Raw genomic sequence first — 57671 nt, 5'->3', positions numbered from 1 at the left:
TCATTTCGGACAAAACCGTATCCTTCGATCTAGATTGTAAATGAAGGTTGATTGTATCCTCTGTCAATAACTGTGTGATTTTCATAGAATAGCACCTCTTCCTATAATTTCGTAATGATCACTTGACTCAATAATGACTCAACATCTTCCTTTTCACATAAATCGGACTGGAAAGCGGTGGCACTACCGCTAGCAACTCCATATCTAAAAGCATTTCCCGCATGTCCATCTTTGGAGAAGGATGCGATAAAACCTGATACTAGTGAGTCCCCCGCACCTACCGAATTGACGAGCTTACCTTTTGGTGCAGTGGCTGCCAATGTTTCGTTAGCTGATACATAGAGCGCCCCTTCTTTGCCCATCGATATCACCACATGTTGAACACCTTCACTTACTAGTTTTTTGGCATAACCAACTGCTTCTTGTTTACTATGAATGGGCTTACCAACCAATTCTCCAAGTTCCTGTTCATTCGGTTTGATTAAGAATGGCTTAGTTACTTCCATGATCTGTTTCAAAGCAGGTCCTGATGTATCCACTACAAACTTCACTTTATTTTTTTCACAAAGTGCGGCAAGTTCAGATAAGAATGACGAAGGTAGAGACTCTGGTATTCTTCCTGCAATCACTAACCAGTCATTTTCAGTTAGTCGTCCAATTCGCTCAAGAAGATCTTGAATATTTTTTTCATTTAAACTCGGCCCAGGCCCATTTAACTCCGTTTCATCAGTGGATTTAATTTTCACATTGATTCGGGTAATATCTGCGGTGCGAATAAAATCAGTTTTTATACCTTCTTTTTGTAAAAAGTCCTCAATATAGTCGCCTGTGAAGCCTCCAATGAAACCGCATGCTACCGTATCTACACCTAGTCTGTGAACTACCCGTGATACGTTAATACCTTTTCCACCTGGATAGTAATACACTTCATTTGTACGATTCAGTTCTCCACGCTCAAAATTAGATAAGTAAGCAGTATAGTCTACTGTCGGCATGAATGTACATGTGAAAATCATTTCTGTACCACCTTTACTAACGTTTTTTCTTCTAGTTCATTTAGAATATCATCTGGTATTTCGTCAATAAGCAACACTGCTTCTTCTATAGATAAAAATTTAATGAAACTGTTTCTATTCACTTTGGAATGATCCGCCACTATATAAGTAGTTCTTGATTGCTCTGCTGCCAAACTTTTCACAGTGACCTCATCAGGATCTGGCGTCGAATATCCGTGAACAGGATCAACCCCATTCGTACCCAAAAAACATTTATTGAAATGATATTGTTTTAACGAGTTCCTAGCTTGTTGCCCTACAAGCGCACCTGTCGTAGCTTTGACATGGCCTCCAATTAAATAAGTGGAAATGCCATACTCCGTTAGGGATTCCACATGTGTCAGCCCATTTGTTACCACCGTTATATTACGATCTTTTAGAAAAGGTATCATGTGAAACGTAGTTGTCCCCGCATCAAGATAAATGAAATCCCCTTCTTTGACTATACTAGCTGCCAAGGATGCGACTTTTACTTTTTCAGAAAAATATTTTTCCGACTTGGCTGAAATGCTTAGCTCTTGCATATCTCGATCTGGCATAGTGGCCCCACCATGAATACGTTGAAGTTTATTGAGCGTTTCGAGTTCAGTTAAATCTCTTCGAATGGTAGATTCAGATGCGCCGGTTGCCTCTACTAATTCCGTAATCTTCACCGTTTTATAAGTAGCCAATTTTTTTAAGATTAATTCATATCGTTCATTTGTCAGCATGCGCAACCCACCTTTTCTATCAATAACAACATATTACTTGAATTTTTCAATAAAATCTATCATAATCATTCATAAGCAGTCAAAAACATTCAAAACAATTCATAGGAGGTTATCGTAATGATAAAAAAACAATTCGTATTCAGCAATGGTGAAGGGCTTCACGCACGTCCAGCTGCCCAATTGGTCGCTGCCGCTACTCCTTTCAAATCAGAACTTTCACTTGAATATAAAGAAAAGAAGGTAAATCTAAAATCTATTCTTGGAGTGATGTCACTTGGTGTCGCTGCAGGATCTACCATTACGTTAATTGCAGATGGTGATGATGAAAAAGAAGCAATGAATAAGTTGGAGGAATTATTACGTTCTGAAGGCGCAGAAGACTAATGGAAAATATCCTTCAGGGCATAGCAGCCTCCAATGGTATTTCTATCGCTAAGGCCTTTCGTCTAGAAAATGCTGAGTTGACTGTACTGAAGGAATCCATTTCAGACGTGTCATCAGAGATAGATCGTCTACAAATCGCACTTTCCCATTCCCGATCAGAATTGGCGACTATTCAGAAACAGACACAGGAAAAGTTTAGTGATCAGGAGGCAGCCATTTTCAGTGCGCATTTACTCGTTCTCGACGATCCAGAATTACGCGCTGCTATTACAGATATGATTCAAACGCAACACGTGAACGCCGAATATGCGGTACAAGAAGCGGCAAACTTATACGTGTCCATTTTCGAAGCGATGGACGATCCATATATGAGAGAACGTGCCGCTGATATTCGGGATGTGACGAAACGAATCCTTTCCCATTTGCTTGGCGTAAGCATTCAAACACCCGAAGACATTACACAAGAGGTCGTTATCATTGCGGAAGACTTGACGCCTTCTCATACTGTTCAACTGAATCCCGAACTGATTAAAGGATTTGTAACGGATATTGGGGGGCCTACTTCTCACTCTGCAATTTTAGCGAGAACATTGGAGATTCCAGCCGTTGTCGGAAGTAAAACGGCAATGGCTACGATTCAAAACGGCGAAATTATTATTGTTGACGGGGAAGCCGGGAAAATTATTGTGAACCCTGACGCAGAAACTTTAGTCGCTTATCAAAAAAAGCAACAAGCATTTGCTAAGCAAAAGGCAGAATGGCAATTGCTTGCGCATGAACCTACTATCACGCTTGATGGTCATCGCGTTGAATTAGCAGGAAATATCGGAACTCCTGACGATGTTGAAAGTGTCTTAAAAAACGGCGGGGAAACCATTGGTTTATTTCGCACGGAGTTTCTTTACATGGAAAAAGAACAATTTCCGACCGAAGATGAACAGTTCGAAGCTTATAAAAGTGTGTTAAAACAAATGAACGGAAGCGCTACCGTTGTTCGAACTCTGGACATTGGTGGAGATAAAGAATTATCTTATTTACAAATACCGCATGAAGCCAATCCATTCTTAGGTTTACGAGCTATTCGCCTATGTCTCGATAATGAAGATATGTTTAGAACGCAGCTACGTGCGTTATTGCGTGCTAGTATATATGGAAACTTGCGGATCATGTTTCCAATGATTACAACAATTGATGAATTCAGGCAAGCAAAAGAAATATTCTTAGACGTAAAACAACAACTCATCAGTGATAAAGTCGAGGTAAACGAAACGATTCAACTCGGTATTATGGTTGAAACGCCGGCTGTGGCTATATTGGCTGATGTCTTTGCCAAGGAAGTAGATTTCTTCTCAATTGGTTCAAATGATTTAATTCAGTATACGATGGCCGCTGATCGGATGAATGAAAACGTATCTTACCTTTATCAACCATATAATCCGTCAATTTTGCGCTTTATTAAATTGATTATTGACGCGGCTCATAAAGAAGGTAAAGCAGTAGGCATGTGTGGAGAAATGGCACGTGACGAAACGGCAATTCCTATATTGCTCGGGATGGGATTAGATGAATTTTCTATGAGTGCATCTTCAATCCTTCGTGCACGTTCACAAATTAAGAACCTGTCTAAGACCGCTTTGGAAAGTCAAATAGATCATATTCTTTCCCTGTCTACCGCTGATGAAGTCTTGCAATTTATCAAGAGTTTGGATCGCTAATTATATGTAATGGACCACTCTTTGAATCTAGATGATTCGAAGAGTGGTTTTTAATTTTCCAACTTCGTTTCGCTAATTAAATATCATGCGAACTCGCCTCGCGTTTGGTACACTTAGATATGTAGTAATTTTAATAAGGGAAGTGTTTTAATGGTTGGACGTAATGACCCGTGCCCATGTGGCAGTGGTAAGAAATATAAAAAGTGCTGCGAACGAAAAGATGCGGTGACAGTTGAGGATTTGTTGACAGATGAAATGGAGCACTTATTGCAAACATTTTATGATATTCATCCCCAGCGACCAGATATACCGGCGTTCGTGGAATTTGCCAATACATGGAAATCTTCATTGAATAGTTATTTACCACAAGAAATGATCGAAACGATTGCGCTTGACGAATTTTTCTTCCATAAACGAAGAGATATTTGGGACGACTATGTGGCAAAGCAGAAGAAAAAACATATTCGACCATCTATTCTAGAATTATTGGATAGATGGTCAGAGCCGCGTGTATTTATCGGTGAAGTAACTGCTGTCGGGAATACTTATTTAACAGCTACAAGTATTCTTGGTGATGAAACGATTGAATTGTGGAAAGAAAGCGATAAGCCTATTCCTGTTGGTGTGCACTTCTATTGCTTCATACTTTCTGATGGTACGTCTGAAGGTAATTATCTAGCAGTCTCCAGTTTAATCTTCTTCCCGACTGATCATTCGGAAGCAATCAAACAATTTGCCAAAACACTTGCGGATACTGAAAATCCTTCGCTAAAAGAATCCATCATGAAGTTCTGGATAGCGCTTGGTGAAAGCGGCTATACCGGAGATGAGTTTACTGAATTTGAAGCAGGCGTTATAGAGTCGGCTGATGATTTTTTACAGCAACATGACCGAGAATCGGAGGCATTGCTTGAAGTGCTTGAAGACTTCTTAGTAGATAAGCAGCCAAAAGCACGTAAAAAACTAGCGATTGCAGCGGGCGCAATCCGTTATGGACAAGACAATAACTATTTTGAACCACTCGATATGACACTAAAAGAAATCGCGGAAGCATTCGATGTTTCTACTTCTTCGATGAGTAAATACGCGAAGGATTTGGCGGAATATGCTAGCGATAAAAATTAATTGGTATAAGGAGTTACGTACATGGTACTTTCACATTCCCGTCTACTAGATGCATGGGAAGCGTATCAAGATGTAGAGTTCCACGGTAAACAAGTTCTATCAAGTATAGAATTCACGACGACATACTTATGCAATATGCGTTGTGAACACTGTGCCGTTGGATATATGCTACAACCGAAAGATCCACAAGCATTACCCATCGAATTGCTGTTGCAGAGATTGGATGAAATCCCCCACTTGCGAACGATTAGCTTAACAGGTGGCGAACCGATGTTTTCGAAGAAGTCCGTCGAGCAGTATGTCGTACCGCTATTGCAGTATGCACATGCGCGCGGGATTAAGACGCAGGTGAATTCAAATCTTACTATGCCTATAGAACGTTATGAATTAATTGCACCCTATTTGGATGTACTGCATATTTCACATAACTGGGGTACGGTCGATGATTTCATCGATGGGGGATTCGCTCGTATGGAACGCAAACCGCCACGTGAACGTCGTGTAGCACAATTCGTACGCATGATTGAAAACAGTCAAGCATTGTCTGAAATGGGTGTAATGGTGTCAGCGGAAACTATGCTGAATCGCCGAACATTGCCTCATTTACAGACGATTCATGAACAAGTCGTCCATGAAATGAAATGTGGACGCCATGAAATACATCCCATGTATCCTAGCGATTTCGCTTCGTCATTGGATGTGCTCACTTTGGACGAAACACGTATCGCCATGCTCGATTTGCTGTCCTACCGTGATCCGCAAACTTGGATGCTATTTGGAACATTGCCATTTTATAATTGCAGTCACGACGCGAGAGATCAAGAATTATTTACGAAACTTGCAGCAAGTGAAAACGTCACTGTACGAAATGATCCAGATGGTCGTTCCCGGTTGAATGTCAATATGTTTACCGGAGATGTGATCGTGACAGATTTCGGAGATGTTCCGCCACTTGGAAATATTCAAACCGATCATTTAACCGATCTATACGATAAATGGCAACAGCATCCATTAGCGAAAAGCGTAAGCTGTCACTGTCCTGCTGTGCGTTGTTTGGGGCCGAATTTACTCGTAAAAGATGCCTATTACCCTGATATAGACTTTTTGAAGCGACAACAAAGATAAGTTAGACGAAAAAACCACGTATGGCTCCCAGTTGAGTCCATACGTGGTTTTTATTTTCCGAAGCCTTGGAAATGTTCATCAATAGCTTCTTGGAATGTTTTCGATGCTACTGCTTTTTTAATCGCAAATGCAAAATCCTTCTCACGATCTTCTTCTCTAACTGCAACAATATATTGCAACTCTTCATCAAGCTGTTCGTGCGACAGAGCATCGTCCAATTCCATTTCATTGACCATAATATAATTGTCTGGAATAATTGCTAAATCACCGCTTGCCATAGATGGAATCAGCTGAGCAATCAAGATGGGCTGGATGTTTAGGTTTTTCGGATTACTCTCAATTTGCTTTTCTGTAACCTCATAAGTTGGTGCTTTTGGATCTATTGAAATTAACCCCTGCTGTTCAAGGAAACGTAGGGCTCTTGCCGTGCCTAGTTCATCATTCGGAATAGTAACCCATGAACCATTTGGTATATCGTCCATCGATGTCAACGAGTTGGAGTACAAGCCAAGACCCACACTCGGAACTTCCGTTAAAGCCACTATCGGCAAATCATATTGTTCGTTAAACCGCTGAAGATTGATTTGTTGTTGGTTGATGTTGGCGTCTATTTCGCCATCAGCCAACGCTTTATTTGGTTCGATTAAATCTACGTACGTTTCGATTTCAACTGTGTAACCTAGCTCTTCAAGTGCCGGTTTTAATGCCTGATCGATAACTTTTGCATAAATTCCTGCTGTCGTGCCTATTTTTATTGTTTCATTGCTACCGGTTGGACTGCATGCCGTCAATAGCAACCCTAAGATCGTCAGTAGACCGAGTACTTTCATTTTCATCTTCAAATCGTTCCTTTCAAAAAACTGCTATCTTCATCATATTCGCTGTAATTTTTACTGTCAAACCAAATCCTACAATAAAAAAGATGTGCAACAATGTACACATCTTTTTGCTCGCTATGTAATTTTACCAGACTGCCGGTTTTTGTACCATCAGCCAAAGCATTACCATCAGCAGTCCAATATAGATCCAGGCAGTGCGTTGCAACTTATTGACCACAGCTTCCCTATCATTGCTTGGTTCATGGAATCTTTTCAATACAGAGGAGAAACCAGTTGCCAAGAAGAATCCGGACAGCAACATGACGCCTATTGTGAGAATAACCCACGAGGTGTTCCATGGCCATGGACCAAATAAAATTAATAAGATACCGGTCACAACGAGCACATGGCCTGAGTGCATAACGAGTCGTATAATGACCCGGATAAACGCAAGATAGATGTCTTCCGCTTCTGCTTTAGCAGTACGTAGCCGACGTATTAATGGCAGTAGGAGAAATAATGGGCCTACTGAAATTACAGCCGATACTACGTGCGCATAGACAATCGCTCCGTAATAATAATTCATTTAAGAGATTATTTCTGAGCTGGGCTATATTCGTGCACCCAAACTTTCATTTTAGGAAGCCAAGGCATTTTGTCGTGGATTGACAACATCACCTGTTTATATTCTTCAACTGTTTCATGACCTTCAGATTTGGCATCTTCATCTGTTAGTTCACCGAGTGTTTGTTCATACAATTTCTCAATTTTGTACTCTTTGCCTTCTAACGTCATAATTTCGCCAGGGTATGCATACACACCATTACGTCTAGTTGCCCATTTTTCACCGTTAAGTACTTTTTGTACATCTTCTGGAATTGTTACAAGTCTTTCGATGGAACATGTTTTCTCTGGATAGTTTGTCATACTAACACTCCTCTTTGTTGGTTAATCTTTCACGTATACTAGTGTAACCCTTTTCATCAATGAATTACAGCTTTTACTTCCCAATAAAATACCCTCCCCACCGGAGTGACGAGGGATGATATTTATTTTACTTCTACTGTATGTTCTTCGTGCTCGTGTATCTCTTCATTTTCAATGTGGATAATCACTTGATAGCTGCCCGCTTTAGGAAATTGATAGTTGGCTGTATATTCACCCGGTTTCGCTTCATCCGCATCTACCCATTTAGTTTCTTTATCTGCCGAGATGATTTCATAGCGGACTTGTGCCTTTAATGCTTCACCGTCAAGCTGTGCATGTGTCATCAACACTGTATCTGTCGCTGCTTTTGCTGACTCAGGTTGCATGAAATGAAGAGATAATCCTTCCACTCCATCGCCATGTTCATGATGTTCATCGTCTTGTGCACTTTCATGTTCATCCAATTGATGACTCGCATCTCCGATTTGGATTTGCTTTTTTGGCATGACATGCATCCCCCGCGCAGTAACATGAACCTGTACGTGATACATACCATCTGTCTCAAATGTATTTTCTGCTGAATAAATACCGTCTTTATCATGGGTTGATTCTACGTGAATACTGTCTTCTTTCTTGCCTTCTTCCCAGATTTCATACTCCACTTCTGATGCATCATCTACATTTTCTTCACCTTGTGTCACATGTGTAGTAATGAATACCGGTTCATTGACATTTCCTTGTTCAGGTACCGTAAGTTCTACTTCAATTGGTTCAGGTAAAACAGCTTCCGTCGGTACCTCTTCATCTTGACCACAACCAGCGAGAATACCAATCATTGCCGTACTCATGACAAACATTCCAAAACGTTTCATCTTTTCATTCTCCTATCTATTCGTTTAGCTGTTATGATTATAAAATATGATTACGAAATTTCAATGAAGTTTCGACAACTTTTTGAAACTTCATTTGGATTTCACATGTTTTCCGGAAAATTAGCGTGCAGAGATTTTATGAAATGAGGCGTATTGAATTGGGTTACCAATTATTGATCATTGATGATGAACCGCAAATGCGGGATTTAATTCGTGTCATTCTCGAAGATGCGGGATATACCGTAATAGAAGCCAGTGACGGTTTGCAGGCTTTGTCGGCCGTTAAGCAACATACTATAGATTTATGCATAGTCGATGTGATGATGCCTTATATGGATGGGTTCACATTTGCAGAGGAGATGAAACGTACTTCTTCGATTCCTTTGATTTTCCTATCTGCACGAGGCGAAGAATGGGATAAAGTACAAGGGTTGAAGCTTGGTGGTGATGATTATATCGTCAAGCCCTTCTTACCAGGAGAACTTGTGGCGCGGATCGAAGCGGTCTTACGCAGAACCTATCGCCACAATCCCGCTCCACTCGTATTGCACGCAGGTCCACTTACCATTAATGAGGACTCGTATACCGCACAGCTTAACGGAAAACCTTTAAGTCTAACTTTGAAGGAATTTGGCTTGCTATTGTTGCTAGTCAAACATAAAGGGCGCGCATACTCCCGTGAACAATTACTTGAATTGGTCTGGGGCGATGATCACCAGAGCAGTGAGCGTACAATCGATACACATATCAAAACACTACGTCTAAAATTAGGGGACGCAGGTAAAATGATTGAAACGGTATGGGGAATCGGCTACAAACTAGAGGATCCTGAATGAATAATTTGAATCTGAGCAGTAAGATGTTGATTGTGTTTTTGGGCAGCATCACCTGTACCATCTTATTTTCATTCTTCTTCATTCATTACTTGTATACAGATTTATATAAAGAACAAATTAAAGAGTCAATCATATATCAAGGAAATCGAACAGCTTCTCATTATCATTACGGCGAGCTAAGTGATTCGATCATTGAAAAGATTCAATGGTATAACATTGTCTCGGAGTATGAAATCATCGTTGTAGACCGTCTGGATGATTTAACATCCCATTTCCCTTATCAGATCAATTATCAATCACTAATTAATGAAAACGACGAGAAGATACTAGAAACGGGTAAGCCTGTTATGAAAGAAGGCTATGTGGATGAACTAAAACGGGAAATCTTCGGTGGAATTTTTCCCATTAAAGGAGAAAACGGATTAATAGGTTTTATTTATATTTATGTTCCGCTCGCCGCGATCCAAGATGTGTTCCATGATAGTCTTCCGCTCATGGTACTTGTAGGCAGTATTTTCTTTCTTATTCTATTTTTGATTTTGCAACGTGTATGGCGTTCGTTGTTCGAGCCACTGCAAACATTGCAGATCTATTCGGAAGAAGTGTCTAAAGGCAATTATTCGAATCGACTCAATATGGTACGGACAGATGAAATAGGTAAGCTTTCGACTGCATTTGATTCAATGAGTCGTTCTCTTGAAGAACAAGATCAGCGCAAGAAAGACTTCACGTCAAATATTGTACATGAGCTCAGGACACCTTTGACGTATATTAGCGGTTATGCTCAACTTTCACGCGATAAAATCGATTCGTCTCCTGATGATGTAAAACAATACTTATCGACCATCGAGAAAGAAACTGAACGCCTGAAAAAGCTCATACATGATTTAGTCGAGCTAAATCATTTAGAGCAGGATGTTTATTCATTGGAAAATGAACCGATTGCGATCGCACAATTACTGTTGGATACATTGGAATTATTTATGATTCGGTTACTGGATAAAAATATTCAGTTGCACACATCGATTGATGAGGAATTGATTTTAGAAGGAGATCCTAAACGATTGCAACAAGTTTTTTATAATACGATCGATAATGCAGTAAAATATGCTGAGCAATCCATTTCTATTCATCTCACAGCCAGTAAGCACGGTGTACAATACCGCATCGCGAATGACGGCGTGACAATCGGAGATGAGGACATAGATCATATCGGAGAACGTTTTTTCCGTACCGATAAAGCACGAACTCGCACGACAGGCGGTACTGGACTTGGCCTGTCGATCGTCAAAGAAATTGTAAGGTTACACGAAGGAACATTCACGATTTCCAATGAAACAACAGAAACTATTGTGGTGATCGAATTGCCTGAGCAAATGCGAAAGGAGTGAAAGCAGTTGAAACGTTTGATTCCTTTTATGTTGATGCTCATAGTATTCGTCAGTGGTTGCAGTGAACCACTTGAGCGTGGGAAACAAGTTCGTGAATTCACCTTTACAGATCAACATAATCAACCATTTAATTCTAAATATCTGTCTGGTTCGCCCTGGATTGCAGACTTCATCTTCACGAATTGTACAACAGTATGTCCGACATTAACGAGTGAGATGGCAGATCTACAAGCTGAATTGAAAGATCGGGACATCGAAATGAACTTCATTTCGTTTTCTGTCGACCCTAATACCGATACACCTGCAGTATTGAAAGACTATATCGCAAACTTCACGGATGATGAATCCAACTGGCATTTGCTGACAGGCTACACACAACTAGAATTTGAAGCATTTGCACGTGAAGAGTTCCAGACTTTTGTGCTGAAACATGAATCTTCCACTCAAGTTGTCCATGGCACAAATTTTTATCTAATGGATTCAGAAGGCTATATGATGAAGGAATATAATTTCTCAAATGAATCTTATAAAGAAGAATTATTGGCTGATTTAAAACGCTTGAAATAATAGTCGGAGGGCGTGACGTATTTCGTCGAATCCGCTATACTAGGATAGGAAAGCAGGTGTACGTGTTGGATCCTCGTTATTGGAAAGCCGGTTTTTTTACTGCATTGATTTCATTTGTTCTACTCATTTTAGGCGTACGGACAGTACTTGGACATGACCTAGTCGTCAATAATTATTTGACGTTTGCAGTGTTCGGTCTTATGGTCGGCATTGTCAGCTCCCTCTTATTATTCTATGAGCTATCCATTGCATTTAAAATGTTCATGGTCGTTCTTGTTCTAGCATTTGCTGAAATGTTCCGCAGCTTCCTGATGATGGATAATGAATTCTCGGAAGCAATCGGAATTTTATCTTTATTCATTATTTCATCTTTCGGACTAGCTATCTCCATTATTGTACAGTTTATTGTAAAATTAGCTCGCAAAAACTAAAAACCGGTTGGAGAATTATTCTCCGACCGGTTGTTTTTTCACTTTCTTGATTTGTTTACTTCTCAATTGACCACATGCTGCATCGATATCCGTACCGTTCTCAAGACGTACTCCACAGTTGATGCCTTTACGTTTAAGTGCTTCGTAAAACGATTTAATGGCCTCTGGTTCACTGCGTTGATACTGACCGTGCTCGTCTACCGGATTATAAGGAATCAAATTGACATAAGACAAGTGACGTTTATCAGCCAACAGCCTGCCTAGTTCTTCCGCCTCTTTCACATGATCATTCACATCGCGCAGTAAAATGTATTCGAATGTGATTCGACGATTAGTAGTTTCTAAATAATAGTTAATGGAATCCATTAGTTTCTCTATCGGGAATGCTTTGTTAATTTTCATGATAGATGAGCGTAACTCATTATTAGGTGCGTGTAATGAAACAGCTAAATTAATCTGAATGTTTTCATCCGCAAAGTCTTTAATTTTCTCTGTCAAACCACTTGTGGAAACGGTGATATGACGCGCGCCAATAGAGAGACCTTTTTGATCGTTGACAATATGCAAGAAATTCATCAAATTCGCATAGTTATCGAATGGTTCGCCGATTCCCATGACAACGATATGACTGACACGCTCGTCTTCACCTTTGCCGTCCAGATGCTCTTGGACTTTCATGATTTGACCAACAATTTCCCCTGCACTTAAATCACGATTTTTACGCAATAAACCACTTGCGCAAAAACTGCATCCGATATTACATCCTACCTGTGTCGTCACACACACAGAATAGCCATAAGGGAATTTCATTAAAACCGTTTCAATCAAGTTGCCATCTTCCATTTTAAAGAGAAACTTCACTGTGCCGTCTTGTGATACTTGCTTGACATTTTGTTCAAGTGTTTGGATCGAGAAGTTCTCATCCAACAAGTCTCGCGCTTCTTGATTGATATTTTTCATTTCATCAAAGGACAGTACACGTTTCTTGTAGAGCCAGTCCCATACTTGGGCTGCTCGGAATTTCTGTTGTCCGTTTTCTATGAAGAAGTTTGTCAATTGTTCAATTGTCAAACCATATATGGATTTTTTCATGTGATTTCTAGCCTCATTTCAAAATTGCAATCTTGTTATTATACTACAAGTTTGCAGTAAAAGGAACAACTGATTAGATTTATAATCATTTTTGCTGAACGTCTTTGTCCGTTCTAAGCTTCATGAAAAATGATAATAGGTTCAATGTTGCGAGTACGACAAAAAAGATCCCCATACCGGTATTTCCTGTAGCGATTCGATCATATGCAAAGTACGCCATCACCACACCAATGACAAGATCGATAATTTTTGAATTAAACAAGATCCTACCCCCTTACTGTCCTATTCGTAGTATAGCAGAAAAAAGCACCTGCAACCGAATTTCCATCCGGTGCAAGTGCTCGATAAGCTATCTTTTCTTACACATTTGTCGTAGTAAGTTTATGTTTTTTGATGAAGTCTGTTAGTACTGTTTCAAGATTTGGGGTTCCGATTTCATCCAAATCGTAATAGACACGTGTGCATGGCTTGTTTATATTAATGACTCGTGACAGATCCATAGGTGTACCAATAATGACTGCATCTACATCAGCTGCATTGATCGTCGCTTCCAAATCTTTTAACTGTTCTTCGCCGTAGCCCATTGCTGGTAAAATATTTTCGATGTGCTGATACTTATCAAAAGTTGTGATTAAGCTTCCTACTGCAAATGGACGCGGGTCAAAAATTTCAGCTGCACCAAGACGCTGTGCTGCAATTACACCTGCACCCAGTTTCATTTCACCGTGAGTCAATGTCGGACCATCTTCAACAATTAGCACGCGCTTGCCTTTGATGATTTCAGGATTATCAACAGAAATTTTTGATTCCGCTTTAATAATTGTACTGTTTGGTGCTGCAAATTTAATATTGTTTTCAACCGTTTGAATTGCTTCTTCCGATGCACTATCAATTTTGTTGATAATGGACACATCTGTTGTACGCAAGCATACTTCACCTGGGTAGTATTTCAATTCATGGCCTGGACGGTGTGGATCGAGAACTGTGATCGCCAAGTCTGGCTCGTAGAATGAAAAGTCATTGTTCCCGCCATCCCAAAGGATTACGTCACAGCCGTCTGGATCATTTTCAGCAGCATCCAGAATATCCTGGTAATCTACCCCTGCATAGATGATATTTCCACGGTCAACGTGCGGCTCATATTCTTCCATTTCTTCAATCGTACATTTATGTTTTTTGAAATCTTCTACCGTTGCATAACGCTGCACACGTTGTTCAGCCAAGTCGCCATAAGGCATTGGATGACGAACAGCTACTACTTTCAAATCATGCTCAAGCAATGTTTCGATAATTTTACGGGATGTTTGGCTCTTCCCTGTTCCCGTTCTAACAGCACAAACAGAAATAACTGGTTTATTACTTTTAATCATCGTTGCTTTTGATCCAAGGAGTGTAAAATTAGCACCTGCCGAGTTCACAATTGCACCAATTCCCATAACCTTTTCGTAGCTTAAGTCACTATATGAGAAAACACATTCATCTACTTCTAGTTCTTTGATCAACTCAGGTAGCTGATCTTGTGAATAAATAGGAATTCCTTCAGGATACAATTCACCAGCTAATTCAGTTGGATATTTACGTCCATCGATATCCGGGATTTGCGTAGCTGTAAATGCCACGACATTGTATTCTTCTTTACCACGGTAGTATGTATTAAAATTGTGGAAGTCTCTTCCTGCCGCACCAATAATGATTATATTTTTAGTTTTCATAAATTTATCTCTCCAATCAAGCTTCTTTTTATTATTATAAGCCAAAATGTATAAAAATACAATAGAAAATATTAAAAATACATGTATTTGTATACATATACATATTTTATTTGTCATATATTGTCGCCAAAGCTACTATAGCAACCATCTATGCATCTTTCTATACATTTACGACAAGAAAAAGCCATTCAGTATCGAATGGCTTTTGATCAATTTATTCATCTAGTAAGTTGCTTAAGCACTTCAAACAGTGTATTCATCTGATCGTCTGTACCGATCGAAATACGTAAATAATCACGAATATCCGCTTGGTCGAAGTGACGGACTAAAATTCCACGATCTTTTAATTGTTGATACAATACTTTTGCGTCCTTGTGTAAAGGCTTAACAAAGACGAAGTTTGCATCGGATGGGAGAACATCAAAGCCTAACTCTTTTAAAGTATGGACTGTAGATTCACGTGTGCGAATGATTTTATTTGTACTTTCCGAAAAGTATGCATGATCAACAAATGCAGCGGTAGCCCCCGCCATAGCTAAGCGATCAATTGTGTATGAGTTGAAGGAATCTTTGATTCGCGTCAATCCTGCTATCAATTCAGGTTGTCCAAGTGCGAATCCGACACGCAATCCTGCTAGTGCACGAGATTTAGATGTGGTTTGAATCACAAGTAAATTTGGATAGCGATCAATCAGTTTCATCGCAGACGGACCTGCAAAGTCTATATATGCTTCATCGATAATGACTACTTGATCCTGATTATTTTGCAAAATATCTTCGATTACATCTAACTCAGCATAAATACTTGTCGGCGCATTTGGGTTTGGCAGAATGACGCCGCCTGGTGAATTATAGAACTGCTTTTTGGGTAATGTGAAATCAGCATTTAATGGAACTTTTTCGAATGATATATTAAATAGCTTGGAGTAGACCGGATAAAAACTATAGCTAATTTCCGGAAACCTAATTGGTTTTCCTGGCTCGAAAAATGCCATGAATGAAAATGCCAGTACTTCGTCAGAGCCATTACCTACAAAGACATGGTCTTTTGTCAGTCCATATGTCTCCGCTATCGCGTGACGTAATGGATCTACTGTTGGTGAAGGGTAGCGTTGCAATGTGTTGCCGTTTAACTCCTCTTGAATCGCCTCTAATACTTTTGGGCTTGGTGGATACGGGTTTTCATTCGTATTTAATTTAATGATATCTGGCTGATTCAACTGCTCACCCGGAACATAAGGTTCTGTACGGCGTGCAACTGTGCTCAGAAATCTACTCATTGCGTGGCACTTCCTTTTTCGGTCTTCTTTCACGTAACACTTGTTGAACATCCGTTAGATCAACGTCAAGAATATTCATTAATACAAGTGTATGGTAGACCAGATCTGCAATTTCATTGGATACTTCTTCTTTATCTGCATTTTTTGCGCCGATTACGACTTCCGTAGATTCCTCTCCGACTTTTTTCAACACTTTGTCGATACCTTCATTGAATAAATACGTCGTATACGAGCCGTCTATCGGATTGGCTTTGCGATCTGCGATTTCGTCAATTACTTCATAGACGACTTCACGTAATGATTCTTCTTTTTCCATTGCTGTTGTGAAGAAGCATGTTTTTTCGCCCGTGTGACAAGCAGGACCTTGTGGAGTAACTTGGATCAGTAAGGTATCTTGATCGCAATCTACAGAAATACGTTGCACTTGCTGTGTATTTCCGGATGTTGCGCCTTTATTCCAAAGTTCCTGTCTCGAACGGCTATAAAACCAAGTTTCTTTTGTTTCTAACGTCTTTTCAATTGAATCCTTGTTCATATATGCAAGCATTAGGACTTCCCCTGTGCGATCGTCTTGTACAATCGCTGGGATTAGACCTTTGTCGTCAAATTTTAATGCATGGATGTCTAGTGTCATTTTAGTCATTCCTAACTGCGATATTTTCTTTTGCTAAGTAATTTTTCAAGTCTCGAATATTGATTTCATTGAAGTGGAATACGGATGCGGCTAGGGCTGCATCTGCTTGGCCTTCTGTAAGTACATCTTTAAAGTGTTTAGGTTTTCCTGCACCACCACTTGCGATGATTGGAATAGTAACAGCTTCAGCCATAGCCTGGTTGAGTGCTAGATCATACCCGTCTTTGACTCCATCTTGGTCCACGCTATTGACAACCAGCTCACCAGCGCCAAGTGCTTCCATTTTCTTCGCCCATTCAATTGCATCGATCCCTGTTTCTTCCATACCGCCTTTTGCATAAACGGACCACTTGTTTTCGCCTTCTTGACGAACATCCATCGATAACATCACACGCTCCGATCCGTATTTATCCGCTACTTCTTTGATTAGTTCCGGATTCGTCAAAGCTGCACTATTGATAGATATTTTATTCCCACCCAATTCAAATACTTTGTCCACATCTTGGAGTGTACGAATTCCTCCGCCTACGATGAACGGGATCGGCACTTCTTTTGCAATTTCTTCAATTAAATCAAGGAACATACCACGGTTTTTCGTGGATGCAGAAATGTCATAGAATACGAGTTCATCAGCGCCGTCTGCAACATACTTTTTTGCTAATGTAAGAGGATCTGCCACTTCCTGAACGTCTAAAAATTTCTTTCCTTTTACAACTTTACGATTATCTACGTCTAAACACGGAATGATCTTTTTAGTTGTTGACATGACTGTCGTCCTCCAATAGTTTCTTTAAGGATAAATTGCCTTCGTATAATGCTTTCCCGATAATAGCACCGTACATGTCTTCAGCTGCGAGTTTCTTAATGTCCTCTTCTGTAGATACACCACCTGATGCGATAATATCGATTGAAGATGCATCATCCATAATTTTCAGTTCTTCAAAGTTTGGTCCTTGAAGCATGCCATCTTTCATAATATCCGTATAGACAACTGTTCTGACACCTATCTCCGCCAAGTCCTGTAATAAATCAACTGCTTTGACGTCACTTGTTTCCGTCCAACCGTCTGTTGCGACCAAGCCGTTACGTGCGTCGATGGAGACAGCAATTTTGTCACCGTACTTTTCAACGGCCTTTTTCAAAAATTCAGGATCTTGGATGGCTGCCGTACCGATAATGACACGTGCAACGCCGTTTTCGATATGTGAGTCGACAATGTCCATATTGCGAATTCCGCCGCCTACTTGAACGGGGATACTGACTGCTTTTGCGATGGCTTCGATGGCTTTTTTGTTGGCGGAGTTTCCTGTTTTTGCGCCGTCTAAGTCTACGACATGGATGTATTCGGCTCCTTGGTTTTGCCACTCTTGTGCCATGTTTGTTGGTGAGTCGTTATAGATTATTTCTTGTGCGTAGTCCCCTTGAATGAGGCGTACACATTTGCCATCTCTTATGTCGATTGCTGGGAATAAAATCATCAACTAGTCCTCCTATAAAATGAAGTAAGCATAAAAAACTCATTGGCGCCGTTGATCTGCACTATGGGCGGACGCTTTCCTGCGGGCATGGCTTGAGCCAAGCGAACAGCGAAGGGTTCGCTTTGCCGTATTACTGTTTACTTTGCAGAAATTAAGGCATCTGTCCGGGTCTCAAGACTCATGCTATTCCCGCGGGAGTCGCCGCCCTCCGTTCCGATCAACTAGTATATTCTTATACATTGTATATTTTTCAAGATTCAAAACCGTAAAACTTTAATTACAAAGACCCTTTAGTAGAAGGTATGCCTTTTACGTCTGGGTTGATAGTGCTGGCTACGCGTAGGGCGCGGCCGAAGCTTTTGAATACGGATTCTATAATGTGGTGTGTATTTTTTCCGTAGTTCAAGTTGATGTGTAATGTGATTTTGGCGTTGTTTGTAAATGCTAGGAAGAATTCTTCGACTAGTTCTGTGTCGAATTCGCCTACTTTGTCTTTCATTCCGTCTACGTTAAATACAAGGAATGAACGGCCACTGATGTCGATAGATGCTGTGGATAGTGCTTCGTCCATTGGTGTGGAAACTAACGCAAAGCGTTCTATTCCTTCTTTTGTGCCGATGCATTGGTTGAATAATTGGCCTAGAACAATACCAACGTCTTCTACGGAATGGTGTTGGTCCACTTCAATATCGCCTTCACATGTTACAGATAAATCAAAGCGTCCGTGTTTTGCGAATGCTGTCAGCATATGGTCGAAAAATCCAACACCCGTGTTGATATTTGTCTTTCCCGTTCCGTCTAACGAAAATTCCATTTCAATAGATGTTTCGCCTGTCTTACGTGTTAATTGTTGTTTACGCATTCGTATCCAGCCTTTCGTACTTTAATCGAGTTGGCATGTCCTGTTAATTGTTCGGCATTTGCTAATGTAATGATGTCATCTGCCACTTCTAACAAAGCGTTCTCGGAATAGTAGATAATACTCGACTTTTTCATGAAATCATATACGCCTAATGGAGAAGAAAACGCTGCTGTTCCACTCGTCGGCAATGTATGATTCGGTCCAGCCATATAGTCACCCAATGCTTCAGGGGAGTGCTGGCCTAGGAAAATAGCTCCAGCGTTTCGTATAGCAGCCAAGTGCTCCATAGGATGATCGATCATTAGTTCCAAATGTTCTGGTGCTAAACGGTTCACTGTATCAAATGCTTCTTGTAGTGAATCGACTACAATGATACGTCCAAAGTGTTCTATAGATTGTGCTGCAATTTCCTTGCGGTCAAGTTCAGCTAGCTGACGTTCAACTTCTTTTGAAAGCTCGGTCGCAAATACTTCGCTCGTCGTGATACAAACTGCCGCCGCACGCTCATCGTGCTCTGCTTGAGATAGTAAATCTGCTGCTGCATAAACAGGATTTGTATTGGCATCGGCTACGACACAAATTTCACTTGGTCCAGCAATCATATCGATTGCCACATCACCGAACACCCACTTTTTCGCTCTCGCAACGTATGCATTTCCAGGTCCAGTGATTTTGACGACCTTTTCAATTGTCTCTGTTCCGTATGCTAGGGCAGCTATTGCTTGTGCTCCACCTACTTTAAAAATTCGATCGACTCCCGCTTCTTTCGCTGCTACTAAAACGTGAGGATTAATCTTGCCGTCACGTTGTGGGGGTGTCACCATGGAAATTCGTCCGACTCCCGCAATTTTAGCCGGTAATGCATTCATTAAGACCGTCGACGGATAGGCGGCTTTTCCGCCCGGGACGTACAATCCAACACTGTCGATTGGTGTTACTTTCTGACCGAGCATGATGCCTTCATTCGGATTCAAGAACCATGATTGCTCTTTTTGTGCTTCGTGATAAGTCGTGATTCGCTCTTTTGCTGCATGCAATGCGCGGTAGAAATCTTCTGTAACTGCTTGTTCTGCTTCAGTGATTTCTTCTTCTGTGACGATCAAGCGGTCAAGCTTCACTCCGTCAAAACGTTCAGTGAAATCCAGTAATGCTTCGTCGCCTTCAGAACGAACTTTGTCAATGATGGATAAGACATTGCGATCAAACTCCAAATCCGTTTGATTAGAGTTATCTCGTTCTAGTAGTTCTTCTATGAATTCAGCCCCACGAATGATCTTCATGAACGCACCTCCAAACCTTCCTTCATGTCTTTGATGAATTGCTGGATATCTTCAGTTTTCGTAGCATAACTTGCCTTGTTGACTATTAATCGGGCACTGACATCCGCCATCTCCTGCAAGACAACGAGGCCATTTTCTTTTAATGTTGTACCCGTTTCGACGATATCGACAATGACATCTGACATGCCAATCAATGGTGCGAGTTCAATCGATCCATTTAATTTGATCATTTCAGTACGAATACCTTTTTTGTCGAAAAACTCTTTCGCAACTAATGGATATTTTGAAGCAACTGTTAGAAATGGTATGTTTTCAATTGGTGTATCGGGATATCCCGCTACCGCAAGCTTACAACGTCCAATTCCTAAATCCAGTAATTCATAGACATCACGTGGATCTTCCATCATGACATCTTTTCCAACAATCCCTACGTCAGCTGCGCCTTTTTCAACGTACACTGGAACGTCTACTGCTTTGACAAAAATGAGTTTAATCTTTTGCTTGTCATCATAAATGACGAGCTTCCGACTTTCATCAGTGAATTCTGAAAAATGCACATCTGATTTCTCAAGAAACTTCATTGCACGTTCTGCCGTTCGTCCTTTTGCCATCGCCACTGTTAGATAATCCATTCAGGTACCCCTTTCTTGCTTGCGATAAAATCAAGCAATTGTTTGAAATCGATGAACTCTTTTGTCTCTTCTTGATCTACTAGTTTATTTTGCTGTTCTGTTAATTGAATCGTGTAGAGACTGTCTGACTGGTGTTTTGCATCAATCATAGATTTAGAAATAACACGATAATCACGCTCTCTTAACTCATTCGTTATATCGATTGCGTATTTAATACGGCTTTCTTCATATAATACAGTCACGTCGATGCTATATCGTTCCTTCTGATCTCTATTGGATGAAGCTTTGACTAATGATTCGATTTCACATGCAAAACCAATTGCCGGTAATTTCATGCCAAACTCTTCACTTAATGCATCATAGCGCCCACCCATTAATACCGGCTTGCCAAAATTCTCTACATAGCCTTGGAAAATGATTCCTGAGTAATACCCCATATGATTGATCAAGCCAAGATCGATGACGATATGCTTCTTCAATCCATATAATTCGACGATATCGCACGTTTTTTGTAAATAGTTGATTGCCTCTTGCGCCGATTCACTAACTTGTAAGTTTTGTAGTTTTTCAAACACTACTTCAGGCGCGCCGTATAATAGAGGTAATTGCTCGAGTACTTCTTTAACGGAAGGATCAATTGACAACCGCTGTAGGAATGGACCTATTTCTACGACGTTTTTTGCTTGAATCAACGTCTTGAGTTCAGCTGTTTGTTCTGCTGTGATATTGGAATCCGCGATCAATTCATTGAAGAATCCTGCATAACCAATTTCAATTTTCACATCTGTAAAACCTACGTCCCGTAATGCGTGACATGCAAGCATGATCGTTTCAGCATCCGATGCCGGTGAACTCTTGCAATAGAACTCGACCCCTGCCTGCGTTTTACCGATTCGTTCACTTTCCTGGAATGTCTGTCTAAAGACTTCCTGCACATAATAATAACGCATTTCTTCAGGTAAATTATCATGCAACTGAACGAGTTGCTGTGTCAATGGTATCGTAACGTCGGGTCGTAAAACGAGTACTTCACCGGTATAGTCAATTACTTTGATCATTTCATTTTGATTAATTGAGGTACGTACATTGGAATACAGATCATATTGTTCAAATGCGGATGTTTTAATGCGTTTATAGCCATATGTAGTGAATCGTTTTCCTAATATGCCGATGATCTTTTCATGCTTTTCATGTTCGTTTCCAAGAATTTCAGAATACAAGATATCTTCTACCGCCTTCCATGAGTAAAATATACTTCACTGCTTTACCACGCTAAAGTTAATTATTACTATAATGGTTTTGTAGAGCGTTGTCAACTGTTAGAAGCAGCGTTCATCTGCTACAATATGTACTATAGAAAAGGAGACTGGAAACTATGTTTGATTACCATATGCACAGCGCATTTTCAGCGGATTGTGAAATCCCCATGGTGGAAATGGCTAAAGCCTCTATAGCTAAAGGCCTTACTGAAATCTGTTTCACCGATCATATCGATTATGAATATCCGGATGAAACCATTCATTTCGATTTTGACAAACTCGACTATGCACAAAAGATTCTTCAATTAAATGAACAATTCAATGGCCAACTGAAGATTAAAAAAGGTGTTGAAATCGGCTTGCAGCCTGATCTATTACATCTTTACGAAGAACTGATGGACGAGCATGAATTTGATTTCGTCATCTGTTCACTACACACAGTCGAAAATAAGTCCTTACACTATCGCGAGTTGTTTGAAGATCGTTCAACAAAGGCAGCTTTTGAGACGTATTATAAAGAACTATTATATTGTGTTCAGCATTATAAGCGTTACAGTGTGCTTGGACACGCAGATTTAATTAAACGCTATACCGATCAGCCGCCAGCTCATTTATTTCATGACTATTTAGAAAAGATCTTCAATACTATTATACCAGAAGGTAAAGGGATCGAACTGAATACTTCGGGAACTCGCTACGGATTGCCGCATAATATGCCAAGTGAAGATATATTGCGTTTATATAAACAATGTGGAGGTGAAATCATTACACTTGGTTCCGATGCGCATAGAACAACAGAAATTGCACATGAGTTTAAGGAATCTTTAGAGTTATTTCAGTCCATTGGTTTTAACTATTTGGCTACATTTACAGAAGGCCAGCCAGAATTCCATAAAATTTCTTCCTTGTAAGAGGAAAAGTGACGAGAACTTCTTTGGAGTTTCGTCACTTTTTATTTTGGAATATCACTATCGTCTGAATAGCCATGTTTTTAACAAAGCCAAACGCTCTCGAATTAATACTTTTGCTTTTATGGATTCAGGCGTCTTTGCTGCAACAACATCAGACTCCCATCCTATCTGTCTTGCAAGAAACCTCGCTCTAGCCAAGTGATAGTCACTGCTGATGATAGTCACTCCCGCCACTTCAGGTATGATATTCTGACTGAATTGAAGATTCTCGTTTGTGGAGGTAGATTGGTCTTCCATAACTAAGCGTTCTTTCGCAATTCCATGTTGTTGTAAAAAACGATACATTGCCTCAGCTTCGCTAATGTCTTCGTCTTTTCCTTGTCCGCCTGCAAGAACCAACTGTACATGCGGGAATTGCGTAGCATACTCCACAGCGCTCTCCAATCGGTAACGCAATGACAGCGAAGGAACTTCTCCGTTCACTTTGGCCCCTAGAATAATTGCATAGTCATAGTTTCCATTCGCTTTCATCTGTTGTGCTTGTTTTATTCTTTCTCCTGGTAACATCCAAAACATCCCCAGTCCCGCAATGATCAAAACTGCCAGTACGATTATCCTCCATAATTTCTTCATTCGTTCACCCCCTGCTATATTCATAAGACGGAGATGAATGTAAAGTAGTTCCAAAAAAGAGCAGCGAACCTTTTGGCCACGCTGCTCTCACTATCTATTTTAAGGCTTCTTCACGATTTGCTTTTTATTGACCATACTATGCACCTCAGTAGGTAATCCCCATAGCTTAATGAAACCGACCGCTGCGGCTTGATCAAATTCATCATCAGATGTATAAGTCGCTAATTTCTCATTATATAGGGAATTAGGAGATTTACGACCTTCTACTATTACGTGGCCTTTAAACAACTTCACACGAACTGTACCGTTGACGTATTGCTGAGTCTCTTTAATGAATGCCTCTAGTGCATTACGTAAAGGAGAGAACCAAAGACCGTTGTAAATCAACTCACCAAGTTTTTGTGAAATGATGGGTTTAAAGTGTGCTAATTCCTTCACAAGCGTTAAATCTTCAAGTTCCTTATGTGCTTTCAACAACGTAATAGCTCCTGGAGCTTCATATACTTCACGGGATTTGATACCGACTAAACGATTTTCTACATGATCAATACGACCTATCCCATGTTTTCCAGCCATTTCATTCAACATGGTAATCAATTCACTTAATATATACTTTTCCCCATCAATCGTAACCGGAACACCTTGTTCAAAGCCAATCTCGATAATATCAGCAGTATCGGGTGCATTTTCAATGGAAACAGTTAAACCAAATGCGTCCTCTGGAGGTGTTGCCCATGGGTCTTCTAAAATTCCACATTCATTTGCACGTCCCCACAAGTTTTGGTCCACTGAGTATGGACTATCCAAATCAATTGGAATCGGAATATGATGTTCTTTTGCATAATGAATTTCTTCTTCACGTGACCAGCTCCATGAACGCACAGGCGCTACGACTTCAAGCGTGGGATCTAGTGACTTGATCGCTACTTCGAAACGTACTTGGTCATTTCCTTTTCCTGTGCATCCATGAGCTACTGCCGTCGCTTGTTCTTGATGTGCAATTTCCACTAACTTTTTGGAAATAAGCGGACGTGATAAGGCAGAGACAAGTGGATATTTATTCTCATAATATGTTTGTGCTTGCAATGAAAGAAGGACAAAATCCTGTGCGAATTCTTCGCGTGCATCAATAACATAGCTACTGACGGCGCCCACTGTAAGAGCCTTTTCCTTAATGAAGGTAAGATCTTTTCCTTCACCGACATCTAAGCAAACCGCAATGACGCTATATCCTTGATCCGTTAACCATTGAATTGCAACAGAAGTGTCTAAACCGCCTGAATAGGCTAAAACGACTTTTTTCTTTTCCATGGGTAAATCCCCTCTCATTGAAGCGAATGTATTTTTATTCAACCGAATGTATTTTTATAATAACATATTTTAGTTGAAACGCAATAAAAAAGTATAAAAAAACAGACACATTATTAAAAATGTGTCTGTTCTATATTACTTATCGAATTCCGTGCGCAACCATTGCGTCTGCTACTCTCAAGAAGCCTGCTACGTTGGCACCCATTACTAGATTGCCTGGTTTACCGAAGTCAGCTGCTGCAGTACTGCAGTCTTTATAGATGTTCTGCATTACTTCTTTCAAATGCTTATCCACCTGTTCTTCTGACCATGATAGGCGTTGACTGTTCTGAGACATTTCCATAGCAGACACGGCTACACCGCCAGCATTGGCAGCTTTCGCTGGTGCGAATAATACATTATGCTCTTGAAAAATTTCAATTGCTTCAATTGTACAAGGCATATTTGCGCCTTCACCGACCGCTTTTACACCATTTGCGATCAACATATGTGCTGCAATTTCATCGATTTCATTCTGTGTGGCACACGGTAATGCAATATCACATGGAATAGACCAAATTTCTGTGCAATCAGCATGATACTCAGCATCAATATGTTCTTTCGTATATTCCCAAATACGTTTATTGCCGTACTCTTTTAGCTCCTTCACCAAGTCAAGATCAATTCCGTTCTTGTCATAGATATAGCCATCAGAATCACTACATGCCACAACTTTCGCTCCGAGCTGCATTGCTTTTTCCATTGCATATGTCGAAACATTACCTGAACCTGAAACTACAACAGTCTGACCTTCCAATGAAAGATTATTTTCTTTTAGCATTTCATCTACAAAGTATACTGTACCATAACCAGTTGCTTCTTTCCGACCAAGACTTCCACCGTGATCAGGATTTTTCCCAGTTAAAATACCTGCTTCATAGCCACCTTTAATCCGATTGTATTGACCAAACAGATAGCCGATTTCACGTTTACCTACACCAATATCGCCTGCCGGCACGTCAATGTCCGGTCCAATATGTCTGCTAAGTTCTGTCATGAAACTTTGTGTAAAGCGCATGACTTCACGATCAGATTTACCCTTCGGATCGAAATCAGAGCCACCTTTACCCGCTCCGATTGGTTGACCTGTCAAGGCATTTTTGAAAATCTGTTCGAAAGCGAGGAATTTCATAATACTATTATTAACAGATGGGTGGAAACGAAGTCCGCCCTTATAAGGTCCGAGGTCACTATTAAACTGAACGCGGAAACCTCTATTTACTTGTACCTTGCCCTTATCGTCTTCCCACGCTACACGGAAGGAAATGATTCTTTCCGGCTCTGTGATGCGTTCTAGTATTCCGTTTTCCATAAATTCGGGATGCTTAGCAAAGACAGGACGAAGAGAATCAAAAATCTCTCTTGTCGCTTGTAGAAATTCCTTTTCATCCGGATTCCTTTTCTTCACCAATTCATATACATTATGAACATAATCATTTGCTCGTTTGCGATTATTATATTCTACCTCATCAATCTTTGTCATTTGCGATCATCCCTTTCCCTAGGTATTAATAAAAAAACTGTCGACTGACCAGTCACTCATTTACTCAGTGGCTATAATTTAATATACTTATATGATTAAAGAGTAAATTCTATTAGATAAATCGAATTTTAATTGTTCTAAATATTTCTTTGTATTCCAATATTATCACTGAAAAGATAGTAAGTTACAAGATTTTTTTATAATATCTGTGTTTTGACTTAACTTTTGTGTCAATTTTATGTACTATCTTTAACTTTATCATTTACAATCGCGTGAGTTAGGAGTATTATTAAACTATTCAAACAAACTATGTGGGGTTATAAATGTAAGCGCATACACATACTAGTGAGAACAATACGAAAAGAAAGAGGCGAAGCGTTATGACAAAGAAAACAAGTACAATTCGATCAATCTTGGGAGCGAACCTACTCCTGATCATGACTTTTGCTTTCCTACCTGCTTTACTCGTAAATCCAGATATGGAGATGTTCCAAAGCGCAATGAAATTGTTAACTAACGAGTGAGAACTCATATGACAGAGCCTTTCCTTTTTCTTAAGGAAAGGCTCTTATATTTATCGCTTACGAATTATAAATCGATCGTCTAATAATAGCCAGTTTTGTGGGAATGCTAAGCCAAGTTTCCAATACATGATTCCCCGCAACTTGAATCTCTTCAGCAAGTTAAACTTCTCGTTGATGCTTCGTGCATCTTCAAACCACACCTCATGTTCGGTTCCTTGTTCATCGTAATACGTATAATGCGGCGCTTGAGCTAGGGCATCGTATTCAATTGCAACATTCTGCTCAATTGCCAGATTAGTAGCGGCACGCGGGCTTAATGCTCTGGCAGCTTTACTGTCCGATTGACCAAATGGGGCTGTCCAATCATAGCCGTATAGATTCTGACCTAAAAAAATTTTTTCATTCGGGATTTGACTAACTGCATATTCTACTACTCTTGTGACCGGACCAATTGGGCTAACAGCCTGTGGTGCACTATACGTATATCCCCATTCATAGGTCATCAATACAACGAAATCTACAATTTCTCCATGCACTTTATAATCATGAGCGCCATAAATACCTGTCGTGACTTCCCCGGCTTTTGGTGCAAGTGCTGTGGAAATCGTAAGGCCTGCTTTATGGATTTGATCGCGTGCATTGCGTAATAATTGATTATATAATTCCCGATCTTCCGGGAATAATAACTCAAAATCGAAGTGAATATCGCCATAGCCGATCTCTTTTGCTATATCAATCGCACTTTGAATCATTCGGTTTTGCACTGCCTGATCTGTAAAAATAACATGCGCTAATTCCGCACTGAATGTAAAGTCTTCTAAATTCGTCAGAACTAGCAAATTTACAACACCTGCGTTTTTTGCGATAGTCGGAATATCTGCTAGGGCTGGTGCTTTGAGTGATCCGTCACGTTGTACTTCATAACTGAACATCGCGAGATACGTAAGACCATCCACACGTTCTCGTACTTCCGAGAGCATATCTTGACTGACTGGATTACGCGGTTCTACATATAATAATGAATCAATCATCGTTTTCACTTCTTGTGGTATATATAGACGCTGACCAATCATTAACGGTCTCGTCGGGTTGATTGCATTAATTTCTGCCAATCGCGCAACTGTTAGACCAGACCTTTGTGCAATTGTATAGAGACTATCACCGGGCCGCACCCAGTAATACGAACCTATTATCGGAATGACAAGCGCTTGTCCTACAGCCAATCGTATATCGCTTTCTAATTCATTAACTTCTGCTATTTGCTCGTATGGCACACCATATATTTTACCAATTTTATATAAACTCTCACCTTGCGAAACTACATGAATCTGCATGTATCTCCACTACCCTTCCTGAGTTCTATCCTTATGATATGATGGCGCTTTGCGAACTATGCATGGGTCATCAATACAATTTCATGTGCATAAGATTTCGATCACTTCACATACTAATCTCGATGTACATGACTATTGAAGGAGGAAAAACATTTGACAAATCAATTCGAAACGTCTCAACACATGCAAGGCGGACAAGTTCCCCCATCGATGAATCACGGTGGACATGAGTTATTTGATGTTAAAGAGGTATTAAGCGCGTCAGTCGGAGCATTGAACCAAGCGATGATTTTACGTCCACATGTCCAGGATCCGGAACTTTTGGATATTCTCGATCGACAATACCGATTCATGCTGGATGAGTATAATATCCTTGTCGAAAGTTTCAAGACAGGCAAAGATCCCTCGCATCCTACACAACGCTATCAAATGAAGGCAGGCAGCGACTTCATTTATGGTATGAAAGAAAAGGCACCTACTAAGCCGATTCAATCTACAGGTGAAATCAATGATGAAATCATCTCCGGCTTTTTGTTGGGCGCTACAAAAGAAGGCGCTACAGGCAAAACGGCTGCTTCATTAGAAGTATGTAATCCAGTCGTTCGCCGTGTGCTTGCAGATTCCGTACCCAACTGTATAGAAATGGCATACGAGTTGTCCATTTACCAAAACAAACATCACTATTATCAAGTTCCACAATTAAATGATCAGGATATGAATATGTTGCTTAATTCTTTTGCGCCTTCGCAAGGTCAACCGGGTATGCCAAACAACCTTCAATAAGTTAACGATTCAAGCAGATGGAGTTTTTCTCCATCTGCTTTTTGCTTTTACACTCGTTATATTTGTATACTAGGAAGAAGAACTGAATGGAGGAGTGTTTTTATGAGGGTTGCGATCTTTGATTTTGATGGTACGTTGTACACTAAAGAAACCTTTAAATTACTCATGGAGCATTTAAAGAATCATCCCACGTACAAGCAGTATTATAAAAAGTTTTACCGTTCGATATTACCACTATATATTCGCTATAAATTAAAATTACTACCTGAATCTATCATGAAAGAGCGCTCTATGCGTCTCTATCTACAAGCTCTGCATTCATTGACGATGACGGAATTACATGAGTTTTTCAAAAGTATGCGTTACAAAATGATGCCTGACTTCAATGAACAAGTCATTAATCGACTGACAGAACATCGAAAGGAAGGTTACCATGTCCTACTCGTTTCTGGTGCTTATACTCCTTTTTTAAAAGCAGTCACAAGTCACCTGACATTTGATCAAGTTATTGGTACAGACATCCCTTCTATTGGTGAAAAGATTGCAATGGATCGGCCATTCCTACATATTCAAGGTACGCGTAAAAATGAACAAATTTCTCAAGCGCTACAAGGAGTAACTGTTGACTGGGACAATAGCTTCGCATATGGAGACAGCATTTCTGACCTTCCAGTCTTAGAGAAGGTTGGGTGCCCGGTAGCAGTACGTCCAGATGAAAAACTTTCTGTTATAGCCCAAAAAAGGAACTGGGAAATATTATAAAAAAAACGTGAAGAGCCCTGACATAATCAGGACTCTTCACGTCAAGTCGATTTTAATGTATTAATATATAAACTACCATCTGTCTGAATTTCTGCATAGAGAACATGCTCTGGCTTGGAGATCCCTTGTTTTTTTAGCTGTTCTGTTAGCCACGTGTCGGTCAATTGAAGTTCTCTCATATTTTTCTCTTCTACTTTCCCGTTAGTAATAATTTCAGTCGGAATATATTTTGGCGGTGGTGCGGAGGCTTTGACATCTTTCTTTGTCGCATACTTCTCTTCTGCATTCAGCATGACACTTAAATTACCATTCGTTTCGAATATCGCGTAATTGACATCTTTCATCGAAAATACCGACTGCTCTCGTAACATCATATTTATATCATTGAAACTCAGCCGTAGCTTACGCAGGGAACCTTCCAGAATTTTCCCGTTCTGAATGACAATCATCGGCTTATCATCGAGTAATACGCGGAGTTTAATGGATTTGAATGATAAAAAGTTAGCAAGAATGGTTAATACCGCCCACAAAACCATTCCATATAAACCGTTCAAAAATGGCGTTTCTGACTCTCCCGCCAAATTGGCCGCAATCGAACCGATTGTTATACCTGTCACATAATGAAAGAAAGTCAATTGTGACACTTGTTTTTTCCCCATAAAACGCGCCAAAATCAACAGCACAACAAATGACATCACCGTTCGCAAAGTCATTTCCCAAAAGGATAATTGCCAAAACTCATCTATGTTCACCGCATACACCTCCAGTAGTCGGAGTATGTGCAAACTATAGAAGTTTATACACTCATTCTTTTAATTCCAGTTATATGGAGTTTTCTGGTAGACATAGTAATTGAGCCAATTGGAGAATAATAAATGCGTGTGGGAACGCCAAGTATTTATAGGTTCTTTGGATGGGTCATCGTTCGGATAATAATTTACAGGAATATCAATGTCCACACCTTTTTCTAAATCGCGGGCATATTCATCTCCTAATGTGTGTGCATCATACTCTAAATGTCCAGTTACCATAATATGTTTTGCATCATTTGAGATCACAATAAATGCACCAGCCTCTTCAGAAGCTGAAAGTAGAGTCAAATCGGGATGATTCTTTATCTCTTCTAATGAAACTCCGGTATGGCGTGAGTGTGGCGCTACATATACATCATTGAATCCACGTGCCAAGTTTACTGTCGGATCGCTAATATCATGTGAGAATACTCCAAAACATTTCTTTGGCAACTCGAACTTTTCAATTCCGTAGTGATGATAAAGAGCCGCTTGGGCACCCCAGCAAATATGGAGGACAGATGTAACATTCGTTTTTGTCCATTCCATGATTTCTTCCAACTCCCTCCAATAGACTACATCTTCAAATTGTAGAAGTTCGATTGGAGCACCCGTGATAATCATGCCATCAAAACGGCGATTTTTCACATGTTCAAAAGTGGTATAGAACGTTTCTAAATGATTCTGACTGACGTTTTTCGAAACATAGCTAGCTGTATTAAGAAATGTGACATTCACTTGTAAAGGTGTATTACCAAGTAATCGGAGCAATTGTAACTCCGTCTTCTCTTTTTCAGGCATCAAGTTCAAAATTAAAATATTGATTGGGCGGATATCCTGTGTTGTCGCACGTTCTTCATCCATAATAAAGATTTTTTCTTCTTTCAATAATTCTACTGCAGGCAAATGTTTTGGTATATTAATCGGCATTCTATTTCCCCCTTGACTTTCATTTATTACAATTTCTATACAAAAAAGCCCTCATTTCTCTTAGATAAGAAAAGGAGGGTTGACCGTTCACCGTTCTTATCTCTCAAGACAACAATCTTGTTGGAGGTAGCACCTTCCTGTATGCACAGAGGTTGCTGAAGCTTCATCAGGCCAAATCCCTCAGCTTCTCTTGATAAGAAATATTTAATTACTGACTATTATAGCATTAATAATTTAATTGTATAGCAGAATTATCAAATTGTTCTGCGCATTTAAGTTTTGTAAATTGTAGATGATATGTTTTGGTGTATAATAGAAATTACCCACTACTTTTCTTCGAGGAGGAGCTTATGAAGTCTTTAGGTATTGTTCGTAAAGTCGATCATCTCGGTAGAATTGTTATTCCAAAAGAACTTCGAAATTCTTTGTCGATCGATAAGGGCGACCCGATTGAAATTTTCGTAGAAGACGATAGAATCATTTTGAGAAAATATCAGATCAACAGAGCGTGTTTTATCACGGGTGATGTGATGGATGAAAACAAACTATTGTCAAACGGAATATATATCAGCCCACAAGGCGCTAAAATCCTTATGGAACAATTAAAAGATTTCACGTAATACACGACATAAAAGCTTCTTGTAGCTAATTTTCTTATATAAAAAGGACTGAAAACAACTTCTGCAGTTGTCTTCAGTCCTTTTGTTTAATTGCCACATATCTTCCCGCTGGCAACCATTTCATTACGTTAAGCTATTAATAAACTCTTCGATCTCTTCCTTAGTTTTACGATTCTTACTGACAAAACGACCTGTCTCCGTTCCTTCGCTGAATGCTACGAAGCTAGGAATACCGAATATATCCAACTGACTGCATAAATCTATAAATTCATCACGATCAATTGTAACAAATTCATACTCTGCAAATTCTGTTTCCAATGTCGGCAAGAATGGTTCAATTACTCTGCAATCTGCACACCAATCTGCAGTGAATAAGAAAATCACCTTTTCCTCTTGTTTAAGTTGCTCAAATTGCTCAAGAGATTCTAACTTTTTCAATTTCCAACACTCCTCTAAATGAATAGTATACGCACACTATAACACTTATACCTGCATTTCTTCCTTTCAGACGACTTATGCTATTTCCTTTCACTTGGTTGAATTCAAGATGTTTTTTTATAATTAACTCCCAAAACACGAACGTTCACAAATAATTCAATAATACCGTTCGCGTTTAATGGTTTTTCGTTTTTTCGGGAAAAGCAATTGACAATAGTTTTTGACATGTTATGATTAATTCTAAATTAATAGTTGCTAAACAATTTTGACGAAGACATACCTTCCTGAAAAGAATTTTCCAGAGAGCTGACACAGTGGTGAAAGTTAGCAAATTCCGAGGTTGGGGGCACTTCCGAATTGATTCGCTGAACATTTTAGTAGGCTGATCCGTCACATGCACGTTACGCATGCTGAATGAAGGCTGCAATTGCAGCAAAACAAGGGTGGTACCGCGTTAGTTTATTGAGCTTTTCGCCCCTTACTTATATGTAAGGGATGAAAGGCTTTTTTATTTTACCTATAAGGGGGGTAGCGCGCAACTTACATAGACGATCAATTGTACTTAGCTTTTCCAACAAAAAATCCACTACAAACAATTGAAGGAGAGAATGAATATCATGGCTTTTAAAATACTTATTAGTGATCCACTTAGCGAAGACGGAATTTTCCCATTACGACAGGCAGAAGGTTTTGAAATAGTAATGGAGACGGACCTGACACCAGATCAGCTGAAAGAACGTATTAAAGATTTCGATGCATTACTAGTACGCAGTCAGACAACAGTTACAAAAGAATTGTTGGAAGCAGCTGATCAATTAAAGATCATTGGTCGTGCAGGTGTAGGGGTCGATAATATCGATTTGGACGCAGCTACCGAAAAAGGAATTATCGTTGTGAATGCGCCGGATGGCAATACAAACTCTGCAGCCGAGCACACAGTTGCAATGATGATGTCCATGGCACGCAAAATCCCTCAAGCTTTCAACTCGTTGAAAAACAATAAATGGGATAGAAAATCATTCCTTGGCGTGGAATTGAAAGACAAAACTTTGGGGATTATTGGACTTGGCCGCATCGGGGCTGAAGTTGCAAGACGTGCAAGAGGACAACGTATGAATGTAGTGGCGTATGATCCCTACTTAACGGAAGATATCGCGAAAAAATTGGGCATAGAAATTGGAACTGTAGATGAAGTTCTTGAAGTAGCTGATTTCATTACAGTTCATACGCCTTTACTTAAAGAAACACGTAGAATGATCAACAAAGAAGCATTCGAGAAGATGAAAGACGGCGTACAAATTATCAACTGTGCACGCGGCGGAATCATTGATGAAGATGCTTTATACGATGCAATTGTTGCTGGTAAAGTGGCGGGCGCGGCACTAGATGTGTTCGAAAAAGAACCATTCCTTGACCACAAATTATTGACATTACCTGAAGTAATAGCAACTCCACACTTGGGTGCAAGTACATTCGAAGCACAAGAATCGGTTGCAGTTGACGTAAGCCGTGACGTAGTAAACTTCTTGACAATTGGTTCGGTTCGTAACCCAGTAAACTTGCCATCTGTTTCCCGTGATGTATTGGCAAAAATCGAACCATTCTTCGATCTTACAGAGAAGTTGGGTATGTTCTTATCCCAAATTCAGAACTCGGTTATCCATGAAATCAATATTCAATATGCTGGTGAATTGGCAAACTACGATGTGCGCGCGTTAACGCGTAACACAGTCAAAGGTATTTTGAAGCGTAATCTTGGAGAAACAGTTAATGATGTAAACGCGAAGTTATTGGCTGATCGTTATGGCATCAAAGTGAATGAGCAAAAAACAACTACTGGTAAAGGCTTCTTGAACTTAATCTCAGTAGAAATCGTTACTGAAAAAGGTATTCGCAAAGTAGCAGGTACACTTCTAAACGGCCTTGGAGCACGCATTGTAAAAGTGGACGATTATGTAGTAGATGTGATTCCAAGCGGTCACTTACTATTTATCCGACACATGGACCAGCCTGGTGCAATCGGTCGCGTAGGTACACTTCTAGCAGAAGAGAATATCAATATTGCAGCGATGCAAGTCGGACGTTCCACTGAAGGCGGATATGCTATTATGATGTTAGCTGTTGACAACCATGTCGAGTCAGCTTCTATCAAACGTATCAAAGAAGTTCAAAATATAAACGATGCAAAAGCAATCGATTTATAAAAATATGAAAATCCAGTTGAGAAGTAAATCTCAGCTGGATTTTTCATGTACGATCGACAAAGAAATCAAATCCCATAACCGTTAGCATTCCGAACACTACACACCATAGCGCAATACTGACCGCCGACCAAATTGCCGTATTCACTTTCTTGGCGCCTAATACGAGGCCAATAAAGGCCGCGATATGGGTTCCAATCAATATTGGACCAGCAAGTGCTAAAAACGGCAAACCGTATGTATTCATAATTTTTTCTGCACGTCGTTGGCGTTTCGACCCGCTATTCCCCTTCTTTCGCTTTCTACGTGCTATCCATTCTTTAATATTTTGGAAACCAACAATCAATAGAAGAACTGTTGCCATATTGCCAGCAAATGAAAGAACTATCACCCATATAGGCGATAGACCCCGAATAATACCTAACGGAACGACAATCATAATTTCGATCCATGGAATGGCCGCTCCCAAAAACACCATGATATATTCCAGCATGATATACCTCCTTGCTGTACAAACAGTGAAACATGAGTGGACAAGGATCAAAACCGATGAGATCAACTCATCGGTTTTCTAATGTGGCCAGTATAGGAAAAAGACCATGTAAATTATCGATTTCATACGTAGGTTTCACTTCTTCATTCTGTAACTTATTTTCACGATTAATCCATACATTACGCATACCGACACGACTTGAACCCAAAATGTCCGTCATCAAGTTATCACCAATCATCAACGCTTCATCTGCTTGAACCCCACTCAACTCAAGAACATGCTTGAATATAGAAGCATCAGGCTTTCCTTTACCAAATGCACCAGAAACGATAATATGATCAAAGTAACCAGGTATCTCGGGTGAGATCGTCAGTTTAATCTGTTGTAAACTTGGTGAACCGTTTGTCAAAAGGATTAACTGATAGTTGTCCTTCAATTTATCTAACACTTCAAACGTCTCTTCATATATATATGGATGATTCTTACGCTCTCTTGGAAATACATCAGCTAATTCCCTACCAAATGCTTCATCATCAATCCCTAGTTTCTTCAACCCTTTAACCCATGCTTCCTTTTGGTAACCTGGAATAACCTCTTTCATTTTCTGAAACTCTTCCCCTTCGTCGTCAAAGACACCCCATAATCCTTCAAAAGGATTAATTCCGATATTTTGAGTATGTGGAAATGTTTCATATGTAGCATACAAATCTCTTGCTTCCTGGCGCACTGCATGCTCAAGTTCTACTGGATTGACCCCTGTTTTCTTTGTTGCATACTCACAAGTTTTTTGAAAAGCCATGGAAATACTCTTGGCATCCCATATCAATGTATCATCCAGATCAAAAATCAACGTTTTAATCATCGTGACATCCCCTTTGCAATTGTAATAATTCAGTTATATCTCCCTCTTATTATACACATTACTTATGTGTTTTGTTAGTGGGTTCCCTAAACTGCAAGCCAGACGCAGATTTTTTATGCTAGTATGCATATATTTCAGGGAGTGAGGGAACCTATTGAATAGGAGGTGAGCTGGAATTGGTACAACATTATTTTATCGGCATCTCTATTGCTCATCCTGTCGATGATATAGCACAACAATTTCGCACAGAATATCAATTGAACGAGAAGTACAAAGTAATTCCACATGATAAGGATTTGCATTTGACCCTTCGCTATATTGGAGAGCTTGATGACACCAAACTCCCCTGGCTGAAATCCTGTCTACAAAAAATCGCCAAATCGCATACAGAATTCACGGTGTACGTAAAAGGTCTATCTTTTTTCGGATCTGCAAGTGGACCACGTGTAGTTTTTCTAGCAGTTCAGGATTCCGAGTCTTTACGCGAACTACAAAAGCAAATCACTAGACGTACAGAGGAGATCCTTGACTTGGAAAGAGATACTCGCTTCGTTCCACACATCACGATAGCTAAAAAACGCAAGACTACAGATAAAATGCAATTAGAAAAAAAGTCTATGGAACCTGTTCCCATCATAATAGAAGGTTTTACCCTTTTTAAGATTCATCCTAAAGCAACTCCCTCCTATGAGGCCATCGCGCATTTTCCATTAAAAAAGAGTTGATTGCCAACTGCGCAATCAACTCTTTTTGGATTTTCTACACTTTAAATCGTGACATATCATTTTGAAGTTGTTCTGCAAGTTCGGCCAATGTTTGTGAACAAGATGTGATTTCCTCATTGGCCGCTAACTGTTCTTCTGTTGCAGCACTAGTGGATTGGGCTTCTGCTGCTGCTTGAACCGCCAATTCTTCTACTCGTTTAGCTCCTTCTGTTACTTCATCTGTCATCGCACGAATTTCTTCGATTGCTGATGATACTGTAGAAACTTTTTCACTAACGTCTGATGTTGCATGCTCGATGTCCAAGAAGACGGCATTTGTTTTCTCTGTTGACAATAATCCTTCAGCCACACGTTTTCTACCTTCATTCGTGCTCGTCACCACTGTTTCTACATCATGAATGATCGTATCTATCATTCGACCAATTTCTTGCGTAGATTGCTTGGATTGTTCCGCCAAATTTCGCACTTCTTCCGCTACGACAGCAAAGCCTTTACCGTGTTCTCCTGCACGCGCCGCTTCAATAGCCGCATTAAGTGCGAGTAAATTAGTTTGTTCGGCAATTGCCGCTATCATCGATGTGACGCCACGAATGCTTTCAGTGTGTTCGGACATTTTATTAATCGTTTCCATGGAATCGCCAATGGTCTTACTAATGTTCGTCATCTGATCGGTCGTTTCTCCCATTAAAGCAGAGCCTTGCTTTACCAATTGCGCTACATCATCTGATGAATTCAACATGTCCTCATTATCTTGTGTAATGACATCAATGGCGGTTAACATTTCCTCCATTGAGATAGTAGATTGATTGACAATAGTCGTTTGCATCTCACTCGTCTGTAAGTTCTTTTCCGAAATTTCTGCTACCATTTCAGAAGCGGCCAAACTCTCTTCTGCACTTGCAGACAATTCTTCTGATTGTGCTGCTAAATGCAAAGCGGAATTTTTCGCTCGATCAATAATACCACGTAAATCAGCAACCATTTCATTTAGCGTAATAGCCATATCGCCAATTTCGTCATTATTTTTTATCTTCACTTCTTCTATGGCAAAGTTCCCTGCCGACACTTCAGCTAATGCAGTTGTCATTGTGCCAACCGGGCGGCTTATCAAACGAGTGATAATCATTGTGACCACTACACTGCCTATGATCCCTAGTGCAATTAAGATTGTCATCAATGAAATAGCGCTATTTGTATAGCTCGCCACTTCCTTTTCCAACTGTTCTTGTTGTTGTCTTTGGTAATCAATCATTTGATTGATAGTATCGGAAATCGTTATTTGAAAACCTACTCCATTCGTTCCAATAACAAGCGCTTGATCATCATTCCCTGCACGTTTCTCTTCTATAATAGATAGTAGTACCTTATCGTATTCTTCACTTGCTTCCCGAATAGATACCAATGCAGTTTGCATAGTGTTACTTTTTAGGATTTTCTCCAATTCAGTTAAGCGGTCTTCTATAAGCGATTGGGTCTCCTCTAATTCTTTTATGTAAGTTTCCGAGCCATATAACATATATCCCCTAATATTTTTAGTTAAGTTATTTTGATCGTTTTGCTGTCGCTCTAACAAAATGACCTTATGCATCCGATCGTTAATTAAAAATGAATACTTTTCGTTAATATTCTTCAGTGCTAAGAACCCTATTAATCCAATAATAATGATAATGATGACTAGACTCATAAATCCAATCCATAACTTTTTTCCAACTGTGAATTTCATCTTCAACATTCTCCCCTATTCAATTTTCAACCTTCGAATACATTTGGTATGCAATGCTAATTATACCCTACAATATTCATATTCGCATAGAGTAATTTAAATTTTCCGCCAAATTAAAAAATATAGCATGTAGTATCGTTTGTTTTCATCCATTTTATATTTTCTAGTTATTTATATACATTTTACTACCATAAAAACAATTATCAATGTGTCTTTATACTTCCATAATCGGACAACAATTGATTCCAAGGTCCTTAAATTATAAAGTGGATTTTTTTACGAAAAAATCACACATAGGAGTTTCAACTAAACTTGAAATTCCTATTGTGAGTGCGAATAGTTAAACTATTCTCTTAGTTATATTGTGAAATCTTACAGAGTTTGACATGTATTTTTTTCTTTCGTCAGAATGGTATTTATTTCGTTTTTCTAGTATACTAGAATTTCATGACCCTTGAGAGAAGTACTCAAGGCAATTTTGCGTTTGTATATAAATTTGACATTAAGCCAGCAGTGAAAAGCAGTACAAGAATGAAGTGGTTAGGATGTGTTACTCGTGTCAACAGAACTTTTTATCACAACGGACTTTCAACGCCGATGGGTCAATCAATTGACTGAGGCAGGTCCGTTTTTCAGCAGCTTTTCAGAACAATCTGATGAGCTCTCAAAGTTTCCAAAAGAGAATATAGAAAAACTCGTGAAAATGGGCTATACGACGCTGACCTTACCTAAAGAATTAGGAGGCGCGGGTATCACAGTGACTGACATGGTGCTCTTTCAGGAGACCATCGCTCGTTTTGATAGCGCTACCGCTCTTGCTATTGGCTGGCATCAAGGAGTCGTTGGTGAACTGTATGAGAGCCGGAAATGGACGGAAGAACAGTTAGCCCAGTTTAGTGAAGCGATCCAACAAGGTGCCCTTGTGAATCGTTCCGTTACCGAAGCACAGACCGGTAGCCCTACACGTGGCGGCCGACCACAAACAACTGCTGTCCGCACAGAGAATGGTTGGGTGATTTCAGGTGAAAAGACATTTACGACTATGGCGCCTGCCCTTACCCATATTCTCGTATCTGTTTGGATTGAAGAAAAACAAAAAACAGGTTTTTTCTTGTTGCCAAGTGACACGGCCGGCCTTTCCATCAGAGATACTTGGCATATGATTTCCATGCGCGGTACGGAAAGCCAGACACTTGTGCTAAATCAAGTGGAAGCAACGGATGATCAGTTGGTAGAAGTGAATGAGGCACCACGTGGCAACAACCAAAACGGCTGGCTTCTTCATATTCCCGCTTGTTACATGGGAATTGCCCAAGCGGCACGTGATTACGCGGTGCACTTTGCAGCCACTTATCAGCCGAATAGTCTTAATGAACCCATTGCTTCCCTTTTCAGTATCCAAACACAAATCGGGAAGATGGATTTAGAGCTGATTAAAGCACGTCACTTACTTTACGATATCGCGAGAATTTACGATGACCGTGCTCGTCGAGTTCATTTACAAAACGAACTCGGGGTAGCGAAATCGATTGTAACGAATAGTGCGATAGAAATTGTTAACTTAGCGATGCGCATTGTAGGCGCTAAAAGTTTGGAATTGTCGAATCCCCTCCAGCGATATTATCGCGATGTGCGGGCCGGACTTCACAATCCACCGATGGATGATATGACGATTACAAAGCTTGCACAAGCCGCAATTAGTGAACAACAATGATTAAACGCTTACTCGTGAGCGGGTATAAAGCCCATGAATTGGGAATCTTTAATGAAGACCATAAAGGCATACCTATCATCAAGAAGGCATTGACAGATCAATTGCTAGTTCTCCTAGATCAAGGACTCGAATGGGTTATAGTCAGTGGACAGCTTGGAGTTGAAACGTGGGTTATTGAATGCGTGTGGGACTTGCAAGAAGATTATCCAAACTTACAATACGCGGTCATTACACCATTTCTCGATCAACAATCGAACTGGAATGAAATAAAACAAGAGACATATCAACAAATCATATCACTTGCGGATTACACAGTGAGTTTGACAAACAAACCTTATGAAGCACCTTGGCAATTTGTAGAGAAGAATAAGTTTCTACTTCGAAATTCGGATGCTTTGTTACTTCTATATGATGAAGAAAATGAAGGGTCACCGAAGTTTCTTAAAAAAATGGCAATGCAACTAGCTGAAAATACCGCCTATGAATTTTTATCGATTACCGCGGATGATCTACAACTCATTGCGGAAGATTTACAGCGAGAACAATGGGAGTAAGAAAAAGCGAAATGCCAAATATCAGGCATTTCGCTTTTTCTATTTGATGAATGATCTACTTAATTACTTTTAAAACCTGCTTAAATTTATCTGTCCCTGCCTCACCTAACAACTCATATAACGCTGTTTCTACACAAGTACCTGAGACTCCAAGATGTTTCATCTTTTGTAAGCCGATCATTTTATTAGCTTCTGTTCTGGAAGTAACTGCATCCACTACCACTTCTACTTCGTAACCTTGCTTCACAAGATCAGCCGCTGTCATGTAGACGCAAATATGCGTTTCAATTCCTGCAATCAATACTTGCTTCCTACCCAACTCATTGAGTTGTTTAACAAATTCTTCGTTGCCCATTGCACTGAATGTCATTTTTGAAATGGGGTGTTGTCCTTCAAGCAAGTTCGATAACGATTCAGTAGTCGACCCTAGACCATCTGGGTATTGTTCGAGCCATAGAATAGGAATATCCAATACTTGTAGTCCTTTAATCAGCTTCTCCAAGTTATCATGTAGTTCCTGGCTTTCATTGACGATTTGTGCGAGTTTTCCTTGTACATCTACTAAAACAAAAACTGTTTGATCGGTTTGCAACATAATGTAGTCATCCCCTTTCCAACATTCCTGTAAGTATAGCATATTAACAGATTTATTAGAAAAATATCTATTTCTAATTATCAAGTAAAAAACCGTCTCCCTTTCATCAATGAAAGGGAGACGGTTTGGAATGGTTATTAGTTTTGAACTGCTGCTTTTTGTTTTGCTTTCGCTTTTGCTTCAATACGACGAGCATGCAAGATTGGCTCTGTATATCCGCTTGGCTGTTCTGCCCCTTTAAAGATTAGGTCAGAAGCTGCTTGGAATGCGATGGAATCATCATAGTTCGGTGCCATCGGCTGATATAACTCGTCATCAGCGTTCTGCTGATCCACTACTATTGCCATACGCTCCAAAGTTTCTTGTACTTGCTCTTTCGTACAAACACCGTGACGTAACCAGTTGGCAATGTGCTGGCTGGAAATACGCAATGTTGCACGATCTTCCATTAATCCGACATCATTAATATCGGGAACCGTTGAACATCCTACACCTTGATCAATCCAGCGAACAACATAGCCCAGGATCCCCTGTGCATTGTTATCCAGCTCCGATTGTACTTCTTCAGCAGACCAATCCGTATTAGGTGCCAATGGAACAGTAAGGATACCATCACGATAATCGATCGAACTGTCAATTCCAGCCTGTACTTCTTTAACATTTACTTTATGGTAGTGCAATGCATGTAAAATTGCAGCTGTTGGAGATGGAACCCACGCAGTGCTCGCTCCTGCTTTTGGATGTGCAATTTTCTGTTCAAGCATTGCAGCCATTAAGTCAGGCATAGCCCACATTCCTTTACCAATTTGCGCATGTCCAGGTAGACCCGCCCGGATTCCCACTGCAACGTTTGCTGCTTCATAAGAAGATAGCCATTCGGATGCCTTCATATCAGCTTTTCTAATGACTGGACCAGCTTCCATAGACGTATGGATTTCGTCACCTGTACGGTCAAGGAATCCTGTATTGATGAATGCAATACGTTCTTTCACTTCATTGATTGCGGATTTCAGATTCAGTGACATTCTACGCTCTTCGTCCATTACACCGATTTTAATTGTATGGCGCTCAACACCTAGCAGGTCTTCAATACGATTAAATAATTTGTTCGCAAATGCCGCCTCTTCTGAACTATGCATTTTCGGCTTTACGATATAAATAGAATTATGAAGCGAGTTTTTAAACGCTACATTTTCTTTAAAGTTATGCGTAGCAATTAAAGATGTAAGAACACCGTCCAAGATTCCTTCAGGTACTTCATTGCCATTTTTATCGAGAATTGCATTATTCGTCATTAAATGACCTACGTTACGTACGAACATTAATGAACGACCACGCAGTGTCAACTCTTTGCCGTCTACACCTATATACGTACGGTCAGCATTCAATTTTCTAGTAACTGTTTTACTACCTCGTTTGAATGTAGATTCCAAGTCACCCTTCATTAAACCAAGCCAGTTACGGTATACGCCCACTTTATCTTCAGCATCAACTGCGGCAATAGAGTCTTCACAGTCCATTAACGTAGAGAGTGCTGCTTCAATTACAAGATCTTTCACCCCCGCCTTATCGCTTTTACCAATAGGGTTATTCTTGTCAATAGCGATTTCGATATGCAATCCATTATTCACCAACAATACTGCAGTCGGTGCATCTTTGGATCCATTATATCCAACAAACTTGGACTCATCTGCCAATTGAGACATGTTACCGCTCTCAAGCATTACTTCAAGTTTACCTTCAATAATTTTATAAGCTGTTACATCTGCATGTGAACCTTCAGCCAAAGGCGCCGCTTGATCTAGCAAGTTTTTCGCGAAATCAATTACTTTCTGTCCACGAATCGGATTGTATTCAACACCCGCTTCAGCACCCGCTTCATTACTGATTACATCAGATCCGTATAGTGCATCGTATAAACTTCCCCATCGTGCATTGGCTGCATTTAATGCATAACGAGCATTATCGATCGGCACTACCAATTGTGAGCCGGCTTGGTTTGCGATTTCATGATCAACATTAGCTGTTGTCACTTTAAAATCTTCGGGAACTGGCTCTAAATAGCCAATTTCTTGTAAAAACTCTTTATATTTAACGAAATCAATTTCGCCATTATTATTTTGATGCCATTCATTAATGGTCTTTTGTAATTCATCACGTTTTTCTAATAGTGCTTTGTTTTCAGGAGCAAGTTCATGAATGAGCGAATCAAAGTTTGTCCAAAATTGATCATTTTGAATTTCTAAGCCCGGAAGAACTTCTTCTTTTACGAAGTTATATAGTTCTGTTGCGACTTGCAATTTACCTACTTGTTCATAGTTTGTCATGGATAAAAGCCACCCCTTAATATTTTTCCGCTACTCTGTTGTATAACATATAGCGTCGAACACCTATCATCGTCCATTATTCGGCAACACCCCATAGCCGGTCGATCAAAAACCGACACATAAAAGACGTATGACCTCCTCGCTTGAAGACGTGTTAGTACATATCATACCTAAAGTCTAGTTTACTTTCAACTGAATTGTGAAAATTTTCACATCATAGTTATTCGTCTTCGAGACAACCTATTCGCAACAGTTATATAACAGCCGGTGTAATATGTTGTTTTATCTTTTCGTATTATACTTCCATATCGTTAGTTGTTCTTTAGCACTCATCATTAAATTCTAATAGCTAGTTGACACACTATTTTGCATGTGATAGCTTTAGAGACAATCATCTGAATTGAATAGTTTGAAAAGTAGGTGGAATGAAAATACTTTCATTTCTTAAAAGGGAATCCTTTTCTTGGAGCGGTCCCGCCACTGTGAAGACGCTAATGCGTCCAGCCAGACACCTGCCTATTTTTCATGACGCTAATCCTACGGTGAATAGGGAAGTGTTAGACAGACGCAGTGTATAACCGCATGCTTATAAGTAGCATGTTATTTTATACGTACTCGCATTTCTAACATTTCCCCTAGAGATGTTTTTTTATTGAAAAAAATCAAGGGGGAAATTATCTATGGTAAAAAGCAGTATAACAGGCTATCCCGTAATAGGTGAAAATCGTGAGTGGAAACGTGTACTTGAAGCATTTTGGTCAAAGAAGATCTCGGAAGATGAGCTTCTTCAAACAACGAAAGAGATTCGCTTGGCAAACTTGAAGAAACAGCAAGATGCCGGGGTTGATTGGATTGCTGTGGGCGACTTCACATTGTATGATCGCGTACTGGATACGTCAGCCATGTTCGGAATCATTCCTTCACGCTATAACTGGAAAGGTGGACAAGTATCCACTTCCACATACTTTTCGATGGCCCGCGGTAATGATGAGGCGGTTGCCTCCGAAATGACAAAATGGTTCAATACAAACTATCACTATATCGTGCCTGAATACGAAGGCCAGCGTTTTGAACTAACGGAAAACAAGCCTCTAGCTGCTTATCGCGAAGCCAAGAGCGAACTGGGTATTGAAGGTAAACCTGTTCTACTAGGCCCCTATACATTACTAAAATTATCTAAAGGGTATGAAGATAAAGATGTACCATCCATTATCCTGCAACTGATACCCCTCTATCAAAAAGTAATACAAGAATTACAGGATGAAGGTGTACAATGGATCCAAATCGACGAGCCGATTCTATGTACATCAATAAATTCAGATGAAATGAAGACTGTTACAGAAATTTATTCACAACTAACGAAAAATCTGAGCGGGCCGAATGTTCTTCTACAGACATACTTCGATTCAGTTGAACATTATAGAGAAACGATCGCGTTACCTGTTGCGGCTATCGGACTAGATTTCGTCCACGGACGCGAAAGAAATCTAGAGAACTTGAAGCAATATGGTTTTCCAGAAGATAAAATACTTGCGGCAGGAATTGTAGACGGTCGCAACGTATGGCGTTCCAATTTACGTGAAAAACTTACATTGACTGAAAAAATTCAACAGCATGTTTCAGCTGATAATTTATGGATTCAACCTTCATGTAGCCTGCTCCACTCACCTGTCACGACTCGCTCGGAACAGAAACTAGATAAAACCATTTTGAACGCGTTAGCATTTGCTGACGAGAAGATTGAAGAAATTAAAGCTATTCAACTAGCAGTACAACATGGATATGAACAAGTTTCTAAGGCATTGGATGACAGTGAAGCAGCATTGACTGCATTTAATTCACTTCCTGCTCGCAATAATAAAGAAGTACGTGAAGCGACTTCGGGAAGTCTACTATCAGACAGTAAGCGGAATCTTCCATTTGCAAAACGCAAAGTGAAACAACAGGAAAAATTCCAATTACCACTACTTCCGACTACCACCATCGGTAGCTTCCCACAAACACCGGAAGTACGGGCTACACGCAATAAATGGAGAAAAGGCGAAATTACAAATCAACAATATAAAGATTTCGTTCAAGCTGAAATTAAAGAATGGATTGATATTCAAGAAGACTTAGGACTTGATGTATTGGTACACGGCGAATTCGAACGTACAGACATGGTGGAGTATTTCGGGGAAAAGCTTGACGGATTTGTCTTTACTGAAAAAGCATGGGTACAATCCTACGGCTCACGTTGTGTTAAGCCGCCAATTATCTTTGGAGACGTTGCGTTTATTAAACCAATGACTGTAGAAGAATCCGTTTATGCAAAATCTCTTACAGATCATGAAGTAAAAGGAATGCTCACGGGCCCTGTAACCATTTTAAACTGGTCATTCGTTCGTGATGACTTGTCTAGAGAAGAAGTGACAAACCAAATTGCATTGGCTTTGCGTAAGGAGATCGAAGCGCTTGAAGCAGCCGGTATTCATATGATCCAAGTGGACGAGCCAGCACTTCGTGAAGGTCTTCCATTGAAAAGAACTGAATGGAAACACTATCTGGACTGGGCCGTTAATGCATTCCGCGTATCTACTGCATCAGTCGAAGATACAACGCAAATTCATACGCATATGTGCTATTGTGATTTCAATGACTTTATTGATGCGATTAGCGCGCTGGATGCAGACGTAATCTCCATTGAAACGTCACGTAGTCACGGCGACTTAGTCGAGGCTTTCAATGAATATCATTATGACAAAGGAATCGGTCTAGGTGTCTATGACATTCATAGCCCACGCGTTCCTGCAGTAGAAGAGATGACAGAGATTATTAACAAAGGTCTTGAAGTGCTCGAGCCTTCTCAATTCTGGATCAATCCTGATTGTGGTTTGAAGACGAGAAAGCGTGAAGAAACAGTTGCAGCATTGAAAAATATGGTGATTGCAACTGTACAGGCACGCGAAAAGTTAGGCATAGTAGCGGTAAAATAATGAATGTAGGACTGTCTTTGAAATCAATTCGGTTTCTAAGACAGTTTTTTATTCATAGAGTGTAGAATTGAGTAGTTTGCATGGTGGTAGAAGGAGGATTTACATTTCAGAGGGAACATAGCCACACGAAGTCTCCCCTTTTATGCATCCTTTGCAAGAACAAACGAAGTGTTACGAGCATGCACTTTCATTGCACCTGAATTTGAATTACACATTACAAAAGAGGACGTCCCATGAAGTAAAGTAACTTCGGGGACATCCTCTTTTAACTCCATTACTAATTAGTCGAACTGCTTCGTTAGGTTCGCCATCTCAATAGCAGACACTGCTGCGTCCCAGCCTTTGTTCCCTGCTTTAGTCCCTGCACGCTCAATCGATTGCTCAATCGTATCCGTTGTTAGTACACCGAAAATTACCGGAATACCCGATTGCATGCTTGCTTGTGAAACACCTTTTGCCACTTCATTACAAACAAAGTCAAAATGAGGAGTTGCTCCACGGATGACCGTGCCTAATGTAATGACTGCATCATATTTTTTTGAATCTGCCATTTTCTTTGCAATTAACGAAATTTCGAATGCACCTGGCACCCACGCTATATCTACATCGGCTTCATCTACACCGTGACGTTTGAACGCATCTTGTGCACCTGACAGTAACTTCCCTGTGATAAATTCGTTGAATCGTCCAACGACGATACCTACCTTTAACCCCGTGCCTACTAAATGCCCTTCAAATAAATTACCCATGTTTCATCTCTCCTCATAAAGTTAATAAATGTCCAAGTTTTTCTGCCTTTGTGTGTAGGTACTTTTCGTTCGCTTCATTGAATGGTAGCTGAATCGCAACGCGTTCAACCACTTCCAATTCATAGCCCTTTAAGCCAGCAATTTTCTTTGGGTTATTCGTCAGCAAACGCATTTGCGTAATACCAAGATTCCGTAGAATTTGTGCACCGATACCATAATCACGTAAATCAGCTGCAAATCCGAGTTTTTCATTTGCTTCCACCGTATCAAAACCTTGTTCTTGCAGTTCATAAGCTTTCAGTTTATTGATTAGGCCTATTCCCCTGCCCTCTTGACGCATATACAACAATACACCGCGCCCTTCTTCTTCAATTTGAGAGAGAGCAGCTTGCAGTTGCGGACCACAGTCACAACGGCATGATCCAAAGACGTCGCCTGTCAAGCATTCCGAATGAACTCTTACTAAGACCGGCTCTTCGGTTGTAACGTCTCCTTTTACCAGTGCAACATGTTCTTTTCCTGTCATCGTTTCAGTATAGCCAATCATGCGGAACTCGCCATAATCTGTCGGTAGCTTGATCTCTGCTTCACGTATAATTAATTCCTCTCGTTGTAGACGATAATGAATCAGGTCTTGAATGGTGATGAGTTTCAGATCTAGCTCTTCAGCCATCTGACGTAATTCCGGCACACGCGCCATCGTTCCGTCTTCACTCATGATTTCACAAATTACGCCTGCCGAAGCACTGCCTGCCAGTCGCGCTAAATCGACCGCAGCTTCAGTATGTCCCGTACGTTCCAATACACCTCCTGACTTCGCTACAAGTGGAAATATATGTCCAGGACGTTTGAATTCACCCGCAGTAGCACTTGGGTCCATCATTTTAACGATTGTATCAGCACGTTCAAATGCACTGATCCCAGTATGTGTAGAGCGATGATCAACACTAATCGTAAACGCGGTGCCATGTGAATCCGTATTATTATCGGTCATCATCTGTAATCCTAGTTGGGCGGCTTTTTGTTCTGTTATCGGCACACAAATCAAGCCTCGACCTTTCGTTGCCATGAAGTTGATGATTTCAGGCGTAATACTGTCCGCTAGTGCCACGAAATCGCCTTCATTCTCTCGGTCTTCATCATCGACTACGATGACGACTTTACCTTGTTGTAAATCTTCTAATGCTTCTTCGATTGTATGAAACATCTTCATTCACTCCTTCACATAAATCCGTGTTGTTGTAGAAAGTCTTTTGACATCGTTTGACCTGCAACTTGTCTTTTTCGCAACATATTCTCAACATATTTAGCGAGCATATCGCATTCGAAGTTGACTATATCTCCTATTTGCTTTTTTGCGATGACTGTCATTTCTTGTGAATGTGGAATCAACGAAATCGTAATATCCATATCTTTCACTTCAAAGATCGTCAATGAAGTACCATCCAATGCGATAGAGCCTTTATGCAACAGATAGGAGTCATATCCTTGAGGTACTGACAAGCGTATATATAATGCATTATCAACTGTTCGCTTGTCACGAATCGTAGCTATTCCGTCTACGTGCCCTGTGACAAAATGTCCGCCAAACCTACCATTTGCCGCGAGTGCCCGCTCCAAATTCACAAGACTTCCCGTCGCCAATTGTCGCAGAGAAGTAGAGGAAATGGTTTCAGGCATGACGTCCGCAGCAAATTGATCTTTTGTAAAACTCTTTACCGTCAAACAGACACCATTGACTGCGATGCTATCCCCTACTCTCACATCTGTCAAAACAAGGGATGCAGCTATCGTAACCGTCATAGATTGAGCACCTGGTTGTATTTGCTTAACTGAACCAATCTCTTCAATTATTCCTGTAAACATGATTCAATCACCCTCTTTCGGTACTGCTATGATTTTAATGTCTGGACCAATCATCTCTACACTTTCAAAGGTTAAGGGAAACGCTTCATTCATCAATCGGGGATCCAGTCCGCCAATTGGTGTCAAAGATCCAATCCCTCCAAGCAATTTGGGTGCTACATAGCAAATGACTTTCTGCACTGCGCGCGCTTTCACAAATGAAGCATTAATAGCTGCTCCACCTTCAACAAGCAATGTCATAACACCACGTCTTCCTAGTTCTAGTAGAATATCTTCTACAATCAACTGGGCACTTTGCATTCGGATGATCTGGACATGCGGTTTCCTAAGTAACTTTTCACGTGTTAACTCCGCGTATTGTCCACAAAAAATCCACGTCGGTGCTTCTGCATTTTGAATAACTTGACTAGATTCCGGTGTTCGTAATGATGTATCTAAAATAACTCGAATAGGATGTCGTCCACCTAGGGGCAGTCTGGTGGTGAGAAGAGGATTATCGTGAAGAAGTGTTTGTACACCTACTAAAATTGCATCCTGTGTATGGCGAAGCTGATGGACATCGAGTCGCGCTTGCTCACTCGTCACCCATTTACTATCTCCTTTTGAAGTCGCAATTTTACCGTCTATCGTCATAGCTGTTTTCATTGTCACATGAGGTGTTTTGGTTCTAATAAAATGAAAAAATGGTTGATAAAGTTTTTTAGCGCGTTCAACTGAAACAGATTCGGTTACTTTCACTCCTGCTCCACGAAGTTTCGCAATACCTTTACCCGCTACAAGTGGATTGGGATCCGTTGTCGCAACATAGACATGCTTGATACCCGCTTGAATGATGGCATCAGCACAAGGCGAAGTTTTACCAGTGTGAGAACAAGGTTCAAGCGTTACATACAAATCAGCATCCCTTGCACTCGCTCCCGCCATATCAAGTGCGACTCGTTCCGCATGGCGCTCTCCCGCTTGTAAATGTGCGCCCATTCCAATGATTCGGTTTGCCTTTACTACGACCGCACCTACTGGTGGATTGGGAGAGGTTTGACCTGCCACATTTTCTGCGAGTTGCAAAGCCATTTCCATATAATTCTGATTCATTGAGCAACACTCCAGCTTACGGTATTCCTCTAGTGACATTTCTACATACAAAAAGCCCCGCAAAAGATTATGCGGGGCTTGTAACCATGACTAAATAAACGTTATAAACAGTAATGAAAAAATCATTACATGTAGTATATACGCACTGTTCCTTCTCTCATCCAGACTCTAACTGTCGGCTTTGGAGTTTCACCAAATCCACCTTCCGCTTATTTAAAGCATCCGGGTCACGGGCTAAGAGCTTGCTAGCTCATCACCGTCGGTAGGGAATTACACCCTGCCCCGAAGGAAACATATTCGATTAACTAAAAGTCTAGCACATATGATGACTAAATAACAATAGTTGAATATTTATTCTGACGAAAACACCCATTTGTCCACTGTAAATCGGTCCAATGCTGCCATATCGGGAATGTACCCGATTCCATCTTCTGACGGGACTGTAATATACCCTTCATGCGCCACAACTTCTGGTGTAATGATGTCATGTTCCCAGTAGCGTGAAGATCCAGCTGTATCGCCCGGGAGCGTGAAATTAGGTAAAGTTGTCAACGCTACGTTATGCGCTCGGCCTATACCCGATTCTAGCATGCCGCCACACCATACATCGATGCCTTTTTCTGCACAATAGTCATGAATTTTCTTCGCCTCTGTCAAGCCACCTACTCTACCAATTTTTACGTTAATTATTTTACAACTACCAAGTTCGATAGCTTTACGTGTATCTTCCAACGAATGAATGCTTTCATCAAGACAGATCGGTGTCTGAATGTGTTTTTGCAATTTGGCATGATCGATAATATCATCGGAAGCAAGCGGTTGCTCAATCATCATCAAATTAAACTGGTCTAGTTCTTTCAACAACTCTATATCGTCTAACGTATAAGCTGAGTTAGCATCCGCCATTAAGGGTACATGAGGGTAGGCTTCTCGAATGACGCGAATCACTTCCACGTCATAACCAGGTTTGATTTTCACTTTGATTCGCTTATATCCTTCATCTATAAAACCTTTAATATTCGCCAATAAGTCTTCAATATTTTCTTCGATTCCAATACTGATACCCACTTCAATTCGTCGCCGTTTCCCTCCAAGTGCTTCAGCAAGCGTCATATGGTGATGCTTCGCATATACATCCCATATCGCCCCTTCAAGCGTCGCTTTTGCCATATTATTTTTGCGGATATGTCCAAATAAGTCACTTACCTCATCGGGGTGTGTAATAGATTTGCCAAGTACTGCGGGAATCAGGAAATCACGAAGCATGTGAATCGTCGTCTCTGTCGTTTCTTCACTATACCAAGGCGCAGTAAAAGCAACAGATTCCCCCCATCCCTCATGACCGTCCTCGTCTGTGACAGTTGCCAAAAGAAAGTCTTTTTGCTGAATCGTACCAAAGCTTGTAGTAAACGGATGTTTCATCGTCATATTCATTCTACGAAGTGTAATTGAGTCGATTTTCATTGAATAAGCTCCTTTAATCTTGCAACGGAATGATAGATCGCTTGCAGAATCGATAGTACTGTACAGACTCTTCTGTTCTGCACACATCGATTAAAGCGAATCCCGCCTCACTCAGTTGCTGAAATATTTTTCTCGTCTTCATTCGCCATTCATAGGCCAATTGCGAGTTGTGTTGCTTGATCAATTGAATATGTTTGGGCACAGGCACTTCTATCGCTTCCGCCTGTATCCATTCATTCGTTTCCGGCAATAGTATAGCTGGGTATAGATCATCACTCAAGCGAATTGTAAAGGGCCGGCTATATAGCAAATTAGGTTGCCATTTCTCCATTACACGCGTACTATCAATCCACCATGCGACTTGAAAACGATCAGTCGGTAACCCTTTGTTTAACCCATCGTCCATCTTTCCATAGCAATCCACTATATAGTCGTAACAGACACCGTATAACTTTGAAGTATTTAAATAGGCGTTGCGACTTTCAAGAGGATCGAATGTCCAAACGATTAATCGATAGCCCATTTCTCGGGCAAGACGTTGTTGTTCTTCTTTTAGCAACATGCCAATGCCTCTCGTTTGGAACTCTTCATCTACCGCAAGCATATGAGAGCATAGGTATATTTGGCCATCTGAATAGCCTGCGAAACTATAGGAATAGCCGACCATACGCTCCTCTAGAAACGCTCCAACAATCAACCCACCATTTTTGACTGCCGTAATGGTCTGATGGACAGGGATTGGTTCCATTCCCCAAATTTGCTTCTCAAGCTTTTGCATGGAATGAATGTCTTCGATAGTCGTCACTTTTCTGACTTCTATATCTTTCCTCATACTGTCACCTTCTATTTTTTAGTTTGGAATGTTAATTCGATAGCAGTAGTTAAAATTTCGACTCCTGTTGCCAACGCGTCTTGATTAAATGTCATTTGTGGATGGTGAAGTCCTGGCGTTAAGCCGCATCCCAATCCCAGCATTGTACTTTTGACAGTTGGTCGTTTTACGGAATAGAAGTGAAAATCCTCCCCACCTGGTGTGACAACAGTACGTGTAGTCTTCTCTTTACCGATCACTTTAGCAATCGCTTGATACATTAGATCTTCTGCTTCAACATTCACTTCCGCCGCGACCATTTCTGCCATAACTTCATAGTTAATTTCTACATCGTATTGTCTTTCTACTGCTTGAATCACACGTTCCACCTGTTCATATAATTCATCCATCACCACATTTTCCTGGGCCCGTAAATCCAAACTGAATTTAGCATTGCCGGGAATGATATTGGCAGATTCTCCTCCCGCTTGGAACATCGTCATCTTCGCTGTATGTGAAACCATTGGATTACAATGAATGGACTGTAAACCTGCTACCAAAGTAGCCCCGACCTCAATGGCATTCTTTCCTTGATGCGGTCTTGCACCATGTGCTTCTGTTCCCTTTATCGTTCCACTAATCATTTTCGCTGCACCGTGACGTAATGAGGCCGAGGAGTAACCGTCAGCCATTTCATCCGCTGCTCTTACATGAACGCCGAATAAGTAGTCGATATCATCGATCAATCCCTGCTCCAGAACAGCTAGCGCACCTTTCCCCTTCTCTTCCGCAGGCTGGAAGAATACTTTTAATGTGCCCTTCTCGGGAATTCCGCGTTCTTTCGCCATAAGCAATGCGCCAATTCCCATTGTCATATGCCCATCATGTCCGCATGAATGATTCGCTTGGTACACACCATCCACTTCTTGCCACAATGCATCTATATCTACACGTAACCCGACTACCGGCTTACCTTCACCGATCGTAACGGATAAACCTGTTATACCGTCGAATAACTTTACATTAAATCCTTCACGCTGAAGAAACTCTTTTAAGTAAGTTGTGGTTTTTGTTTCCTTCCAACTGACTTCCGGATGACTGTGCAAATGCGCAAACACTTCATCTAGTTTCGGCTTCAATAATTGTACTTGCTCCTTCATTCATACGCCTCCTAAAATCCATCTTTCACTGTATATTACGAACTGTTTATTCCTAAATTGTCAAACTCCTCAATAATTCTAGCACAAAAAAGACTTCTCTATCACATCGCGTGAAGGGAAGTCTTTTTCGTATTGATTAAAAAGTCCAAAGAATCATCATGCCGAATAATAGCGTCATGTAATTGACTGAGTACAAGAACATCAAGTTAGCCCATTTATAATCATCTTTTGCATAGAATCCGTATATACTAGCCGCAATATATCCAAGGTTCATCAATGTCGCGATTATAATGAAAGTAGTGCCAAACATCGTTAATAAAAACGGTAACGGCAATAAACATAATACATATACTAGCATCTGACGTTTTGTGATGTTAAATCCATAAACGACAGGCAACATCGCTACATTAGCCGCACTATAATCTTTATATTTCTTCATTGCAATCGCAAATGTATGAGGCATTTGCCAAATAAATAGTATAACGACCAAAACAATCGGTACGATATGATCTGCTGGCATAATAGCCGCCCATCCTATGAGGGGGGTAACCGCTCCCGACACACTGCCAATCACTGTATTCAATGTGTATTTACGTTTAGACCACATGGTATAGGGTATTACATACGTAAACCATCCGATAAATGCATAAATCGCCGCTTCTAATGTAGTGAATAATAATAATAACATTCCAATTCCCGATAATATCAAACCAATATTTAATACGGTTTTCAGAGCAAAATGGCCTGTCACAGTCGGACGGTTCTTTGTTCTTTCCATAACCGTATCAATATCAGAATCAAACCAGTTATTCATTACAAGCGCACCTGCGACAAGCAAGGTGCTACCTATCATGGTTAGCAGGAACACCCCCCAGTTGCCCGTGAGTGTCATGCCAGAAAAATATAGTGCCAACCAAAACCCCGTAAATACCGGAAATATATTCGCGATGAGTACAGGTCCTTTAACTAATGATTTAATATCCGAGAAGAAGGTAGACGCTGAGCGGCTTTGAGTAGTACTCGAAACAACATGGGCTTCTTTCGTCATTTGGGTCCGTTCTCCTTTTACGTTACATTTAAATATCTTTCCATTCGTATATATAACTATATCATTTTCTTAAAAGTAAAATCAAAAAATCATGACAATTCCTTAGAAACTGTTACAAAGATTTGTCCGAAGTGCATAAATAAACCTCGCGTACGATAAAACACTTTTGTTATATGTAATCAGCATACCATATAGTATCACTTTCTCCTACTATTCGACAAAGCATGAGCCTATACCCCTTATAGGTTATCACCTAAGTTTACTCACCACGACCAATCTAATAACATTTACTTTTTTCATTACAAAAAAATCTAATAATCTATTTAAAATTGCATAAAGTTACAAGTTATCTAAATAATTAAATTGATATTAATTTAATTATCCTGTAAACTCGTGTAATAGTATCGCGAAAAAATGATTATTTTTTCTCGATATCTTCAACTATCTACATATTTTTTCTTATGGTTTCTTTTAAGAGCTTCAAGCAAAAAAAAAGCATTCCGTGATGAAAAAATTATAAAGTGAAAGGATTTGATTTTTTGAGAAAGTTTATGTTGTTTTTATCCATTCTAACAGTAGTACTTTTAACAGCGTGCGGTAACAGTGATAGTAAAGATTCAATAAGTACGATTAAACTGGCAGATGCAGGATGGGATAGTATTCGAATCCACAACAGCATTGCACAGATTGTTTTAGAAGAAGGCTATGGCTATGATACGGAAGTAATAAACGGTACTTCTCCTGCAACACTGCAAGCGTTACAACAAGGTGATCTACAAGTTTATACAGAAGTTTGGTCTGATAACTTGGGTGAGGCGTATACAAAGGCAGTCGACAGCGGAGATATCGAAACAGTTTCAACAAACTTCGACGATAACTCTCAAGGCCTGTATGTTCCTACATACGTAATTAAAGGCGATCCAGAGCGTAACATCGAAGCGGTAGCTCCTGATTTGAAAACAATAAAAGACTTAGAAAAGTATCCTGAATTATTCCGAGATCCTGAAAACAAAGATAAGGGACGTATCATTGGTGCACCATCAAGCTGGTTGGTCAGTAAACACTTGGATGAAAAATTAACTACGTATGGTTTAGATGAAAAGTATACGTACTTAGCTCCTGGCTCTGACTCATCCATCGTAGCTGACTTAGCTAGTGCATATAAAAAAGGTGAGCCATGGGTTGGTTATTACTGGTCTCCTACTTGGGTGACTGCAACATATGACTTAACACTATTAGAGGACGAGCCTTTTGATCAAGAGGCTTGGGATAAAGATAAGTCTGGTGAATTTCCTCCTAATGATGTCTACGTCAGTGTGCATAAAGATTTGAAAACACAAGCTCCTGAAGTAGTAGAGTTCTTGAGCCATTACGAAACTAGCAGTGCACTAACAGAAGAAGCGTTAGAATATATGGGTGAAAATGAAGCTAGTCCAGAAGATACCGCAAAATGGTTTATGAAAGAACATGAAGATCTCTGGACTTCATGGGTACCCGAAGATATTGCTGAGAAAGTTAAAGCAGCACTGTAATACATTTTTGGATTTGCTGGGGTGGGCGCTTTCCGCTCCACCCCTTTTCTTTTGTATTATTACTAAACCTAGAGAAAGAGAGGGACAAGCTAGTACGTCCTAGCTTACTGCCTATGAATGAATTCCCTAACATCAGAATACCTATAGGAGATTATGTCGAAAAGTTTATTGATTTTCTTGCAATGAATTTTGGCTGGCTATTTGATTTTATCTTCACGATTGCCTCCACTACAATCCGAACTATTGAAACAGCACTACTCGCTACACCTTGGTGGGCTATCATGATTGTGGTATTCCTGCTTGGTTGGTATTTAAATTCCATTTTGAACGGCATCATGTTTGCCGCTTTTATCTTTTTGATTGGTTCCTTCAATTTATGGGAAGATACGATGACAACAGTCGCTATTATTGTCATATCTGTTGTACTATCCCTGGCGATCGGCATTCCAGTCGGCATCTTGATGGCTTTTAGCAAAACATTTTCCGTCATCATTCGTCCTCTATTAGATGCTATGCAGACAATGCCTACATTTGTCTACTTAATACCTGTAATATTCTTCTTCCCTCTTGGGAATGTTCCCGCAATTATTGCGACCATCATTTACGCATTACCACCAGTTATTCGTCTAACAGAACTCGGCATCCGAAACGTGGATTCTGAAGTGATTGAGTCAGCAGAATGTTTCGGATCTTCTCGTAACCAAATGTTAGTAAAAGTACAATTACCTCAAGCATTACCTACTATGATGGCAGGTATCAACCAAACTACGATGATGGCTTTATCAATGGCTGTTGTTGGTTCAATGGTTGGTGCTCACGGATTAGGTGAACGTGTACTATTCTCGATCAATCAAATCAATATATCATTAGGATTTGAAGCAGGCATCAGTATCGTGTTCTTAGCGATAATTATTGACCGTTTGACCAATGGAGTAGCAGACCGCCTACAAAGTACAGGGAGGAGATCAGCATGACCGTTAAAATTAAAGTAGAAAATGTCACCAAGATCTTTGGTCCTCGCCCTAAAAAAGTCATT

Annotated in this window: 59 protein-coding genes and 3 riboswitches (2 of these 62 cut by a window edge); of the genes, 21 read left to right on the top strand and 38 right to left on the bottom strand. The window is 40.2% G+C overall.

Going from position 1 to position 57671, the window contains the following annotated elements; all coding sequences use genetic code 11:
• The 3 genes in view from CSV67_RS10110 to CSV67_RS10100 are tightly spaced (at most 16 nt apart) and all read right to left on the bottom strand, a layout consistent with a single transcriptional unit that may run on beyond the window.
• Window positions 1-85: the 5' portion of a PTS fructose transporter subunit IIABC gene (locus tag CSV67_RS10110; protein WP_099631467.1), read on the bottom strand. Its footprint begins 1823 nt before the window's first position; the window shows 85 of its 1908 coding nt (coding positions 1-85); it begins with the start codon at window positions 83-85; its stop codon lies beyond the left edge, outside the window.
• 16 nt (window positions 86-101) lie between these two features.
• Window positions 102-1016 carry a 1-phosphofructokinase gene (pfkB, locus tag CSV67_RS10105; RefSeq protein ID WP_099631466.1) on the bottom strand — a complete coding sequence of 305 codons (915 nt, stop codon included), beginning with the start codon at window positions 1014-1016 and terminating at the stop codon, window positions 102-104.
• Window positions 1013-1765 carry a DeoR/GlpR family DNA-binding transcription regulator gene (locus CSV67_RS10100; RefSeq protein WP_099631465.1) on the bottom strand — a complete coding sequence of 251 codons (753 nt, stop codon included), beginning with the start codon at window positions 1763-1765 and terminating at the stop codon, window positions 1013-1015. Before CSV67_RS10100 ends, pfkB begins: the two co-directional genes overlap by 4 nt.
• 117 nt (window positions 1766-1882) lie before the next feature.
• On the opposite strand from CSV67_RS10100, the gene CSV67_RS10095 reads away from it, so the two are divergent.
• The 4 genes from CSV67_RS10095 (at window position 1883) to yfkAB (ending at window position 6114) form a co-directional block, all read left to right on the top strand.
• The gene (locus CSV67_RS10095) at window positions 1883-2149 is read left to right on the top strand and encodes an HPr family phosphocarrier protein (RefSeq protein WP_099631464.1); all 267 of its coding nucleotides are present in this window, start codon (window positions 1883-1885) and stop codon (window positions 2147-2149) included.
• Window positions 2149-3864 (top strand): phosphoenolpyruvate--protein phosphotransferase, encoded by a 1716-nt coding sequence (gene ptsP / locus CSV67_RS10090; protein WP_099631463.1) that lies wholly within the window; start codon window positions 2149-2151, stop codon window positions 3862-3864. The genes CSV67_RS10095 and ptsP overlap by 1 nt, the downstream gene beginning before the upstream one ends.
• A 150-nt stretch (window positions 3865-4014) precedes the next feature.
• The gene (locus tag CSV67_RS10085) at window positions 4015-4989 is read left to right on the top strand and encodes an SEC-C metal-binding domain-containing protein (protein WP_099631462.1); all 975 of its coding nucleotides are present in this window, start codon (window positions 4015-4017) and stop codon (window positions 4987-4989) included.
• 21 nt (window positions 4990-5010) lie between these two features.
• The gene (gene yfkAB, locus CSV67_RS10080; protein WP_099631461.1) at window positions 5011-6114 is read left to right on the top strand and encodes a radical SAM/CxCxxxxC motif protein YfkAB; all 1104 of its coding nucleotides are present in this window, start codon (window positions 5011-5013) and stop codon (window positions 6112-6114) included.
• A gap of 50 nt (window positions 6115-6164) precedes the next feature.
• Here the strand turns inward: yfkAB and CSV67_RS10075 are convergent, their stop codons facing one another.
• The 4 genes from CSV67_RS10075 to CSV67_RS10060 form a co-directional block, all read right to left on the bottom strand.
• Window positions 6165-6950 carry a MetQ/NlpA family ABC transporter substrate-binding protein gene (locus tag CSV67_RS10075; protein ID WP_099631460.1) on the bottom strand — a complete coding sequence of 262 codons (786 nt, stop codon included), beginning with the start codon at window positions 6948-6950 and terminating at the stop codon, window positions 6165-6167.
• Between the two features lie 127 nt (window positions 6951-7077).
• The gene (locus tag CSV67_RS10070; RefSeq protein ID WP_099631459.1) at window positions 7078-7518 is read right to left on the bottom strand and encodes a hypothetical protein; all 441 of its coding nucleotides are present in this window, start codon (window positions 7516-7518) and stop codon (window positions 7078-7080) included.
• Window positions 7519-7526: 8 nt separating this feature from the next.
• Window positions 7527-7859, bottom strand: coding sequence for an ASCH domain-containing protein (locus CSV67_RS10065; RefSeq protein ID WP_099631458.1), 333 nt, complete (start codon window positions 7857-7859; stop codon window positions 7527-7529).
• Between the two features lie 122 nt (window positions 7860-7981).
• The gene (locus CSV67_RS10060) at window positions 7982-8731 is read right to left on the bottom strand and encodes a FixH family protein (RefSeq protein ID WP_099631457.1); all 750 of its coding nucleotides are present in this window, start codon (window positions 8729-8731) and stop codon (window positions 7982-7984) included.
• A 143-nt stretch (window positions 8732-8874) separates the two neighbouring features.
• Between CSV67_RS10060 and CSV67_RS10055 the strand changes: the two genes are divergently transcribed.
• The 4 genes from CSV67_RS10055 (at window position 8875) to CSV67_RS10040 (ending at window position 11956) form a co-directional block, all read left to right on the top strand.
• Window positions 8875-9567: a response regulator transcription factor gene (locus CSV67_RS10055; RefSeq protein WP_099631456.1), complete on the top strand. Its 693-nt coding sequence runs from the start codon at window positions 8875-8877 to the stop codon at window positions 9565-9567.
• Window positions 9564-10958 carry a sensor histidine kinase gene (locus tag CSV67_RS10050; protein ID WP_099631455.1) on the top strand — a complete coding sequence of 465 codons (1395 nt, stop codon included), beginning with the start codon at window positions 9564-9566 and terminating at the stop codon, window positions 10956-10958. The genes CSV67_RS10055 and CSV67_RS10050 overlap by 4 nt, the downstream gene beginning before the upstream one ends.
• Before the next feature lie 6 nt (window positions 10959-10964).
• Window positions 10965-11525: an SCO family protein gene (locus CSV67_RS10045; RefSeq protein ID WP_099631454.1), complete on the top strand. Its 561-nt coding sequence runs from the start codon at window positions 10965-10967 to the stop codon at window positions 11523-11525.
• Between the two features lie 65 nt (window positions 11526-11590).
• Complete coding sequence (locus CSV67_RS10040; RefSeq protein WP_143560705.1) at window positions 11591-11956, top strand: hypothetical protein; 366 nt, start codon at window positions 11591-11593, stop codon at window positions 11954-11956.
• Between the two features lie 15 nt (window positions 11957-11971).
• Here CSV67_RS10040 and rlmN read toward each other — a convergent pair whose 3' ends face one another.
• The 11 genes from rlmN to hisZ form a co-directional block, all read right to left on the bottom strand.
• A complete protein-coding gene (gene rlmN, locus CSV67_RS10035; protein ID WP_099631452.1) occupies window positions 11972-13048 on the bottom strand; it encodes a dual-specificity RNA methyltransferase RlmN in 1077 nt (358 codons plus the stop codon).
• 85 nt (window positions 13049-13133) lie between these two features.
• Window positions 13134-13310, bottom strand: coding sequence for a hypothetical protein (locus tag CSV67_RS16670; protein WP_158232920.1), 177 nt, complete (start codon window positions 13308-13310; stop codon window positions 13134-13136).
• A 97-nt stretch (window positions 13311-13407) separates the two neighbouring features.
• Complete coding sequence (locus CSV67_RS10030) at window positions 13408-14760, bottom strand: cyclic 2,3-diphosphoglycerate synthase (RefSeq protein ID WP_099631451.1); 1353 nt, start codon at window positions 14758-14760, stop codon at window positions 13408-13410.
• 218 nt (window positions 14761-14978) lie between these two features.
• Window positions 14979-16040: a histidinol-phosphate transaminase gene (hisC, locus tag CSV67_RS10025; protein ID WP_099631450.1), complete on the bottom strand. Its 1062-nt coding sequence runs from the start codon at window positions 16038-16040 to the stop codon at window positions 14979-14981.
• The gene (gene hisIE, locus CSV67_RS10020) at window positions 16033-16683 is read right to left on the bottom strand and encodes a bifunctional phosphoribosyl-AMP cyclohydrolase/phosphoribosyl-ATP diphosphatase HisIE (protein ID WP_099631449.1); all 651 of its coding nucleotides are present in this window, start codon (window positions 16681-16683) and stop codon (window positions 16033-16035) included. Before hisIE ends, hisC begins: the two co-directional genes overlap by 8 nt.
• Entirely contained in the window at window positions 16676-17440 is a 765-nt protein-coding gene (hisF, locus tag CSV67_RS10015) for an imidazole glycerol phosphate synthase subunit HisF (protein WP_099631448.1), read from the bottom strand. Before hisF ends, hisIE begins: the two co-directional genes overlap by 8 nt.
• Complete coding sequence (gene hisA / locus CSV67_RS10010; RefSeq protein ID WP_099631447.1) at window positions 17427-18152, bottom strand: 1-(5-phosphoribosyl)-5-[(5-phosphoribosylamino)methylideneamino]imidazole-4-carboxamide isomerase; 726 nt, start codon at window positions 18150-18152, stop codon at window positions 17427-17429. Before hisA ends, hisF begins: the two co-directional genes overlap by 14 nt.
• Window positions 18153-18429: 277 nt before the next feature.
• On the bottom strand, window positions 18430-19014 hold the full coding sequence (gene hisB / locus CSV67_RS10005; RefSeq protein WP_099631446.1) for an imidazoleglycerol-phosphate dehydratase HisB: 585 nt from the start codon (window positions 19012-19014) through the stop codon (window positions 18430-18432).
• The gene (hisD, locus tag CSV67_RS10000; protein ID WP_099631445.1) at window positions 18996-20294 is read right to left on the bottom strand and encodes a histidinol dehydrogenase; all 1299 of its coding nucleotides are present in this window, start codon (window positions 20292-20294) and stop codon (window positions 18996-18998) included. The genes hisB and hisD overlap by 19 nt, the downstream gene beginning before the upstream one ends.
• Complete coding sequence (hisG, locus tag CSV67_RS09995) at window positions 20291-20926, bottom strand: ATP phosphoribosyltransferase (RefSeq protein ID WP_099631444.1); 636 nt, start codon at window positions 20924-20926, stop codon at window positions 20291-20293. The genes hisD and hisG overlap by 4 nt, the downstream gene beginning before the upstream one ends.
• The gene (hisZ, locus tag CSV67_RS09990; protein WP_158232919.1) at window positions 20914-22146 is read right to left on the bottom strand and encodes an ATP phosphoribosyltransferase regulatory subunit; all 1233 of its coding nucleotides are present in this window, start codon (window positions 22144-22146) and stop codon (window positions 20914-20916) included. The genes hisG and hisZ overlap by 13 nt, the downstream gene beginning before the upstream one ends.
• 155 nt (window positions 22147-22301) lie before the next feature.
• On the opposite strand from hisZ, the gene CSV67_RS09985 reads away from it, so the two are divergent.
• Entirely contained in the window at window positions 22302-23096 is a 795-nt protein-coding gene (locus CSV67_RS09985) for a histidinol-phosphatase HisJ family protein (protein WP_099631442.1), read from the top strand.
• A gap of 57 nt (window positions 23097-23153) precedes the next feature.
• Here the strand turns inward: CSV67_RS09985 and CSV67_RS09980 are convergent, their stop codons facing one another.
• The 3 genes from CSV67_RS09980 to gdhA form a co-directional block, all read right to left on the bottom strand.
• Window positions 23154-23729: a YdcF family protein gene (locus tag CSV67_RS09980; protein ID WP_099631441.1), complete on the bottom strand. Its 576-nt coding sequence runs from the start codon at window positions 23727-23729 to the stop codon at window positions 23154-23156.
• 99 nt (window positions 23730-23828) lie between these two features.
• Entirely contained in the window at window positions 23829-25040 is a 1212-nt protein-coding gene (locus CSV67_RS09975) for an argininosuccinate synthase (protein WP_099631440.1), read from the bottom strand.
• A gap of 139 nt (window positions 25041-25179) precedes the next feature.
• A complete protein-coding gene (gene gdhA / locus CSV67_RS09970; RefSeq protein WP_099631439.1) occupies window positions 25180-26562 on the bottom strand; it encodes an NADP-specific glutamate dehydrogenase in 1383 nt (460 codons plus the stop codon).
• 380 nt (window positions 26563-26942) lie between these two features.
• Here gdhA and CSV67_RS16815 point away from each other — a divergent pair, with 380 nt between their 5' ends.
• Complete coding sequence (locus CSV67_RS16815; protein WP_199171272.1) at window positions 26943-27086, top strand: hypothetical protein; 144 nt, start codon at window positions 26943-26945, stop codon at window positions 27084-27086.
• A 50-nt stretch (window positions 27087-27136) separates the two neighbouring features.
• Here CSV67_RS16815 and CSV67_RS09965 read toward each other — a convergent pair whose 3' ends face one another.
• The gene (locus CSV67_RS09965) at window positions 27137-28420 is read right to left on the bottom strand and encodes a LysM peptidoglycan-binding domain-containing protein (protein ID WP_099631438.1); all 1284 of its coding nucleotides are present in this window, start codon (window positions 28418-28420) and stop codon (window positions 27137-27139) included.
• A gap of 153 nt (window positions 28421-28573) precedes the next feature.
• On the opposite strand from CSV67_RS09965, the gene CSV67_RS09960 reads away from it, so the two are divergent.
• Both CSV67_RS09960 and CSV67_RS09955 read left to right on the top strand, forming a co-directional pair.
• A complete protein-coding gene (locus CSV67_RS09960; RefSeq protein ID WP_369802733.1) occupies window positions 28574-29203 on the top strand; it encodes a spore coat protein in 630 nt (209 codons plus the stop codon).
• Between the two features lie 102 nt (window positions 29204-29305).
• Window positions 29306-29965, top strand: a complete 660-nt coding sequence (locus CSV67_RS09955) for an HAD family hydrolase (RefSeq protein WP_099631437.1) — start codon at window positions 29306-29308, stop codon at window positions 29963-29965.
• Between the two features lie 41 nt (window positions 29966-30006).
• On the opposite strand, the gene CSV67_RS09950 is transcribed toward CSV67_RS09955, so the two are convergent.
• The gene (locus CSV67_RS09950; RefSeq protein ID WP_369803173.1) at window positions 30007-30711 is read right to left on the bottom strand and encodes a YetF domain-containing protein; all 705 of its coding nucleotides are present in this window, start codon (window positions 30709-30711) and stop codon (window positions 30007-30009) included.
• 66 nt (window positions 30712-30777) lie between these two features.
• Entirely contained in the window at window positions 30778-31686 is a 909-nt protein-coding gene (gene metA / locus CSV67_RS09945) for a homoserine O-acetyltransferase MetA (protein ID WP_099631436.1), read from the bottom strand.
• A gap of 93 nt (window positions 31687-31779) precedes the next feature.
• Window positions 31780-31886, bottom strand: a riboswitch (SAM riboswitch).
• Between the two features lie 150 nt (window positions 31887-32036).
• Here metA and CSV67_RS09940 point away from each other — a divergent pair.
• Window positions 32037-32306: an AbrB/MazE/SpoVT family DNA-binding domain-containing protein gene (locus CSV67_RS09940; protein ID WP_099631435.1), complete on the top strand. Its 270-nt coding sequence runs from the start codon at window positions 32037-32039 to the stop codon at window positions 32304-32306.
• Between the two features lie 123 nt (window positions 32307-32429).
• Here the strand turns inward: CSV67_RS09940 and CSV67_RS09935 are convergent, their stop codons facing one another.
• Window positions 32430-32744: a thioredoxin family protein gene (locus CSV67_RS09935; RefSeq protein ID WP_099631434.1), complete on the bottom strand. Its 315-nt coding sequence runs from the start codon at window positions 32742-32744 to the stop codon at window positions 32430-32432.
• A gap of 617 nt (window positions 32745-33361) precedes the next feature.
• Here CSV67_RS09935 and serA point away from each other — a divergent pair.
• Entirely contained in the window at window positions 33362-34948 is a 1587-nt protein-coding gene (gene serA, locus CSV67_RS09930; RefSeq protein WP_099631433.1) for a phosphoglycerate dehydrogenase, read from the top strand.
• Between the two features lie 43 nt (window positions 34949-34991).
• Here serA and CSV67_RS09925 read toward each other — a convergent pair whose 3' ends face one another.
• Entirely contained in the window at window positions 34992-35438 is a 447-nt protein-coding gene (locus tag CSV67_RS09925) for a small multi-drug export protein (protein WP_099631432.1), read from the bottom strand.
• Window positions 35439-35505: 67 nt separating this feature from the next.
• The gene (locus CSV67_RS09920; RefSeq protein WP_099631431.1) at window positions 35506-36300 is read right to left on the bottom strand and encodes an HAD family hydrolase; all 795 of its coding nucleotides are present in this window, start codon (window positions 36298-36300) and stop codon (window positions 35506-35508) included.
• A 176-nt stretch (window positions 36301-36476) separates the two neighbouring features.
• Between CSV67_RS09920 and thpR the strand changes: the two genes are divergently transcribed.
• Entirely contained in the window at window positions 36477-37025 is a 549-nt protein-coding gene (gene thpR, locus CSV67_RS09915) for an RNA 2',3'-cyclic phosphodiesterase (RefSeq protein ID WP_158232918.1), read from the top strand.
• Between the two features lie 34 nt (window positions 37026-37059).
• Here thpR and CSV67_RS09910 read toward each other — a convergent pair whose 3' ends face one another.
• Complete coding sequence (locus tag CSV67_RS09910) at window positions 37060-38748, bottom strand: methyl-accepting chemotaxis protein (RefSeq protein ID WP_158232917.1); 1689 nt, start codon at window positions 38746-38748, stop codon at window positions 37060-37062.
• 556 nt (window positions 38749-39304) lie between these two features.
• Here CSV67_RS09910 and CSV67_RS09905 point away from each other — a divergent pair.
• Together CSV67_RS09905 and CSV67_RS09900 are read left to right on the top strand one after the other, a co-directional pair.
• Entirely contained in the window at window positions 39305-40462 is a 1158-nt protein-coding gene (locus CSV67_RS09905) for an acyl-CoA dehydrogenase family protein (RefSeq protein WP_199173166.1), read from the top strand.
• Window positions 40459-41016, top strand: a complete 558-nt coding sequence (locus tag CSV67_RS09900) for an SLOG family protein (RefSeq protein WP_099631427.1) — start codon at window positions 40459-40461, stop codon at window positions 41014-41016. Before CSV67_RS09905 ends, CSV67_RS09900 begins: the two co-directional genes overlap by 4 nt.
• A gap of 55 nt (window positions 41017-41071) precedes the next feature.
• Here the strand turns inward: CSV67_RS09900 and CSV67_RS09895 are convergent, their stop codons facing one another.
• A complete protein-coding gene (locus tag CSV67_RS09895) occupies window positions 41072-41611 on the bottom strand; it encodes a hydrolase (protein WP_099631426.1) in 540 nt (179 codons plus the stop codon).
• Window positions 41612-41748: 137 nt separating this feature from the next.
• Complete coding sequence (locus CSV67_RS09890) at window positions 41749-43938, bottom strand: malate synthase G (protein ID WP_099631425.1); 2190 nt, start codon at window positions 43936-43938, stop codon at window positions 41749-41751.
• 401 nt (window positions 43939-44339) lie between these two features.
• A riboswitch (cobalamin riboswitch) is annotated at window positions 44340-44472 on the top strand.
• Between the two features lie 146 nt (window positions 44473-44618).
• Between CSV67_RS09890 and metE the strand changes: the two genes are divergently transcribed.
• On the top strand, window positions 44619-46913 hold the full coding sequence (gene metE / locus CSV67_RS09885; protein ID WP_099631424.1) for a 5-methyltetrahydropteroyltriglutamate--homocysteine S-methyltransferase: 2295 nt from the start codon (window positions 44619-44621) through the stop codon (window positions 46911-46913).
• A gap of 281 nt (window positions 46914-47194) precedes the next feature.
• On the opposite strand, the gene ribH is transcribed toward metE, so the two are convergent.
• The 8 genes from ribH to cyoE all read right to left on the bottom strand — a co-directional run bounded on the left by ribH (window position 47195) and on the right by cyoE (window position 55103).
• The gene (gene ribH, locus CSV67_RS09880) at window positions 47195-47662 is read right to left on the bottom strand and encodes a 6,7-dimethyl-8-ribityllumazine synthase (protein WP_099631423.1); all 468 of its coding nucleotides are present in this window, start codon (window positions 47660-47662) and stop codon (window positions 47195-47197) included.
• Window positions 47663-47675: 13 nt separating this feature from the next.
• Window positions 47676-48869, bottom strand: a complete 1194-nt coding sequence (locus CSV67_RS09875; protein ID WP_099631422.1) for a bifunctional 3,4-dihydroxy-2-butanone-4-phosphate synthase/GTP cyclohydrolase II — start codon at window positions 48867-48869, stop codon at window positions 47676-47678.
• Between the two features lie 14 nt (window positions 48870-48883).
• On the bottom strand, window positions 48884-49528 hold the full coding sequence (gene ribE / locus CSV67_RS09870) for a riboflavin synthase (protein WP_099631421.1): 645 nt from the start codon (window positions 49526-49528) through the stop codon (window positions 48884-48886).
• A gap of 3 nt (window positions 49529-49531) precedes the next feature.
• Window positions 49532-50620, bottom strand: a complete 1089-nt coding sequence (gene ribD / locus CSV67_RS09865; protein WP_099631420.1) for a bifunctional diaminohydroxyphosphoribosylaminopyrimidine deaminase/5-amino-6-(5-phosphoribosylamino)uracil reductase RibD — start codon at window positions 50618-50620, stop codon at window positions 49532-49534.
• A 145-nt stretch (window positions 50621-50765) separates the two neighbouring features.
• A riboswitch (FMN riboswitch) is annotated at window positions 50766-50914 on the bottom strand.
• Window positions 50915-50971: 57 nt separating this feature from the next.
• Window positions 50972-52084, bottom strand: coding sequence for an o-succinylbenzoate synthase (menC, locus tag CSV67_RS09860; RefSeq protein WP_099631419.1), 1113 nt, complete (start codon window positions 52082-52084; stop codon window positions 50972-50974).
• Window positions 52085-52097: 13 nt separating this feature from the next.
• Window positions 52098-52916, bottom strand: coding sequence for a GNAT family N-acetyltransferase (locus CSV67_RS09855; protein ID WP_099631418.1), 819 nt, complete (start codon window positions 52914-52916; stop codon window positions 52098-52100).
• A gap of 11 nt (window positions 52917-52927) precedes the next feature.
• Window positions 52928-54055: a M20 peptidase aminoacylase family protein gene (locus CSV67_RS09850; protein ID WP_099631417.1), complete on the bottom strand. Its 1128-nt coding sequence runs from the start codon at window positions 54053-54055 to the stop codon at window positions 52928-52930.
• A 136-nt stretch (window positions 54056-54191) separates the two neighbouring features.
• Window positions 54192-55103 (bottom strand): heme o synthase, encoded by a 912-nt coding sequence (gene cyoE, locus CSV67_RS09845; RefSeq protein WP_099631416.1) that lies wholly within the window; start codon window positions 55101-55103, stop codon window positions 54192-54194.
• Window positions 55104-55642: 539 nt separating this feature from the next.
• Here cyoE and CSV67_RS09840 point away from each other — a divergent pair.
• The 3 genes from CSV67_RS09840 to CSV67_RS09830 form a co-directional block, all read left to right on the top strand.
• On the top strand, window positions 55643-56635 hold the full coding sequence (locus CSV67_RS09840) for an ABC transporter substrate-binding protein (protein WP_099631415.1): 993 nt from the start codon (window positions 55643-55645) through the stop codon (window positions 56633-56635).
• A 113-nt stretch (window positions 56636-56748) separates the two neighbouring features.
• Window positions 56749-57609, top strand: coding sequence for an ABC transporter permease (locus tag CSV67_RS09835; RefSeq protein ID WP_099631414.1), 861 nt, complete (start codon window positions 56749-56751; stop codon window positions 57607-57609).
• A protein-coding gene (locus CSV67_RS09830) for a quaternary amine ABC transporter ATP-binding protein (RefSeq protein WP_099631413.1) crosses the window boundary here: on the top strand, window positions 57606-57671 show its beginning. Its footprint extends 1182 nt past the window's final position; the window shows 66 of its 1248 coding nt (coding positions 1-66); its start codon is at window positions 57606-57608; its stop codon lies off the right edge, out of view. The genes CSV67_RS09835 and CSV67_RS09830 overlap by 4 nt, the downstream gene beginning before the upstream one ends.

It is taken from the genome of Sporosarcina sp. P2 (genome assembly GCF_002743255.1).
Classification (GTDB): domain Bacteria; phylum Bacillota; class Bacilli; order Bacillales_A; family Planococcaceae; genus Sporosarcina.
This window is presented reverse-complemented; position numbering and strand designations above follow the sequence as displayed.

Excerpts from the sequence above, each read along its gene's own strand:
- ribE (WP_099631421.1), bottom strand. The coding sequence starts at position 49,528 with ATGTTTACAGGAATAATTGAAGAGATTGGTTCAGTTAAGCAAATACAA.
- CSV67_RS10075 (WP_099631460.1), bottom strand. The coding sequence starts at position 6,950 with ATGAAAATGAAAGTACTCGGTCTACTGACGATCTTAGGGTTGCTATTG.
- CSV67_RS09980 (WP_099631441.1), bottom strand. The coding sequence starts at position 23,729 with ATGAAGAAATTATGGAGGATAATCGTACTGGCAGTTTTGATCATTGCG.
- CSV67_RS09855 (WP_099631418.1), bottom strand. The coding sequence starts at position 52,916 with ATGAGGAAAGATATAGAAGTCAGAAAAGTGACGACTATCGAAGACATT.
- ptsP (WP_099631463.1), top strand. The coding sequence starts at position 2,149 with ATGGAAAATATCCTTCAGGGCATAGCAGCCTCCAATGGTATTTCTATC.
- CSV67_RS10050 (WP_099631455.1), top strand. The coding sequence starts at position 9,564 with ATGAATAATTTGAATCTGAGCAGTAAGATGTTGATTGTGTTTTTGGGC.
- ribD (WP_099631420.1), bottom strand. The coding sequence starts at position 50,620 with ATGAATCAGAATTATATGGAAATGGCTTTGCAACTCGCAGAAAATGTG.
- CSV67_RS10030 (WP_099631451.1), bottom strand. The coding sequence starts at position 14,760 with ATGAAAACTAAAAATATAATCATTATTGGTGCGGCAGGAAGAGACTTC.
- hisIE (WP_099631449.1), bottom strand. The coding sequence starts at position 16,683 with ATGACTAAAATGACACTAGACATCCATGCATTAAAATTTGACGACAAA.
- yfkAB (WP_099631461.1), top strand. The coding sequence starts at position 5,011 with ATGGTACTTTCACATTCCCGTCTACTAGATGCATGGGAAGCGTATCAA.
- CSV67_RS09895 (WP_099631426.1), bottom strand. The coding sequence starts at position 41,611 with ATGTTGCAAACCGATCAAACAGTTTTTGTTTTAGTAGATGTACAAGGA.
- CSV67_RS10095 (WP_099631464.1), top strand. The coding sequence starts at position 1,883 with ATGATAAAAAAACAATTCGTATTCAGCAATGGTGAAGGGCTTCACGCA.
- CSV67_RS10055 (WP_099631456.1), top strand. The coding sequence starts at position 8,875 with ATGAGGCGTATTGAATTGGGTTACCAATTATTGATCATTGATGATGAA.
- CSV67_RS09920 (WP_099631431.1), bottom strand. The coding sequence starts at position 36,300 with ATGATTAAAACGTTGATTTTTGATCTGGATGATACATTGATATGGGAT.
- CSV67_RS09940 (WP_099631435.1), top strand. The coding sequence starts at position 32,037 with ATGAAGTCTTTAGGTATTGTTCGTAAAGTCGATCATCTCGGTAGAATT.
- CSV67_RS09975 (WP_099631440.1), bottom strand. The coding sequence starts at position 25,040 with ATGGAAAAGAAAAAAGTCGTTTTAGCCTATTCAGGCGGTTTAGACACT.
- CSV67_RS09875 (WP_099631422.1), bottom strand. The coding sequence starts at position 48,869 with ATGTTTCATACAATCGAAGAAGCATTAGAAGATTTACAACAAGGTAAA.
- CSV67_RS09985 (WP_099631442.1), top strand. The coding sequence starts at position 22,302 with ATGTTTGATTACCATATGCACAGCGCATTTTCAGCGGATTGTGAAATC.
- menC (WP_099631419.1), bottom strand. The coding sequence starts at position 52,084 with ATGAAAATCGACTCAATTACACTTCGTAGAATGAATATGACGATGAAA.
- hisB (WP_099631446.1), bottom strand. The coding sequence starts at position 19,014 with ATGCGTAAACAACAATTAACACGTAAGACAGGCGAAACATCTATTGAA.
- metA (WP_099631436.1), bottom strand. The coding sequence starts at position 31,686 with ATGCCGATTAATATACCAAAACATTTGCCTGCAGTAGAATTATTGAAA.
- CSV67_RS09955 (WP_099631437.1), top strand. The coding sequence starts at position 29,306 with ATGAGGGTTGCGATCTTTGATTTTGATGGTACGTTGTACACTAAAGAA.
- gdhA (WP_099631439.1), bottom strand. The coding sequence starts at position 26,562 with ATGACAAAGATTGATGAGGTAGAATATAATAATCGCAAACGAGCAAAT.
- CSV67_RS16815 (WP_199171272.1), top strand. The coding sequence starts at position 26,943 with ATGACAAAGAAAACAAGTACAATTCGATCAATCTTGGGAGCGAACCTA.
- CSV67_RS09890 (WP_099631425.1), bottom strand. The coding sequence starts at position 43,938 with ATGACAAACTATGAACAAGTAGGTAAATTGCAAGTCGCAACAGAACTA.
- CSV67_RS10060 (WP_099631457.1), bottom strand. The coding sequence starts at position 8,731 with ATGAAACGTTTTGGAATGTTTGTCATGAGTACGGCAATGATTGGTATT.
- hisG (WP_099631444.1), bottom strand. The coding sequence starts at position 20,926 with ATGGATTATCTAACAGTGGCGATGGCAAAAGGACGAACGGCAGAACGT.
- serA (WP_099631433.1), top strand. The coding sequence starts at position 33,362 with ATGGCTTTTAAAATACTTATTAGTGATCCACTTAGCGAAGACGGAATT.
- CSV67_RS10070 (WP_099631459.1), bottom strand. The coding sequence starts at position 7,518 with ATGAATTATTATTACGGAGCGATTGTCTATGCGCACGTAGTATCGGCT.
- CSV67_RS10100 (WP_099631465.1), bottom strand. The coding sequence starts at position 1,765 with ATGCTGACAAATGAACGATATGAATTAATCTTAAAAAAATTGGCTACT.
- CSV67_RS09850 (WP_099631417.1), bottom strand. The coding sequence starts at position 54,055 with ATGAAGGAGCAAGTACAATTATTGAAGCCGAAACTAGATGAAGTGTTT.
- CSV67_RS09910 (WP_158232917.1), bottom strand. The coding sequence starts at position 38,748 with ATGAAATTCACAGTTGGAAAAAAGTTATGGATTGGATTTATGAGTCTA.
- rlmN (WP_099631452.1), bottom strand. The coding sequence starts at position 13,048 with ATGAAAAAATCCATATATGGTTTGACAATTGAACAATTGACAAACTTC.
- cyoE (WP_099631416.1), bottom strand. The coding sequence starts at position 55,103 with ATGACGAAAGAAGCCCATGTTGTTTCGAGTACTACTCAAAGCCGCTCA.
- metE (WP_099631424.1), top strand. The coding sequence starts at position 44,619 with ATGGTAAAAAGCAGTATAACAGGCTATCCCGTAATAGGTGAAAATCGT.
- ribH (WP_099631423.1), bottom strand. The coding sequence starts at position 47,662 with ATGGGTAATTTATTTGAAGGGCATTTAGTAGGCACGGGGTTAAAGGTA.
- hisA (WP_099631447.1), bottom strand. The coding sequence starts at position 18,152 with ATGATTTTATTCCCAGCAATCGACATAAGAGATGGCAAATGTGTACGC.
- CSV67_RS09835 (WP_099631414.1), top strand. The coding sequence starts at position 56,749 with ATGAATGAATTCCCTAACATCAGAATACCTATAGGAGATTATGTCGAA.
- CSV67_RS10085 (WP_099631462.1), top strand. The coding sequence starts at position 4,015 with ATGGTTGGACGTAATGACCCGTGCCCATGTGGCAGTGGTAAGAAATAT.
- CSV67_RS09900 (WP_099631427.1), top strand. The coding sequence starts at position 40,459 with ATGATTAAACGCTTACTCGTGAGCGGGTATAAAGCCCATGAATTGGGA.
- CSV67_RS09965 (WP_099631438.1), bottom strand. The coding sequence starts at position 28,420 with ATGCAGATTCATGTAGTTTCGCAAGGTGAGAGTTTATATAAAATTGGT.
- hisC (WP_099631450.1), bottom strand. The coding sequence starts at position 16,040 with ATGAGTAGATTTCTGAGCACAGTTGCACGCCGTACAGAACCTTATGTT.
- hisF (WP_099631448.1), bottom strand. The coding sequence starts at position 17,440 with ATGTCAACAACTAAAAAGATCATTCCGTGTTTAGACGTAGATAATCGT.
- CSV67_RS10065 (WP_099631458.1), bottom strand. The coding sequence starts at position 7,859 with ATGACAAACTATCCAGAGAAAACATGTTCCATCGAAAGACTTGTAACA.
- pfkB (WP_099631466.1), bottom strand. The coding sequence starts at position 1,016 with ATGATTTTCACATGTACATTCATGCCGACAGTAGACTATACTGCTTAC.
- hisD (WP_099631445.1), bottom strand. The coding sequence starts at position 20,294 with ATGAAGATCATTCGTGGGGCTGAATTCATAGAAGAACTACTAGAACGA.
- CSV67_RS09925 (WP_099631432.1), bottom strand. The coding sequence starts at position 35,438 with ATGCTGGAATATATCATGGTGTTTTTGGGAGCGGCCATTCCATGGATC.